Source organism: Variovorax sp. 10N412 (assembly GCF_056394985.1).
Map to the genome: position 1 here is coordinate 995848 of NZ_JBFTIO010000001.1, position 53936 is coordinate 1049783.

The window sequence follows — 53936 nt, forward strand, 5'->3', positions numbered from 1 at the left end:
CGGCGACCCCGACTACGACCGCGAGTTCACCGCCACGCTCTTCGGCATCGAGGCGCCCGCCCCGGCCTGACGATGCGCTGGTTCGCGTCATTGCACAGCTACTTCGCGCAGGCCTTCCGCTGGCAGCGCGGCCGCCAGGGCACGGGCTACGACAAGATGCTGCTGGCCACCGCGCGCTGGCCGCTGCCCTTCGACAGCTACCTGCTGCGCTACCCCGAAGGCTCGGAGATTCCGCCGCACACCGATCCGGTGCAGGCCGGGCGGCACTACCGGCTCAACATCGTGCTGAAGTCGCCGCGCGCGGGTGGCGAGTTCGTGTGCGCCGACCCGATCTTCGAGACGCGGCGCATCAAGCTCTTCAGGCCCGATGCCTGCGAGCACAGCGTGACGCGGGTGGTGGGCGGCAGCCGCTATGTGTTCTCGCTGGGCTGGGTGCGCCCGGCACGGTCCCGTTGATCCCGAGGATCCCTCGATGGCCTACCTGCTGCCCCTGCTTTTCTTGCTTCCCCTGGCTGCCGTCGTGCTCTTCGGCGGCTATCTGCTGCGTGCGATCCTGCCTCGACAACATGCGCTGCAATCACGGCTCACCGACGAAGCCATCGCTGACTACGTCGGCCTCGCCATGAAGAACGTGAAGGGCATCCTCGGCGTCCTCTTGGTCATCTACTTTCTGGTGGTCGGCTTTCTCTACGGCTGACCGCGCTGCAGGCAGTGTCGAACGCCCTCCGGCGCACGCATCGGCCTAAACTGCCCCTCCCCTCTTCTTCAGGAGAAAGCCATGACCACGATGGAAATCGCGAACCAGCTCGTCGCGCTGTGCCGGCAAGGAAAGTTCGAGGACGCCAGGGCGCTCTACGCCGACGACGCCGTGAGCGTCGAGGCGGGCGCGCCGCCCGGCGGCCAGCGCGAGGCCGTGGGCCTGGCGGCCATCGAGGCCAAGGGCAAGTGGTGGACCGACAACCACGAGGTGCACTCGGCCAAGATCACCGGCCCGTGGCCGCACGACGACCGCTTCATCGTCGGCTTCGAATTCGACGTGACCATGAAGCCCACGGGCCAACGCTTCACGATGGAAGAAGCGGGCCTGTACACGGTGAAGGACGGGGCCATCGTGCGCGAAGAGTTCTTCTATTCGATGGGCGGCTGAGACCGGCGCGCGCGGCGTCGGTTGCGGCAACCGCGGGTGCCGGCCCACCCGCCACGGCAAACTCCCGGGCACGAACCCCGGCAAAATGCCCCGCAGGTGCCCTCATGAACACAAGATTTGTCGAAGCCTTTCTCTGGGCCGCCAGGCTGGGCAGCTTCCGCGCGGCCAGCGACCGGCTGCACATCACGCAGGCGGCGGTGTCCAACCGCGTCGCCTCGCTCGAAGAAGACATCGGCGCGCGCCTGTTCGAACGCGACGCGCGCGAGCTGCGGCTCACGCCGGTGGGCGTGCGGCTCATGGACTACGGCGAACGCCTGCTCGAGCTGCGCCGCGAGATCGTCTCGCTCGGCCGACCGCGCGAAGACCTGCTGGGCCTGGTGCGCATCGGCGCCATCGAGACCGTCGTGCACACCTGGCTGCTCGGCTTTCTGACCAACCTGCGCTCCACCTACCCCGGCATCGAGGTGCAGCTGACCTCCGAGACCACGCTGGCCCTGCACCGCGGCCTGCGCGAAGGGGCGCTCGACATCGCGCTGCAGACCGACCACATCGCCGGCGCGGGCATCGTGAGCACGCCGTGCCTGCCGATGCCCATGGGCTGGGTCGGGCCGCAGGGCGCCGAGGCGACGCAGACGGTCGACCAGCTGCTGCGCCAGCCCGTGCTGACCATGAGCCCCGGCTCGCAGCCGCACGAGGCGCTGAAGAACCTGTACCGCGCGGTGGGCATTCCGCTGGGCAAGGTGCACTGCGTGAGCTCCATCTCCGCGCTCGCGCGGCTGGTGAAGGCGGGCTTCGGCAACGCGCTGGTGCCGCTGCCGCCGGTGTACGAGTACGTGGCCAGCGGCGACGTGCGCATCATCGAATGCGATGCGCTCATCTCGCCGCAGCGGCTGGTGGTGAGCCACCTGGAGGCGGCCGACTCCGACGCCATCCGCCTCGTGGCCGAGCTGGCCTGCCGGGCATCGGACCAATTCACGGCCTCCGCAGTCGCACCAACCTGGAGCGGCACCTCAGAGGGTTAACCCTCGAAATCGTGCATTTCTGCCCCACGAAGGGGCCAGTAATTCTTGTGCCTGTCGCCCACAAAAACTCGTTTGTGACAGCGGCACCCTGCGACGGAAGATCGCGCCTTCAATTTTCGAAGGCCCGCCCGCTTCTCCGCCGCCATGACCACAACCGTCTCCAACCTCGACGCTTCTTCCCTTCCTGACACGGACAACGACATCGACGCAGCGGCCGTGAACGGCCTGCTGTTCGTCGCCTCCGACGTCGACGCCGCCGACGACGCCGACTTCAACCGCTGGTACGACCGGGAACACGTGGAAGAGCGCGTGCGCATTCCGGGCTTCCTGTCGGGCGCGCGCTACTCGTCGCTGGAGGGCGGGCGCAAGTACCTGGGCCTGTACCGCACCGAGTCGCTGGCGGTGTTCCGCTCGGCCGGCTACCGCGCCGCGTTCGAGAAGCAGACGCCGTGGTCCATCGCCAACCTCGATCGCATGCGCCAGCCGATCCGCCGCGTGTGCGCCGTGCGCGCCGTCACCGGCTTCGGCAGCGGCAGCCATGCGGTCGTGCTGCCGCTGCCCGTGAGCGCCGATGCCGAGGCGCTCGCGGCCCATGCCGCACGCGTGGGCCGGGCGCTGGCCGAGCAGGCAGGCTTCGTGCAGTCGTACCTGCTCGTGCCCGACACCGTGCTGAGCACGCCGCTGCCGCGCGAAGCCACCAAAGGCCGCGTGCTGCAGCCGATGCTGGTGATCGAGGCGAGCAACGCCGCCGCCGCGCGCACCGCGCGTGCCACGGCCGCCACCGCGTTCGACACCGACGCCGCCACCGGCTGGCTGCTCGCACTCGGCTGGAAGCTGGGCGCGGCCGAGCTGCGCTGATTTTTTTCCGCTTTTCCGCCCTTCCGCTTGTCCCTCCGACTTCACCGAACAAAGGTATTCCAATGACCGAACATGTTCTTCCCGCTGCGCCCCCGGCAGCCAAGCCCGGCGCCCCCGGCTCCCCCAAGATGGGCCGCCTGGCCATGGCCAGCTCCATCGGCACCACGCTCGAGTGGTACGACTTCACGGTCTACAACATCATGGCCGCGCTGGTCTTCAACGCGGTGTTCTTCCCGTCGTTCGACCCGCTGACCGGCACCATCCTGGCCTTCTCGACCTATGCGGTCGGCTACATCTCGCGACCGCTGGGTGGCGTGGTGTTCGGCCACCTGGGCGACCGGCTGGGCCGGCGCTTCGTGCTGGTGGCCACGCTGGTGATCATGGGCATTTCCACCGGCCTGATGGGTCTGCTGCCCACCTATGCGACGTGGGGCATCTGGGCGCCCGTGGCGCTGGTGGCGCTGCGCTTCGTGCAGGGCGTGGCGCTCGGCGGCGAATGGGCCGGCGCGGTGCTGCTGTCGATGGAACACGGCAAGCCCGACGAGCGCGGGCGCAACGCCTCGTTCACGCAGGTCGGCCCGTCGTGCGGCACGCTGATCGGCACCGGCTTCATCGCCATCGTGTCGGCCTGGCTGAGCCCGGAAGAATTCCAGGCCTGGGGCTGGCGCCTGCCGCTGATCTCCAGCGTCGCGCTGGTGCTGTTCGGCCTGTGGCTGCGCCGCGGCGTGGACGAGACGCCCGTGTTCCTCGAGATGGAGCAGAAGAAGGCCACCGCCAAGACGCCCATCAAGGAAGTGTTCACGCAGCACTGGCGCAGCCTGCTGGTGGCCGGCGGCTCGCGCATCGGCTCCGACGTGCTGTACGCGCTGGTCGTGGTGTTCACGCTGACCTACGTGACGACGGTGCTGCACCTGTCGCGTCCGCTGGCGCTCACCGCCACGATGATCGGCGCGGCCTGCAACGCGATTGCGGTGCCGTGGTTCGGCGGGCTGTCCGACCGCATCGGCCGCCGTCCGGTCTACATCGCCGGCGCGCTGCTGGGCATGGTGTGGGCCTTCGTGTTCTTCGTGCTGATGGACAGCGCGCACCCGGTCGCCATCTGCGCGGCGGTGGTGGTCGGCCTGCTGATCCACGCCATGATGTACGGCCCGCAGGCCGCCTTCGTGACCGAGCAGTTCCCCGGCCGCGTGCGCTACGCGGGCGCTTCGCTGGCCTACACGCTGGCCGGCATCCTGGGCGGCGGCTTCGCGCCGCTGATCATCGCGAGCCTGTTCAAGTCGTGGGGCAGCACGCTGGCCGTGTCGCTGTACGTGGTGGCCGCGCTGGGCCTGACGCTGATCGCCCTGGTGGTGGCCCGCGAAACCGCCAAGCGCCCGCTGGAGACCTGAGATGAGCATGCAACGACTGAACTTTGCCTGCGAGCGCCTTGCCGCCGACGGCACGCGCTCCACTGCCCTGCACACCGTGGCGCCCCGCGCGCTGGTGGTGGCGGGCTGGACCGGCCGCGACGTGGCCGCCATCGAGCACCACATCGAGGAACTCGCGGCCATCGGCGTGCCGCGCCCGTCGAGCGTGCCGCTGTACTACCGCGTGGCCGCACAGTTGCTGACGCAGTCGCCCGAGATCGAGGCGCTGGGCGACCAGAGCTCCGGCGAGGCCGAGCCCGTCTTCTTCTTCTCGCAGGGCGAGTGGTGGCTGAGCGTGGGCTCCGACCACACCGACCGCAAGGTCGAGAGCTACTCGGTGGCCGTGTCGAAGCAGATGTGCGCCAAGCCCGTGGCCGACACGGCCTGGCGCTGGGCCGACGTGCAGGCGCACCAGGACACCATCGAGCTGCACTCGCGCATCCTGGAAGACGGCCGCTGGGTCGACTACCAGCGCGGCACGCTCGCATCGATCCGCCCGCTGGCCGCCCTGCGCGACGGCATGCCCGGCATGGGCGCGGAACCCGAGGGCCTGTTCATGACCTGCGGCACCCTGGGCGCACTGCCCAACGCCAGGGGCGAAGGCATTCGCCCCGCCACGCAGATGGAAATCGAGCTGCACGACCCGAAGCTTCGGCGGCGCATCGTGCATCGCTACGCGGTGCAGGCACTGCCGGTGGTGGCGTGATGAACAGCAACGACTTCACCATTGCCGCCCTGCGCGCACGCATCGCGCGCGGCGAGCTGTCGCATGAAGCGCTGATCGACCAGGTGCTCGACGCGGCAGCGCTGCCCGCCGCCGAGCATGTGTTCACGCGGCTCTACGCCGACGGTGCCCGCGCCGCGGCGCGCCATGCCGACGCGGCACGCAAGGCCGGCATCGAACTCGGCGCGCTGGCTGGACTGCCCGTGACGGTGAAAGACCTCTACGACGTGGCCGGCGAGACCACGCTCGCAGGCTCCGCCGTGTGCGTGGGCGAGCCGGCGGCCCTGCATGACGCCGTGGTCGTGGCCCGGCTGCGCACCCAGGGCGCGGCCATCGTCGGCAAGACCAACATGACCGAGTTCGCGTTTTCGGGCGTGGGCATCAACCCGCACTACGGCACGCCGTGCAACCCGGCGGATGCAGGCACGCCGCGCATTCCGGGCGGCTCGTCGTCGGGCGCGGCCGTGTCGGTGGCGCTGGGGCTGGCCGTCGCCGGGCTGGGCTCGGACACGGGCGGCTCCATCCGCATTCCGGCCGCGCTCTGCGGCCTGGTCGGCTTCAAGAGCACGCAGTCGCGCGTGCCGCGCACCGGCGCCTTCGAGCTGGCGCGCTCGCTCGACACCGTCTGCGCCATGGCGCGCTCGGTGGAAGACTGCCTGACAGCGGACGCGGCGATTGCCGATGCACCGCTCGCCGTGCGCCGCCGACCGCTGCAGGGCATGCGGCTGGCGGTGCCGCGCACGCTGATGTTCGACGACATCGAGCCCGCCGTGGCGCAGGCCTTCGACCGCGCGCTGCAGTCGCTTTCCGCAGCCGGCGCGCAGATCGTCGACATCACGCTGGCCGAGCTTGCGGAGATCGCGACCGTCAACGCGCCCGGCGGCTTCTCGCCCGTGGAAGCATCGGCCGTGCACCGCGAGCGTTTCGCAAGCAAGCGCGACGGCTTCGACGCCCGCGTGGCCGCGCGCATCGCGCTGGGCACCGAAGTGCGCGCCGCCGACTACATCGCCATGCAGGACCGCCGCCGCGACTGGACCGGCCGCGTCGCGCGCGCCATCGAAGGCTTCGACGCGCTCGTGTGCCCGACCGTGCCCATCGTGGCGCCGCCCATCGCTGCGCTGGCGCAGGACGCGGCCTTCTTCAAGGCCAACGGCCTGCTGCTGCGCAACACCTTCGCGATCAACCTGTTCGACGGCTGCGCGTTCAGCCTGCCGTGCCATGCGCCGGGCGAACTGCCGGTGGGGCTGATGCTGTCTTCGGTGCGCGGCGACGATGCGCGCCTGGCCGCCGTGGCGCTGGCCGCCGAGCGGGTGGTGCGGCCCGCCTGACGCAAGGAGGGGCCGGCGGCACCCGGTGACGGCGCCATGCCGTCATCGGCTATCTTCGGTTTCATGTCCCTCGCGCAACCCTCACTCACCGGCCCTCGCCTGCTGCTGCGCCCGCTGCTCGCGTCCGACGCGGCCGCACTCTTGAATGCTGCCGCCGACGGCGAGCTCTGGAACCTGCCGTTCACCGTCGTGCCCTCGGCCGCCACGGTCGATGCCTACATCGGCAATGCCCTCGCGGGCCGAGACGCGGGCACGGTGATGCCGTTTGCCACGGTGCTGCGCGAAACGGGCGAGGTCATCGGCTCCACGCGGTTCTGGAAGATCGACCGCCTCAACCGCAAGCTGGAAATCGGCAGCACCTGGATCGCCGCGTCGTGGCAGAAGACCTTCGTGAACACGGAGGCCAAGTTCCTGATGCTGCGCCATGCGTTCGAAGAACTGCGGTGCGTGCGGGTGCAGTTCACCACCGACGAGATCAACGCAAAGTCGCGCGCGGCGATCCTGCGGCTGGGCGCGAAGCAGGAAGGCATCGTGCGGCACGAGCGGATCATGCCGGACGGCCGCAAGCGCAACTCGGTGCGTTTCAGCATCATCGACGACGAGTGGCCGCAGGTGAAGCAACACCTGCAGGAGCGGCTTGGCTAGACTGGACGGTGCAGCGCCGCGCTGCTTCATGTCGAAACGGAGAGCGCCCATGTGCCGCAGCATCAAGACCCTCTACAACTTCGAGCCCCCTGCCACCGAGCAGGAAATTCGTGCGGCTGCCCTGCAGTTCGTGCGCAAGCTCAGCGGCTTCAGCGTGCCGTCCCGCGCCAACGAGGAAGCCTTCGAGCGCGCGGTCGACGAGGTGAGCTCCGTTGCCGCGCGGCTGCTCGAGTCGCTGGTGACCACGGCACAACCCCGGGATCGCGAGACCGAGGCCGAGCGCAGCAAAGCCCGCAATGCGGTGCGATTCGGAGCTGCTGCCGGCTGAAGCGCCGGGCGCCGTTCAGGGCACACCCGCTGCGCGTCCAGCGCACAGGCAAGCACCCGGCGGCGCATGCGAGCGCCTTGGCCACAAGTGCGCCTTCAACATAAGCTGCGTTGACGGCCGGAGCAATAGCTGGCACCGTCCACCGGCCAAGATACGGCATCTCTCACACCGAACACCAGGAGCACACCCCCATGCCCTTCGAACTCTGGCTCGCCTTCGCCGCAGCCTCCGCGCTGATGCTCGTCATTCCAGGGCCCACCATCCTCACGGTGATCAGCTACTCCATGTCGCATGGCCGCCGCGCCAACGTGCCCCTGGTGGCTGCCGTGGCGCTCGGCGATTCCACGGCGTTGGTGGTGTCGCTGCTGGGGCTGGGCGCGCTGCTGGCCACTTCGGCCTTCTGGTTCACGGTGGTCAAGTGGGTGGGCGGGCTGTACCTGATCTATCTCGGCATCAAGCTGCTGCGTGCGGGCGTGTCGCCCGCCGAGATCGCAAAGCCGGCCGCGCCCGTGTCGCGCCTGCGCCTGTTCGCCAACACCTACCTGGTGACGGCGCTCAACCCCAAGGGCATCGTGTTCTTCGTGGCATTCCTGCCGCAGTTCATCAGCCCGGCGGCCAATGTCACGCGCCAGCTGTGGGTGCTGGCCGTCACCTTCGTGGTGCTGGCTGCCACCAACGCCACGCTGTATGCGGTGTTCGCGGGCTCGGCGCGCAAGCTGCTTTCTTCGCCGCGCGCGCAGAAGCGATTCAACCTGGCGGGCGGTTCGCTGCTGAGTGCCGCGGGTGTCTGGGCACTGATGGCGCGCCGACCGGGCTGACACGCACCCGCGCCGCAAAGAAAAAAGGCCGCGAAGCTCTTTGCTTCGCGGCCTTCTTGCCTGTGGTCCGCCGCAATCAGTTGCGGTTCGGATTGTTCGGGTTGCGGTCGTAGCGGTTGGGCACGCCGTCTCCGTCACGGTCCCGGTCGGCTCGGTTGGGCACGCCGTCGCGGTCCCGGTCGCCGTAGCCACCGCGCGGCGGTGGCGGGCGGTCGTAAGGCACGGCCACGCAGCCTGCGAGGAAGGCCGATGCGGCCAGCAAGATTGCCAAAGTCTTTGTCATGTGAGTTCTCCTTGGAGTGTTTGTGGACCGGGCATCGCCTCCTGCGAGCCGGCATTGCATTGAAGGCCACGCCGGTACGCATCGGGTTTCCGGATGAAGGCCCTTGCGTGAAGTTCGTTACCGTGTGTGGAACCTGATGCGAACTTTGGCGTGAAGTTTTCGCCCCCCGAGGCAGCCTTCGGCCCGTCCCCGAGTAGGCGCGGTTCCCGTGGCCCATCGCAGAGAATGTCGACGGCCCCACCTCCGGACACCCACCTTTCCTCGATGCAGCCCGCGCCCTTCCTTCCTACCCGCAAGATCCTCGCCTCGGCACTGCTGGCCGCGGTTTGCATGCACCCGGCCTGGGCCATTGCGGCGTTCGTGAGCTTCGAGGACGTGAAGCGCGAGTTCCGCTCGTCCGACACCGCCGTGCTCGACCGCAACGGCGAACTGCTGCAACGCGTGCGCACCGACGCCACCGTGCGGCGCGGCCAGTGGACCGCATTGGCCGACGTGTCCCCGGCGCTGCGCACGGCCATGGTGCTCAGCGAAGACCGGCGCTTCTACGAACACAGCGGCATCGACTGGCGCGCCGTGTCGGCCGCCGCGTGGGGCAACCTGTGGAACACCCGCACGCGCGGCGCCTCGACCATCACCATGCAGCTGTCGGGCCTGCTCGACGACGACCTGCGCCGCAACTCGGGCGGGCGCAGCTTCACCCAGAAGATCGGCCAGACCGTGGCGGCCGCGCAGCTGGAGCGCAGCTGGCGCAAGGACCAGATCCTGGAGGCCTACCTCAACACTGTGCCGTTCCGCGGCGAGATCGTCGGCATCGACGCGCTCTCGCGCACGCTGTTCGGCAAGGCGCCCAGCGGCCTCGATGCGCGCGAGGCGGCCGTGGCGTCGGCGCTGGTGCGCGCGCCCAATGCCAAGCCCGCCGTGGTGGCGCAGCGCGCCTGCGAGGTGCTGCGCGTGATGGAGCCGCAGCACAAGGTCGACTGCGAGGCGCTGGACATGTTCACCAGCGCGGCGGTGCAGCGGCGCGCCTTCGATGCGAATGAAGGCATTGCGCCGCATGCCGCGCGCCGGGTGCTGCGGGAAATAAGGGATGCGGATGCGGGGGCAGCCCCCACCCCGGCCCCGCCGCAGCGGGCGAAGGAGAAAGACAACGACAAGGACGCCGGTGTCCGGACGAGCCTGCGCGCACCGCTGCAACGCTTTGCGCTCGACACGCTGCAGCGGCACCTGCGCGAGCTGCGCGAGCGGCATGTGGAAGACGGCGCGCTGGTCGTGCTCGACAACGCCACCGGCGAGGTGCTCGCATGGGTCGGCTCCTCGGGCCCGCTGAGCCAGGCGGCCGAGGTCGACGGCGTGACCGCGCTGCGCCAGCCGGGCTCCACGCTCAAGCCGCTGCTCTACGGGCAGGCCATTGCCGAGAAGCGCCTCACGGCAGCCTCGCTGATCGAGGACTCGTCGGCGCAGATCAGCACCGCCAGCGGCCTCTACATTCCGCAGAACTACGACCGCCGCTTCAAGGGCCCGGTGTCGGCGCGCACCGCGCTGGCCGCCTCGCTCAACGTGCCGGCGGTGCGCACGCTGGTGATGGTGTCGCCCGAGTCGTTCGCGCGCGAGCTGCGCGCCGTCGGGCTGCCGCTGCGCGAAAGCGGCGACTACTACGGCTACAGCCTCGCACTGGGCAGCGCCGAGGTGTCGCTGCTGTCGCTCACCAACGCGTACCGCATGCTGGCCAATGGCGGGCGCTACGGCACGACGACCATGACGGTGCGCACGAGCACACCCTCCGACAAGACCAAGGCCGCAGCGGCGCCGCTGCTCGATGCGCGCGCCGCCTTCATCGTCGGCGACATCCTCTCCGACCCGAACGCGCGCACCCGCACCTTCGGCCTCGACAGCATTCTGTCCACCCGCTTCTGGACGGCCGTGAAGACCGGCACCAGCAAGGACATGCGCGACAACTGGGCCGTGGGCTGGTCGCAGCGCTACACGGTGGGCGTGTGGGTGGGCAACGCCAGCGGCGAATCGATGTGGGACGTGAGCGGCACCAGCGGCGCCGCGCCGGTGTGGGCCGAGGTGATGCGCTTCCTGCACGCGCGCGAACCGAGCCGCGCGCCCGCGCCACCGCCCGGCCTGGTCGAGGCGCGCGTCGAGTTCGGCCCCGGCGCCGACGGTGCCCCGCTCGAAGCGGCGCGCGCCGAATGGTTCCTGCAGGGCACCGAGCAGCCGATGTTCGCGCTGGACACCGGCATGGCCGCGGACACCGGCTTTGCGCGCATCACCGCGCCGTCGGACGGCACCATCATCGCGGTCGACCCCGACATTCCGCCGCTGCGCCAGCGCGTGCGCTTCGAGTCCGAAGGGCGCGGCGTGCAGTGGCGCATCGACGGCAAGTTCTTTGCGCGCGGCAACAGCGCGCAGTGGCTGCCCTGGCCGGGCCGGCACGTGATCGAGCTGGTGGACGCCACCGGCAAGGTGGCCGACCAGCGCCGCATCGAGGTGCGCGGCGCGGGCGTGGTCACGAAGAGCGCGCGGCGCTGAAAAGAACCAGCCACAACACGGGAGAGATACGCGAATGAATGCTCGTCGATGGCCGGCAACGGCACTGGTGTGGCTGTCCCTGTGCCTGGCGCTGCTGGCGTGGGCCCTGCCCGCGCAGGCCAGGCAGGTGCCGGTGCCCGCCATGAAGTCGCGCGTGGTCGACCTCACGAACACGCTGAAGGCGGACGAAGCCGATGCGTTGCGCGGCGACATCGCCACCCTCGAATCCGACACCCGGGCGCAGCTGGCGGTGCTGATCGTGCCGAGCACGGGCGAAGACACCATTGAGCAGTACGCCACCCGCGTGTTCGCGCAATGGAAGCTCGGGCGCAAGGGCGAGGACGACGGCGTGCTGCTGCTGGTGGCGCTGAAGGACCGAAAGATGCGCATCGAGGTGGGCGCCGGGCTGGAAGGCACGGTCACCGACATCCAGGCCGCGCGCATCATCGACCGCGAGATGACACCGCGCTTTCGCAACGGCGACTTCGCCGGCGGCGTGCAGGCTGCGGTGCAGGCGCTGTCGCAGCTGATCAACCCGCAGACGCTCGCGCCGGCCGTCGACGCCAGCGGGCAGTTGCCCATCGAGGTCACATCAGACAGCGCACCCGAGCCGGCCTCGCGCGGCGCACACGTCACGGACGAAGGCTGGGCGCTGTTCGGCGTGCTGGCCTGGAGCCTGGTCGTGGGCGTCTGGTACGGGCGCGGCGTGGCCGGCAACGCACGCGGCCGCGCGGCGCTGCAGCAGGCGCCCCGCAAGCGCAAGGGCAAGCTTCAGGGCAAGGCCCGGCGCCCCGAGCTGCTGGCCGAAGCCGTCGCGTCGGTCGCGCCCGAGGCGCCCAGGCGCAAGCCCAGCTGGCGCGTGGCGCTGCTCCTGCTGGGGGCCGGCGCGGTGGGCGGCGCCGCGGCGCTGGCCAGCCCCATGATGGCGGCGTTCCTGGCCATGCCGGCCCTGGTGGCCTGCGGCATCGGCTACGCCTGCGGGCGTTCGCGCGCGGTGAGTTATGTGGTGGGCGGCATCGCGCTCGCGATCGCGGGGCTGGTCGTCCTGGCGTTCGCGCTCGGCGCGGAGCGGTTCTGGTGGGGCTTTCTGTGGGCCATGGGCATCGGCGGCATCGGCCTGTTCGCCACGGTCATCGTGGTGTGCATGCGCAACACCTGGCAGCGCAGCGTGCTCGGCTTCACGGTGCGCCTGCTGGTCGTGGGGGGCATCTGTGTCTTCATGGTGTCGACGACCCACCCTGGCCCGGTGCCCGACGAGACCTGGATTCCCGCGGCGCTCGCGACCTTCATCGCGCTGCTGTTCGCCTTTCTGCCTTACGGCGGGGGCAGCGGGGGCGGCGGCAGCGACGACGGCGACAGCGGCTGGAGCAGCAGTTCTTCGTCGTCGTCCTCTTCTTCGTCTTCTTCGTCTTCTTCTTCCAGCTCGTCCTCGTCGTCCGGCGGCGGCTCCAGCAGCGGCGGCGGCGCCTCGGGAAGCTGGTAGCTGCGGGGCGTCAGCGCGTCAGGACGCCCGGAACACACCCAGCACGTAGTCGACGAAGGTCTTGATCTTGGGCGAGTTGCGCCGCGCGGGCAGGTAGACCAGGTTGATCTCCTGCGGCTTGAGCTGGAGCGCGGGCAGCACCGGCACCAGCAGGCCGGCGCCGACCTGCGGCTGCGCCAGCGACACCGGCAGCAGCGCGATGCCGCGGGCCGACAAGGCCAGCTGCAGGGTCAGCTCCAGGTCGTCCGACTGGCACACGCTGTCCACGCGAACGCGGTGGGTCCGCTCGAGGGTCGCGAGATGCACCTCCCGCTTGCGCCCCTCGGCTTCGGCCGACAGGAAGGCGTGCGGGGCCAGGTCGGCCAGGTTTTCGAGCGGGGCGTGCGGCGCCAGGTAGCCCGGCGCGGCGCACAGCATGAGCGGCTCGTTCTTCAGGTGGCGCGCCACCAGCTCGTCGCAGCCTTCGCGCCCGCGCCGGATGGCCACGTCGGCTTCGTCGCGCACCAGGTCCGCGCGGTCGTTGCCGGTTTCGACCACCACGTCGAGCTGCGGGTGGGCGCGCATGAAATCGGGCAAGTGGCTCGTCAGCAGTTCGCGGCCGTAGTAGTGCGGCACGGCGATGCGCAACCGGCCGGTGACGGTGCCTCCGCCCGCGGAGAGGTTCAGCATCACGTCGTCGAGGATGGTCAGCACGTGCTGGGCGGCCACCAGGAACTGCCGCCCCTCTTCGGTCAGGGCGAAGCGGGCGGCGCCGCGGTGCAGCAACTGGTGCCCCACCGTGGCTTCCAGCCGCTGCAGCTGGCGCGACGCGGAGGCCTTGGGCACGTTCAGAACGTCGGCCGCCGGGGTCAGTCCGCCAAGCTGGACGGCCTTGGTGAAGAGCCGCACGTCCGACAAAGAAAAGTCCTTCATTTCAACTTCTGGGGAAACCGTTTTTTTCTGCTTTTGGGTAGTTCGAAAAGGCTGTGACGCGTCTGCGAGTGACCTTTAGTTTCATTTTCAGCCACTCAAGCAATAATTAGTAACAATTGCTGAACGTTTCCTCGAATCCGGAAAAAGTTCACTTTTTGATGACATATCTTTGAACCCAACTTGCGCAATCCTGCGAACAAGGGTCTGCACCTCTGTTGCGTCAATGCACGGGCCACCATCGCACCCCTGGCCCGGGCTTTCCATTGGCGGCAGAATTCGTCCAATCATTGAATGAATAGGCCCTCTCGATGCTCGCCCAAGCTCCCCGTACCTCCCTGGCAGATACCGCCGCCGACAGCATCAGGGCGGAAATCTCCGCCGGACGCTGGACGGTCGGCTCGCGCATTCCTATCGAGCCGCAGCTCGCGCAATTGCTGGGCGTGAGCCGCGGCACGGTGCGCGAAGCGGTCAAGACGCTGGTCTCGCGCGGGCTGCTCGAAGTGCGCCAGGGCTCGGGCACCTACGTGCGCTCGGGTTTCGACCCCTCCTCCAGTCTGCAGAAGATGCGCCTGGCCAGCCTGCGCGACCAGTTCGAGGTGCGCCGCGCGCTCGAGGTGGAAGCCGCGCGGCTCGCCGCCGTGCGCCACACCGCGCGCGACCTGCGCCGCCTGCATGCCCTGCTCGACAAGCGCGGCGTGCCCGAGCCGGGCGACGAGGGCGCATCGTTCATCGAGCGCGACCTGGCCTTTCACCTGGCCATCGTCGACGTCTCCGGCAACCTGGCGCTGGCCGAGACCTGCCGCTTCATCACGGGCTACATCAAGGAAACCATCGCCAGCACCATGGGCACGGTGCTGCCCGAGCCCGACGAGGCCGCGCACCGCGCCGTCGTCGAAGGCATTGCCAGCCGCGACCCCGACGCGGCGGCCGCGGCGGTGCGCGCGTTCATGGCGCCGATGATCAACGCACTGTCGCTGGGCACGCCATGAACTCGGCCACCATCTCTTCTTCGGCTTCTACCGCCACCGCCGCGCCGGCACATGGCCCCCAGGGCCTGGCGCGCCGCATCCTGCTCGGCGCCAGCGTGGTGCTGATCGCCTTCAACCTGCGCCCCGTGTTCGCCAGCCTGTCGGTGGTGCTGCCGGAGATCATCCAGGCCACCGGCCTCTCGGCCACCGCCGCGAGCCTGCTGACCACGCTGCCGATCCTCTGCCTGGGCGCGTTCGCGCCGCTGGCTCCGGGCCTGGGGCGTCGCTTCGGCACCGAGCGCACGCTGCTCGGGTGCATGGTGCTGATCCTGGTCGGCACGCTGCTGCGCGGCACCGGCAACATCCCGCTGCTGTTCCTGGCCTCGGCCATCGCGGGCAGCGGCATCGCCGTGTCGAACGTGCTGCTGTCGGGCCTGGTGAAGCGCGACTTCGCCAGGCAGGCCGCGCTGATGATGGGCCTGTACACCATGGCCGTGTGCGGCGGCGCCGCCAGCGCGGCCGGGCTCACGGTGCCCATCGAGCATGCGCTGGACGGCGGCTGGACCACCGCGCTGGCCATGTGGGCGCTGCCGGCCGCGCTGGTCACGCTGATCTGGGCGCCGCAGGCGCTGGCGCGCAAGCCGGTGGCCAGCGAATCAGGCTTCACCGTGCGCGGCCTGTGGCGCGACCGGCTGGCCTGGCAGGTCACCTTCTTCATGGGCCTGCAGTCCGCCCTCGCCTACATCGTGATGGGCTGGCTCGCGCCGATCCTGCGCGAGCGCGGGCTGGGCAGCGAGACCGCGGGCTACGTGGTGTCGCTGTCGGTCATGACGCAGGTCGTCACCTGCCTGGTGGTGCCGGCGCTGGCCGTGAAGCTGCGCAACCAGCGCGGCCTGTCGGTGGTGCTGGCGGCGCTCACGGTGACGGCCATGCTCGCGATGCTGTTCGCGCCGCTCGGCGGGGTGTGGGCCTGGGCCGTGCTGCTGGGCATCGCCCAGGGCGGCACCTTTGCGCTGGCGCTCACCATGATCGTGCTGCGCTCGCCCGACTCGCACGTGGCCGCGCACCTGTCGGGCATGGCGCAGGGCGTGGGCTACATGGTGGCGGCCTTCGGCCCGCTGCTGGCCGGGCTGCTGCACGGCTGGACGGGGAGCTTTCGCGCCTCGTCGTGGCTGTTCATCGGCCTGGGCATCGCGCTGGTCGTCGCGGGCCTGGGCGCAGGCCGCACGATGCACGTGGGCACGACGACCGTGCCCCGGCACTGAAGCGGCGCCCGCAGGGCTGCGGCCCGGCCCTTTCCCCCTTTACTGCAGGTAGGTTTCGGCCAGCAGCGCCCAGTAGGCCGCGCCGATCGGCAGGTTGCCGTCGTTGAAGTCGTAGCCCGGGTTGTGCACCATGCAGCCGCCGTGCTCGCCCGGCGCGCCGTTGCCGATGAACAGGTAGCAGCCGGGCTTTTTCTCCAGCATGAACGCGAAGTCCTCGCTGCCCGTGACGGCCGGGCCCTGCGGCTCCACGTGCGCCTCGCCCACCAGCGCGTAGCCGACGCGGCGCGCGAACTCGGTTTCCTCCGGCGTGTTCACCAGCACCGCGTAGCCCTTGCGGTAGTCGATGTGCGCCTTCACGCCGAAGCTCTCGGCCTGCGCGTTGACGATGGCTTTCAGGCGCTTCTCGAGCAGCACGCGCACCTCGCGGTTCAGCGAGCGCACGCTGATCTCCAGCGTGCAGGTCTCCGGAATCACGTTGTTGGCCTTGCCGGCGTGGATGGCGCCCACGGTGACGATCGACAGCTCCTGCGGATCGGCGTTGCGCGAGACGATGGTCTGCAGCGCCATCACGATGCTCGACGCCGCCACGATCGGGTCGGCCGTGCGGTGCGGCATGGCGCCGTGGCCGCCCACGCCGGTGAGCGTGACGGTGGCGTAGTCCGACGAGGCCATGGCCGCGCCCTCGCGGAACACCAGGTCGCCCTGCCTGCGGCCCGGCGAGTTGTGCATGGCGTACACCGCGTCGCACGGGTACTTCTCGAACAGGCCGTCGTCCATCATCTTCACGGCGCCGCCCATGCCCTCTTCGGCCGGCTGGAAGATCAGGTTGAGCGTGCCCGAGAACTCGCCGTGCTGCGCCAGGTACTTGGCCGCGCCAAGCAGCATGGCCGTGTGGCCGTCGTGCCCGCAGGCATGCATGATGCCGGGCCGTCCGCTGCGATAGGCCAGGCCCGTCTTCTCCTCGATGGGCAGCGCGTCCATGTCGGCGCGAATGCCCACGGCGCGCGTGCCGTTGCCGCGCTTCAGGCGGCCCACGAGCCCGGTCGCGCCCAGGCCGCGCTCGACCTCGTAGCCCCAGGCCGTGAGGCGCTCGGCGACCAGGTCGCTGGTGCCGAACTCCTCGAAGCCGAGCTCGGGGTTCTGGTGGATCTGCTGGCGCACCGTCACGAATTCGGCGGCGTGCTTTCTCATGTACTCGAGGTAGTGCTGTGCGTTCTGGGGCATCGTGTGCTCTGGTTCGGTGGAAGGGAAGACGGGGTGGGTGCTCAGGGCTGCAGCGCCATCGTGGCCGGCAGCCGCGTCCATGGCAGGTCGGCCGGGTCGGCGGCCATCGGGCCCGGCGCCTTGGCCACGAGGATGGTGCTGGCGATGGGCGCGAAGTCGGCGCGAAAGTGCACCGAGCTCTTGTTGACCAGCACCTTCATCGCCTCGGGCTCGATGCCCACATAGCGGAAGAACTCGCGGTCGAGCATCTGGCTCTTGCCGCTGGCCACGGCGATGCGCACGCCGTCGATCTCCAGGCAGGCGCTGGGGCCGAGCGACACCGTGCCGCCGCGCGACATCGGCCCCTTGCCCTGCACCTGGCCGTCGCTGAGCGCGGTCACGGTGAACAGGCCTTCGACCGGCACATCGCTGAACTGGCCACCCCAGGTGGGCACCGAGGTGCCCAGCGCGATGCGGATCTGCGCGCCCACGCCGGCCTCGTGCGCCGCGGCCGCGGCGGCCGGGTCGAACATCAGGCCGAGTGCCACCTTGCCCGGGAAGCGCTTGCCCGCGCCTTCGGCCAGCAGCGCATGCAGCATGCCGGTGGTGTTGCTATCGGCGCCCGCGCCGGGGTTGTCCTGCGTGTCGGCGATGACCACTGGCTGGCTCGCGCCCTCGGCCAGTTCGAGCGCGCGCGCCACGGCCACGCGAGGCCCCAGCACGTCGAGCCGCCATTGCGAGCGCGGCTGGTCGATGCGCTCGTACAGCGCGGCCACGGCCGCGCCGGCGTCGTCGCCGTAGCCCCACACCACAGGCCCGCATTCGGCGATGTCCGCGGCCGGGAAGCCGGTGGCAAAGCTCAGCACCGCGTCGTGCTTCACGTCGAGTTCCTTCAGCAGCGCGTACACGGATGCAGCCGGCTCGATCATGGTCGACTGCACGTTCAGCGGCAGCAGGAAGCTGAAGCGCCGCGCATGCAGCGGCTCGCGCGAACCGCGCGCCATGCGGCGCTCCAGCAGCGTCGCGGCCAGGCGGCCGGTGTCGGCCATGTCGATGTGCGGGTAGGTGCGGTAGGTGGCCAGCGCATCGGCCTCGGCCAGCATCTGCGCGGTGATGTTGCCGTGCAGGTCCAGGCTCGCGACGATGGGCACGTCGGGGCCCACCAGCGTGCGGATGCGCGCAATCAGTTCGCCTTCGGGGTCTTCGAGGTGCTCGGTCACGGCCGCGCCGTGCAGGTCGAGGTACACCGCGTCGATGCCGCCGTCGGCCAGCGCCGAGGCCAGGTCTTCGGTAATGGCTGCCGAGATGCGCTCGAAGGCGTCCTCGGTCACGTGCGCCGAAGGCGTGGCGCCGGCCCATGCCGAGGGCACCAGCAGCCAGCCCTTCTCGCGCGCCGCGTCGATGAAGCCGCCCACCGGAATGTTGCGCCCCGCATAGGCCTCGACGATGACCGCGCCGCGCCGGTACGGCGGAAAGCTGGAGCCCGCGTTGAACGCGGCCCAGTCGGCCTTGCTGGGGGCGAAGGTGTTGGTCTCGTGCTGGAAACCGGCGATGAAGACTTTCATGGATTCCTTGTCGTGGGATGAAGCGATGAATGAATGAATGACCGGCGCGCGGCCTCAGCTGCGCGCGAAGGCAAAGTCGCGCCCGGGCGCTGCGGCCAGCAGTTTGCGCGTGTAGTCGTGTTGCGGCGCGAAGAACACGTCTTTCACCATGCCGCGCTCCACGATTTCTCCCTGGCTCATGACGAGCACGCTGTCGCAGATCTGGCTGGCCACGCGCAGGTCGTGGGTGATGAACAGAATGCCGATCTTCAGCCGCTGCTGGATCTCGTCGAGCAGCCGCAGGATCTGCGCCTGCACCGACACGTCGAGCGCGGACACCGCCTCGTCGGCGATCAGCACCTTGGGCTCGCAGGCCAGCGCGCGCGCAATGGAGATGCGCTGGCGCTGGCCGCCCGAGAACTCACTCGGGTAGCGGCGCAGCGCGTCGGGCGACAGGCGCACCAGGTGCATCAGCTCCTCGGCGCGCGCCCACGCCTGGTCGTGCGGCGTGCCGAAGTTGACCGGCCCTTCGACAATGGAAGCGCCCACGGTCTGGCGCGGATTGAGCGAGCGGTAGGGGTCCTGGAAGATCACCTGCACCGTGCGCCGGAACGGCGACAGCGCACGCCCCGTGGCATGCGCCACCGAGCGGCCGTCGGCAAAGATGTCGCCGGAGGTCGGGTCGATCAGCCGCGCGATGCAGCGCGCCACCGTCGACTTGCCCGAGCCCGACTCGCCGACGATGCCCACGGTTTCGCCGGGGCGCACTTCGAGCGTCACGTCGCGCGCGGCGTTCACCGCGCGGCGCTTGCCCGGCCAGCTGCCGGTGACGTAGGTCTTGCAGATCTTCACCGCGTTGAGCAGCGGGTAGGCATCGGCCACGGGCGGGCGCCGGGGCGCCGAGAGTTCGGGCACCGCATCGAGCAGCATCTTCGTGTACGGCTCGCGCGGCGCGGTGAGCACCGCCATCTTGTCGCCCTTCTCGATCATGGCGCCCAGCTGCAGCACCACCACCTCGTCGGCGATTTCGGCGACCACGCCGAAGTCGTGCGTGATGAACAGCACGGCCGTGCCGCTCTCGGTCTGCAGCTCCAGGATGAGCCGCAGGATCTCGGCCTGCGTGGTCACGTCGAGCGCGGTGGTCGGCTCGTCGCAGATCAGCAGCGCGGGCTTCAGGATGAGCGCCATCGCGATCACGATGCGCTGGCGCTGCCCGCCCGAGAGCTGGTGCGGGTACGAGGCATAGATGCGCTCGGGCTCGGGCAGCCGCACGCGCGCCATGATGGCCAGGATCTTCTGGCGCCGCTCGGCCGCGCCCATGTGCACGTGCTGCGCGAGCATTTCGTCGACCTGCGCGCCGCAGGTCATCACCGGGTTGAGCGCGGTCATCGGCTCCTGGAACACCATGGCCATCGCAGGGCCGCGCAGGGCACGAAGCCGCCCTTGCGGCGCCGCGAGCAGGTTCTCGCCCTGCAACTCGATCACCCCGCGCACGGGCACGAGCCCCGGCGGCAGCAGGCCCATCACCGCGTTGGCGATGACCGACTTGCCCGAGCCCGATTCGCCGAGCAGGCAGACGATCTTGCCGGGCGGCACGTCGAAGGAGATGTGCGCGACCGCATGCGCGCGGTCGCCGCCGGGCGGCAACGCGATGGCGAGGTCGCGCACGGAAAGTACCGGCACCTGTGTCATTTGAATTTTCCCGTGCGAGAAACACTGTGGAACCGGCTTTGCCGGGCCACCGGTGTTGCCCCTTGCAAGGGGGTTGGCGAAGCGACACGAAGTGCGCGAAGACTGGGGGTGTTCTTCATACTAGCTTCCCCGCTTGTTGAACTTCGGGTCGAGCGTGTCGCGCAGCCCGTCACCCAGGATGTTCACCGCCAGCACCGTGAGCGCCAGGAAGATGCCCGGGAACAGCACGTTGTGCGGGAACTGGTTGAACTGCGCACGGCCCTCGGCCATGATGTTTCCCCAGGTCGCCATGTCCGCCGGCAGGCCCACGCCCAGGAACGACAGGATGGCCTCCACCAATATTGCGGAGGCGCACACATAGGTCGCCTGGATGATCAGCGGCGCAATCGCGTTCGGCAGGATGTGGCGCGTGAGGATCTTCCAGGTCGGCGTGTCGAGCGCGATGGCCGCCTCCACGTAAGGCTCCTCGCGCACCGTGAGCACCACCGAGCGCACCAGCCGCGCCACGCGCGGAATCTCGGGCACCGCGATGGCCACCACCACCGTGAGCAGCGTGCCGCCGAACAGCGCCACCAGGCTGATCGCGAACAGGATGCCGGGGATGGCCATGACGCCGTCCATCAGCCGCATGAGCACGCTGTCGATGCGCCGGAAGTAGCCGCCCAGCAGCCCGACGACCATGCCGAACACCATGGCCAGCGCGGCCACCGCGATGCCCACGGTGAGCGACACGCGCGCACCGTACAGCGTGCGGCTCCAGATGTCGCGCCCCAGGCTGTCGGTGCCCATCACGAACAGGTGCTCGAAGGTGTCGCCGGCCAGGCTGTTGAACTCGCCGCGCGTGCCCGGCAACAGGTTCGAGCTGGCGGGGTCGATGGCGGTCGGGTCGATGGTGCCCAGCCACGGCGCGGCCAGCGACATCAGCACAAGCAGCACCAGCACGCTGCCGCCCGCGCGCACCGACCAGTTGGCCAGGATGCGCTTGAGCAGCGAGCGGCGCCTGGGTGGCGGCAGCGCCTCCACGGCGGCATCGGGTGCAACGGGAGCAACGGGAGCAAGGGAAAGGGATGAATCGGTCATGGTGTTTCTTCGTTGCGGTTCCGTGGCTTCAGTAACGGATACGTGGGTCGAACACCAGGTAGCTCACATCGATCAGCAGATTGATGAGCACGTAGATGACGGAGAAGAACAGCGTGATGCCCTGGATGAGCGGAAAGTCGCGCGACAGCACCGCGTCGACCGTGAGCTGCCCGAGCCCCGGAATGGCGAACACCGTCTCGGTGACCACCACGCCGCCGATCAGCAGCGCAATGCCGATGCCGATCACCGTGACGATGGGAATTGCCGCGTTGGCCAGCGCGTGCCGCATCAGCAGGCGTTTTTCGGAAATGCCCTTGGCGCGCGCGGTGCGGATGTAGTCCTCGGTCATGGCCTCGGCCACGGCCGCGCGCGTGACGCGCGCAATCAGCGCCACATAGATGACCGACAGCGTGATCGACGGCAGTATCAGATGCTTGATCCACAAGAGCGGCCCATGGCTCAGCCGCGCATACCCCTGCACCGGCAGCCACTGCAGGTGCAGCGCGAAGATCCAGATGAGCACGTAGCCGATCACGAACGCCGGAATGGAAAAGCCCATCACCGAAAAGCCCATGAGCATGCGGTCGAGCCAGCCGCCGTGCCGCCACGCGGCAATCACGCCCAGCGGCACCGCGATGAGGATGGTGACCACCAGCGTCACGGCCGCCAGCGACACGGTGGCCTCGATGCGCTGGCCGATCAGCTCGGTCACCGTCTTCTTCATGAAGTACGACTCGCCCAGGTTGCCCTGCAGCAGTTGCGCGCTCCAGTGAAAGAACTGCACCGGCAGCGACTGGTTGAGCCCCAGCTGCTCGCGCACCTTGGCGATGTTCTCGCTGGTGCCGCTGTCGCCCACGATGGCGGCCGCGGGGTCGCCGGGCGCGAGCCGCAGCATCAGGAACACGATCAGCGCGACGATGACGAGCACCGGCACGGTCGACAGAATGCGGCGTGCAAGAAAGAGCAGCATGGGGCGGGTTCCGTGGCGTTGGCTCAGTTCTTCTTCAGGTTCCAGAACACGCCGACCGGCGAGCGCACGACGCCGCTCACCACGCCCTTGCGGTAGGCCGTGAGCGGCTTGTACTCACCGATGGGCGCGTAGATGCCGGTGTCGTACACGCGCTGCTGGATGGCCGTGGCCAGCTCCTTGCGCCTGGGTTCGTCGGCCGTGGCCAGGAACTCGGACTTGAGCTGCTCCAGCTTGTCGTCGGTGGCCCAGCCGAACCAGCCCTTCTCGCCGTTGCCGGTGAGCGGTGCGAAGAACATCGGGTTCATGTTGTCGGCAATGCCCCAGCCGGTGATGAACAGGTTCCAGCCGCCCTTGTCGACCGGGTCTTTCTTGGCGCGGCGCGTGACCAGCGTGGGCCAGTCCATCGACTGCATGTCGACGTTGAAGCCGGCCTGCTTGAGCAGCTGCGCCATCACCGGCGGAAACTTGTTCAGCACCGCAAAGTCGGCCGGGTACATGAGCACGACGGGCTTGCCGTCGTAGCCGGCTTCCTTGAGCAGCGCCTTCGCCTTTTCGAACTGCGGCTTGCCGGTGAAGTAGCCGGTCTTGTCGGAGGCATAGGCCGAGCCGCACGGGTAGATGGAGGCGCAGCTGTTGTAGAGCTCCTTGTGCACCAGTTGCGCGCGCATCAGCGCTTCCTGGTTGATGGCCATGAACGCGGCCTGCGCGATCTTGGGGTTGTCGAAGGGCGGAATGAAGTGGTTCAGGTGCAGCGCGAACGAGCCCTTGGCCACCGGGCTGTCGAGCGTGATGGCCGGGTTGTTCTTCAGCGCGGTGTACTGCTCGGAGGGCACCCACTCGATCATGTCGACCTCGCCGTTGGCCAGTGCGTTGGCCTGCGTCTGCGCGTCCTTCAGGATGATCCATTCCATGCGGTCGACGTACACGTTCTTGCCGCCCGCAGTGCCCGAGGGCGCCTCGGTGCGCGGCACGTACCTGGTGTTCTTCAGGTAGACGATCTTCTCGCCGGGGCGGTACTCGTCCTTCTTGAAGATGTAGGGGCCGGAGCCGGTGGCGTCGTCGATCTGCTTGTCGGCGGGCGTGGCCGCCACGCGCGCGGGCATGATGAACGGCGGGTTCGACGACGGCTTGCTCAGCGCGTCGAGCACCATGCCGAAGGTGTCCTTGAACACCAGCCTGAAGGTGTTGGCGTCCACGGCCTCGGCCTTGTCGAGCGCGGTGAACATCTTCTGGCCCAGCCCGTCGCGCTGGCCCCAGCGCTTGAGCGACGCAATGACGTCTTCCGAGGTGACGGGCTTGCCGTCATGGAAGGCCAGGCTCTTGCGCAGCGTGAAGGTCCAGGTCTTGCCGTCGGGACTGGTCGTGTACTTGTCGACCATCTGCGGATGCACCTTGCCTTGTTCGTCCACGCCGAAGAGCGTGTCGTACACCATGTAGCCGTGGTTGCGCGTGATGAAGGCGGTGGTCCAGATCGGGTCGAGGATCTTCAGGTCGGACTGCGGCACCAGGCGCAGCACCTTGCCAGCGTCCTGTGCGAAGGCGGTGGCCGCCGCTGCGGCCAGCAGCGCGCCCACGAACATGGCTTTCAGTTGTCGTTTCATCAGCATGGGTCAGTTCTCCGGTTGAAAAAGAGGGACGCGAGCACGTGCAACGCCAGGAAAGACATTCGTCGTGCGGCGTTGCGGGAAACAGGTCATGAAAGAAAGCGGCTCCGGAAGCGAACAAGGGCACCCCCGCGCTCTGTGCGCGGCGTGCCCCTGCTGTCCTTTTGCCTGAGAGATTCACCCTGCGCGCACATCGCACAGGGCTTGCCCCTTCGGCGGCTGCCCTCGGCCCCTGCAAGGGGTCGGTCAGCGCTCTCCAGCGTTAGAAAAAATCCAGTCTTGGGACCTGAGCGTTCTGGGCCATCGCCTTCGGTAATGCACTAACTCGAAGCATCGAGCCGGCATTTCTCCTGGATGAACTTCTCAAAGCAGATTGCGTGCCAAAACGCAGCAATGCGCGAGAAGTCTTCGGTGCCTACTGCGGTCCGCCGCAGAAGTCCGCACGCTCGGTGGTCTTGGCGGTGAAGCGGATGCGCGTGGTGGTGGCGGCGCGCTGCGGCTCGTTCTGCGGCCACTCGCTCTGCAGCCACGTGTACTGCCAGTCGTAGGGCGCGCCGGGTCTGGCGGCCTCGCCGTACACGATGCGCAGGCTGCCTTTGCTTTCGTCATGGCAGTGCTTCGAGGTCTTGTAGTCCTTCTCGCTGAAGCAGGCGCGGATCATCTTGAAGCACGAGAAGGGAATGCCTTCGTGCAAGGCCTTGCCGCCTTCGAGCGGCACGAAGTCGGCAGTGTCGAACGAGGCGCCGCCGCCCGAGTACATCTCCGACACGGTCTGCAGCACGGCCACGGCCCACTTGCTTTCGGCCAGCGGGTAGAGCGCGGGCGCGAGCGACAGGCGCATGTCGCGCTTGTCGCCGGTGTCGCTCGCGGTGCCGGTGTCTTCTTTCTTGAGGGACTGCGCATAGCCCGAGAAATCGTGCAGCCGGTCGAGCTGCCAGCCCTTCGCGTCGGTGGTGCGCTTCACGCGCGCCATGGCCAGCGGCTCGGCCGAGAGCACCACGTAGTCGGCAGGCGTGGCGCCGCGCGGGCGGTACAGGCCGAGCTGCTGCACGTCGCAGGGCTGCGGCAGCAAGGCGCACAGGCGGGTGCGCCATTGCAGGTCGAGCGCCTCGGGTTTCTTCACCGCGTCGAACACCTGGGCCGGCGGCGCGGCGAACACGGGCACAGTGAACAGCGACGCGAGGAGACCGGCGGTGAGCAGCAGCTTTTTCATGGAGCCGAATGGTAGCCATGCCTCGGCGTTCGCGTGCGGCTGCTTGATTGATAGAGTCGGCCTCGACCATGAACCCTTCGTCCCCTTCACCCTCCTCCTTGCCCTCCTTGCCCTCCTTGCCCCCCATCCTCGGGATCGACGCGCTCGGCTTCGCCTACCCCGGCCAGCCGCCGATCGCCTCGAACTGGACCGCCGCCATCGGCCCCGGCGTCACGCTGCTGCACGGCGACACCGGCAGCGGCAAGTCGGCCCTGCTCCAGGTGATGGCGGGCGCGCTGCCCGCCACCGGCCGCCTCACCGTGGCGAGCGCCAGCCTGGACACCGCGCCCGAGGCCTACCGGCGCCAGGTGTTCTTCGTGGACCCCTCCACCGACCGCTTCGACCAGGCCACCGTGCACGAATGCACCGCCGCGCTGCGCCAGGGCGACGCGGGCTTCGACGATGCGCGATGGCAGGCGCTGGTGGAAGGTTTTTCCCTGACCCCGCACCTGGCGAAGTCGATGTTCATGCTGTCCACCGGCTCCAAGCGCAAGGTGTGGCTGGCCGCCGCGCTGGCCTCGAGCCGCCCGCTGGTGCTGCTCGACGAGCCGACGGCCGCGCTCGATGCGGGGTCGGTGCGCTGCCTGTGGCGTTCGCTGGGCGAACTGGTGCAGACGGCGCCGCACAGGGCCTTCCTGGTCGCCAGCGCCGAGCGCATCGACACCGTGCCGCTGGTGGCCACCATCACCCTGCCGCTGCCCTGAAACCCCATTGACAGAGCCCCCCATGGGGGTGTTAGGCCCCTTGGCGGACCGAACCGGCCGCCGACGGGTGACAATCGGCGATTCCGGCGGTGCGATTCCGCCAGAAGTTCCAGCCAACCCGACAACTCAAGTTTTACGGAAGCCAGCGCATGAGCTCGAAGCAACCCACCATCGTCTACACCCTCACCGACGAGGCGCCCCTGCTGGCGACCTACGCGTTTCTGCCCATCATCCGCGCCTTCACCCAACCGGCCGGCATCAACGTCACCACGAGCGATATCTCCGTGGCCGCCCGCATCCTGGGCGAGTTCCCCGAATTCCTGAGCGACGCGCAGAAGGTGCCTGACAACCTCTCCGAACTCGGCAAGCTCACGCTCCAGGCCAACGCCAACATCATCAAGCTGCCCAACATCAGCGCTTCGGTGTCCCAGCTCAAGGCGGCGATCAAGGAACTGCAGGACAAGGGCTACAAGATCCCCGACTACCCCGAGAACCCGACCTCGGACGAGGACAAGGACATCCGCGCGCGCTACAACAAGTGCACCGGCAGCGCGGTGAACCCGGTGCTGCGCGAGGGCAACTCCGACCGCCGCGCACCCAAGGCGGTGAAGGAATACGCCCGCAAGAACCCGCACAGCATGGCCGAGTGGAGCCAGGCCTCGCGCTCGCACGTCTCGCACATGCACGGCGGCGACTTCTATCACGGCGAAAAGTCCATGACCCTGGACCGCGCGCGCAACGTCAAGATGGAGCTGATCACCAAGAGCGGCAAGACCGTCGTGCTCAAGTCCAAGGTGGCACTGCTGGACCGCGAAGTCATCGACTCCATGTTCATGAGCAAGAAGGCGCTGCTGGCCTTCTATGAAAAGGAGATCGAGGACGCGCACAAGACCGGCGTCATGTTCTCGCTGCACGTGAAGGCCACCATGATGAAGGTCTCGCACCCCATCGTGTTCGGCCACTGCGTGAAGATCTTCTACAAGGAAGCCTTCGAGAAGCACGGCAAGCTGTTCGACGAGCTGGGCATCAACGTCAACAACGGCATGGTCGATCTGTACACCAAGATCGCCACGCTGCCCCAGAGCACCCAGGACGAGATCAAGCGCGACCTGCACGCCTGCCATGAAGGCCGCCCCGAACTGGCCATGGTCGACTCGGCCAAGGGCATCACCAACTTCCATTCGCCCAACGACGTCATCGTGGACGCCTCCATGCCCGCCATGATCCGCAACGGCGGCAAGATGTGGGGCGCCGACGGCCGCCTGAAGGACGTCAAGGCCGTGATGCCCGAATCGACCTTCGCCCGCATCTACCAGGAGATCATCAACTTCTGCAAGTGGCACGGCGCCTTCGACCCCAAGACCATGGGCACGGTGCCCAACGTGGGCCTCATGGCGCAGAAGGCCGAGGAGTACGGCTCGCACGACAAGACCTTCGAGATTCCGGAAGACGGCGTCGCCAACATCACCGACCTGGACACCGGCGAAGTGCTGTTGAGCGAAGACGTGGAGCAGGGCGACATCTGGCGCATGTGCCAGGTGAAGGACGCCGCGATCCGCGACTGGGTGAAGCTGGCCGTCACGCGCGCGCGCAACTCCGGCATGCCGGTGGTGTTCTGGCTCGACGCCTACCGCCCGCACGAGGCGCAGCTGATCACCAAGGTCAAGATGTACCTGCACGAGCACAACACCTCGGGCCTGGACATCCAGATCATGAGCCAGGTGCGGGCCATGCGCTACACGCTGGAGCGCGTCGTGCGCGGCCTGGACACCATCAGCGCCACCGGCAACATCCTGCGCGACTACCTGACCGACCTGTTCCCCATCATGGAACTGGGCACCTCGGCCAAGATGCTGTCCATCGTGCCCCTGATGGCCGGCGGCGGCCTGTACGAGACCGGCGCGGGCGGCTCGGCCCCCAAGCACGTGCAGCAGCTGGTGGAAGAAAATCACCTGCGCTGGGACTCGCTCGGTGAATTCCTCGCGCTGGCCGTGAGCCTGGAAGACCTGGGCCTGAAGACGGGCAACGCGCAGGCCAAGATCCTGGCCAAGACGCTGGACACCGCCACCGGCAAGCTGCTGGACAACAACAAGAACCCGTCCCCCAAGACCGGTCAGCTGGACAACCGCGGCAGCCAGTTCTACCTGGCGATGTACTGGGCACAGGAGCTGGCCGCGCAGACCGACGACAAGGAACTGCAAGCCAAGTTCAAGAAGCTGGCCGAGACGCTCACCGCCAACGAGAAGAAGATCGTCGACGAACTCGCCGCCGTGCAGGGCAAACCTGTCGACATCGGCGGCTACTACCTGGCCGACCCCGAGAAGTTCACCGCCGTAATGCGTCCGAGCGCAACGCTCAACGCGACGCTGGCGGCGGCCCAGGCCTGAGGCCGGCGAAGGCATGGGGGCAAGCCCCACGCCTTTCCTGCGCCCCTTCCAACAGGGGATGCACAGCGCACGGGCGTGGGACTAGACTGTTTCCCCCTCCCACGCTGTGCAAGGCAGGCCCCCCATGAAACACTGGTTGCTCCCCACCGCGCTGGCCCTTGCCGGCGCGGCCCATGCGGCGCACGGCGCCGAAAGCTGCGACGCCCTGCGCACACAGATCGAGTCGAAGATCGCCGCCGCGGGCGTGGCGCGCTTCACCGTCACCGTGGTCGATGCCAACGCATCGGCCAGCGGGCAGGTGGTGGGCAGCTGCGAGCTGGGCAGCAGGAAGATCGTCTACGAGAAAGACGCCGGGCCCGACCGCGGCACGACGCCCGCGGCACCCGCAGCCTCTTCGGGCGCGCCCATCCTCACCGAATGCAGGGACGGCACCGTGTCCGCCGGCGGCGACTGCAGGAAATAGCGGTTGGCTAGGCGCCGGCTTGGGGATTGAGCAGGCCGTTTTGCATGGCGTCGCGCACCGCCTGCGCGCGCGACTTCACGTCCAGCTTGCGGTAGATGTTCTTGACCTGTGCATCCACGGTGTGCGTGGAGCGGTAGCTCGCCTCGGCAATCTGCCGATTGCTCAACCCCTGCGAAATCATTCGCAGCACGCTGAGTTCGCGCGGGGACAACATGCTGGCCTGACGGTCCGGCCCCGGTGGCTGCGCGGCGCGCGGGCGCCTTGCCTTCACGGGCAGCGCAACCGGCTGTGCAACGAGCGGCTGCGCACGCGCCTTCGGCTGCAGCGGCATCGAGGCCGCCTTCGGCTGCCCGGGTGCCGCAACGGACGGCTTCCCTGCCACGATGCGCTGCGCGATCCGCGACGCGGTGGCCGTGTCGCCCTCGGCGATCAGCCGCATCAGGAAAGCCAGCTCCACCTCGTTCACCTCGGAGAACAGCAGGCCCACGGCGGTGGCGGCCACGGCCGAATCGACCCGCTGCACATCGTCGTCGAGCGTGCGCAGCAAGGGCTCGTGGCTGTTGCGCCTGGACATGCCGGCGCCGCCGCCGCTGTCCCGCTGCACTGCAACCCGCTTGATTTTTCCGACGGACATGGACACCTTCATTCGCTCGGCAAGAGAGGGGGGAGCGCGCGGCCCAGCGGGCCGGGCTGCGCGGGCGAGGCCTTGCAACCACGTCCACGCCGAGATTGCAGGTTTGCGGCCTGCGGGCTTGACCGTGCGTCTCAGTTTTTGGAGAATCCGCCGGCTTTTCAGCATTTGTTGGCACCTTTTCCTTATTTCCGGGTTTTTTCAACGGGCTACCCCTCGTTTTCCAAGCACCTGTGATGGGCCTGCGTCACCCCGCACCCGGCGTCCGTTCCTCCCTGCAGAACGGCCTGCCCCACAGTCATTTCAATGTGCTGGAAGAGCCGCCAGCGCGCCAGTTCCAGGCATGGCGGGAGCGCGTGGGGCATGTCATCGACGTGCAGCCCGCGGCGGGCGGCATCGGCCGGCCGTTTCACGCGGCCATCGACCGCTACGACATCGGCGACATCGCCTTCACCGACTGCCGTTCCGACGCCATGCAGCTCGAACGCTCGCTGGCACGGATCTCCACCGACAACGTGCGCAACTACGCCCTGCATGTGTTCCTGGAGGGCGACGTCGAAGGCGTGAGCGTGCGCTCGTCGGCGCAGCCCAGGACCGCCCCGCAGTCGGCCAAGGTGCTGGCGCTGGACATGGGCCAGCCGGTGCGCATGCAGCGCAACACCTGCCGCGTGCTGACCTTCTTCGTGCCCGGCACGCTGGTGGAAGAGGTCTTTCCCGACCCCGAGGCCCTTCACTGCCGGGCGATGCCCATCGACACACCCCTTGCGCGGCTGGCTCTGGCGCAGGTCGAGGCGCTGGGCCGCGACATCGCCCACATGAGCGCGCCCGTGGCACAAAGCGCCGTGCGTGCGAGCGCACAACTGCTGCTGGCCGGCTTCGGCAAGGAGGCACGCCTGAGCGGTGGTGCGCGCGCGGCCGCACGCGCGGCCATGTTCGGCCAGGTGCGCCGCTATGTCCAGGCCAACCTGCACCGCAGCGAACTCTCCCCGGAGCAGGTGCTGGCCACGCTGCACCTGCCGCGCCCCACGCTGTACCGCATGTTCCAGCACGAAGGCGGCCTGGGCGCGTACATCCGCCACCTGCGGCTGCGCCATGCGGCCGACGACCTGGTGCGCTACCCGCACCTGATGGTGACCGACGTGGCCTACGCCGTCGGGTTCAAGAGCCCGTCGGACTTCACGCGCGCGTTTCGCAGGGCGTACGGCATGTCGCCGCAGGAGTTCAGGGCCTCCTCGGGCAAGGCGGCGTAGGCAGCTGCGGCGCGCTCAGCGCGGCTCGCCGACCACCCGCGCAATCCAGGCCAGCAGCACCGCCTCGACCTCTTCGCGGTTGGTCTCGTTCAGCGTCTCGTGGCGCGCGCCGCCGAACACGTGGCACGACACGTCGCGCAGCCCGGCCGCGCGGTAGCGCTGCACCAGCGGATAGAACCATTCGGCCTTGTTGCTGACCGGGTCCTCGTCGCCCACGAACAGGTACAGCGGCAGCTCGGGGCGGATGTGCCGGCGCATCGCCTCGGGTGCCAGGTCGGCCAGGTTCGCGAACATCGAGCCCATGCCCTCGGCCGACACGGTGAAACCGCACAGCGGATCGGCGATGTACGCGTCGACCTGCGCGGGGTCGCGGCTGAGCCAGTCGAAGGGCGTGCGCACATCGGGCAATGCGGCGTTCATGTCTTCCAGCTTGAAACCTGACTGCAGCGCGGCGCCCAGCAGGTCGAGCGCCGTGGTGCCGGAGAGCACCGCGCCCGACAGCAGTTCGCTGTGCTCGACCAGGTAGTACTGCGTGGCGAACGATCCCATGCTGTGGCCGAGCAGGACCAGCGGCAGGCCCGGATGCACGCCGCGCACATGGCGGCTGAGCAGCGCCATGTCGTCGACCAGCCCGGCGAACCCGCGCGGACCGAACTCGCCCAGTTCGCCGCGCGCCGAGGCGCCCTGGCCGTGGCCGCGGTGCTCGTTCGAATAGACGACATAGCCGGCCTCCACCAGCGCATGCGCCAGGTGCCGATAGCGCAGCGAATGCTCGCCCATGCCGTGCGCCAGCTGGATGACGGCGCGCTGCGTTGCGCCCTGCCAGCGATGGACCTCCACCGTGACGCCGTCGTTGGCGGTCAGGTCGAAGTGCGTCTCGGTGATTGGCATGCGTGCTCCAGTGGTCCGATTGAAAAAGGGGGGACTGCCATCCTAGGCGGTGGCGGCTGGGCCGGGCATCAGGGGTTTCCAGCTTTAGACGCGCGAGCGGCCGCGAGCACTTCGGCCATCTTGCGCAAGGCCGCCTCCGGCGTCGGCTCGATGTGGATAGAGCAGGCCAGCATGAGGTTCAGTTGCTGGCCGAAGTCTTCGACGGCAATGCCGGTGGCACTTTCGCGCAGCACGCCGCTGGCGTCTTTCTCGCACGGCAACGCGGCCTGCGCGCGCTCTGCATAGCTGCCTTCGGGCACGCCGTAGGCCACGACGGGAATCCCCAGCGCCACCGCCGCACCCACCTCGAACACCGTGCCCGAATCGGGCTCCAGGCCGCGGAAGCATGCGAGGTTGGCGACGACGCCGTCGGCCCCGCGAAGGCGCTGCATGTTGGCGACGTAGATCTGCTTTTCCGGTGCTTCGGTGGTCAGGCCTTCGTTGCCGTCGGCCGGCAGCAGCGCGGCGAGGCCAAGCGCGTCGCAAGCGGCGGCGAGCCGCACGAAGTGGTCCCTGGCATCGGGGCGGAAGACATCGGGGCCCGCCAGGTAGATCCACGGGCGCTGGGGTGTTGCGAGGGTTTCGGCCATCGACAGAGCATCTTCGATTTTCGGAACCGGCTCAACCTGAAGCTGCCGCTGGCGAATCGGGCAAGAAATGCAAACGAACGGGTGACCACCCGCCCGATCGGTGCGACCGGGCCGCTTCGTGTTTTGCAGGATCAGGCAAAAACCGAGTTCGATTCGGATACCGCCTCCGGCCCCTGCCGCGAGACACTTCTTTCCATGCCCGGTTCACCCTCTTCTGCGTGGACCCTACTGCAACCGACCCGCACGAGGAGTTTTCAAATGAGCGCAATCCAGGAAAAAGTCGTACTCATCACCGGCGCGAGCAGCGGCATCGGCGAAGCGACCGCGCGGCTGCTGGCCCGGCGCGGCGCCAAGGTGGTGCTCGGTGCGCGGCGCACCGAGCGCCTGGCGGCACTCGTGGCCGAAATCGAGGCCACGGGCGGCACCGCGAGCTTTCAGCGGCTCGATGTGACGCACCGGCCCGACATGGAGGCCTTTGCCGAGTTCGCCCTCGACACGCACGAACAGATCGACGTGCTGGTGAACGCCGCGGGCGTGATGCCGATGTCGCCGCTGTGGAACCGCAAGATCGAGGAGTGGGAACTCATAATCGACGTGAACCTGCGCGGCGTGCTGCTGGGCATCGCGGCCGTGCTGCCGGCGATGCAGGAGCAAGGCTGGGGCCACATCGTGAACGTGGCGCCGGTGGCGATGCAGGGCGTGTCGCCCAGCTCGGCCGTGTACCACGGCATGCAGTACGCGGTGAACGCCATCTCCGAAGGGCTGCGCCAGGAGCATGCGGGCCGCCTGCACGTGACGGTGGTCAGCCCCGACGTGAACGGCCCGAGCGATCCGCTGGCCGAGCGCATCGCGGCCAGCTATTGCCGCGAGCGCATGCGCACCAACCGGCGCATCGCGGTGCCGCTGGAGGCGGTGGCCCGGTCGATTGCCGGGGCCATCGAGGGCTACGGCATCACGGCCGGCACGATGCGCCCGCCGGCCAGGCAACGGCCGCATCCGGCCGAGTACGTTCAGTAGGTTTTGTAGGGCAGGAACTTGCCCGACAGCACCACGTTGACGCGGTCGCCCTTGGGGTCGGCCTGGCGCTGGATGTCCATGCTGAAGTCGATGGCGCTCATGATGCCGTCGCCGAACTCTTCGTGGATCAGTTCCTTGATGGTGGTGCCGTACACGCTCACCACCTCGTACCAGCGGTAGATGAGCGGGTCGGTCGGCACCGGCGTGGGCAGCGAGCCCTTGTAGGGCACCACCTGCAGCCACTTCTGCTCTTCGACCGTGAGGCCGAATATCTTGCCGATGACCTTGGCCTGCTTGTCGTCGAGCGTCATCTGGCCGAGGCAGGCGGCAGTGGTCCACTCCTTCGAAAGGCCGACCTTCTTGGCCACGTCGGCCCACTGGATGCCCTTGCTCACCTTGACGGTGATGATCTTCTCGGTGACGTCGTTGCGATTCATGCGGGTTTGCTCCTGATGGAATGGAAAGAGAACGGGAAAGTCACGACGCCTTCGCGCGCGTGACGAGGAAATCGACGATGTGGTTGCGCAGCGCGTAGTAGCCGTCCAGGTGGTGCAGCGACGCGCGCGTACGTTCGCGCGGCAGCGGGTTGACCACGGTCTCGACGATGTTGCCGGCGCGGTAGCCGCCGCCGGGCTGCTCGGCGCCGTTGGTCATCAGCAGGATGCGGTCGGCCAGCAGGATGGCCTCGTCCACGTCGTGCGTGATCATGAACACGGTCTGCTGCGTCTGGCGCACGATGGCCATGAGCTCGTCCTGGATGGTGCCGCGCGTGAGCGCATCGAGCGCGCCGAAGGGCTCGTCGAGCAGCAGCATCTTGGGCTGGATGGCAAAGGCGCGCGCAATGCCCACGCGCTGCTTCATGCCACCCGACAGCTGCGAGGGCTTCTTGTCGATGGCCCCCTGCAGGCCCACCATGGCCACGAAGCGTTCCACCTGCGCATCGACCTGCGCGGCCGACCACCCGGGCCAGCGCGAGACCACCGCAAAGGCGATGTTCCTGCGCACGGTGAGCCAGGGCATGAGCGCATGGCTTTGAAATACCACGCCGCGTTCCAGGCTGGGGCCGGCCACCTCGCGCCCGTCCATGAAGACATGGCCCGCGCTGGCCTGGTCCAGGCCCGCCAGCACGTTCAGGATGGTGGTCTTGCCGCAGCCCGAGTGGCCGATGATGCAGACGAACTCGCCGCGGTCGATGGTGAACGACACGTCGGCGAACACCGGCCGCGCGGGCACAAAGGCCTTGGCCAGGCCCTCGATGCGCAGGAAGCCGCGCAGGCCCGCAACGTCCAGCGGCGCGGGAGGCACGAGTGAGGTCATGGCAACGCCCGGGTTGGGAAGATGGACGCGGTCACTCCACATAGGTCACCTTGCGCTGCAGGCCGGCGAAGGCCTGGTCGAGCAGCATGCCCACGACGCCGATCAGCAGGATCGCGAAGATCACGTTGGTGAGCGAGAGGTTGTTCCACTCGTTCCACACGAAGTAGCCGATGCCCGTGCCGCCCACCAGCATCTCGGCCGCCACGATGACCAGCCACGCAATGCTCATGCTGATGCGCATGCCGGTGAGGATGGTGGGCGCCGCCGCCGGCAGGATCACGCGCAGCGCGCGCCGCAGCGGCCTGACTTCGAGCGTGCTGGCCACGTTGAGCCATTCACGCTTGACCGAGGCCACGCCGAAGGCGGTGTTCAAGAGCATCGGCCACACCGAGCAGATGAAGATCACGAAGATGCCGCTGGCCGACGAATCCTTGATGGTGTAGAGCGCCAGCGGCATCCACGCCAGCGGCGAGATGGGCTTGAGCACCTGGATGAACGGATCGAAGGCCTTGTGCAGCAGCGGCGACATGCCGATGACGAAGCCCAGCGGCACCGCCACCAGGCAGGCCAGCGCAAAGCCCAGCCCCACGCGCGCCAGCGAGTAGGCCAGCTGGATGGCAATGCCCTTGTCGTTGGGCCCGTTGTCGTAGAACGGGTTCGACAGGTGCGCCCATGCGGTGGCGCCCATCTCGGCGGGTGTGGGAAAGCCCGAACTCTTCACCTGGCCTTGCGTCGGATCCTTGCCCAGCATCTTCTGGTATTCGATCTGCTCGGCGGTCATGCCGGCCGCCGCAGAGGCATCGGCGCCGGGCATGGTCGCCAGCTGCCACACGCCAAGCAGCAGCAGGAACATCAGCAGCGACACCAGCGCCGCCTTGAAGGTGATGGCTTTCTTCGGCATGGCTCAGGCCATCTTCGCGATGGCGAAGCTCTTGACGTAGTCGTCGGGCTTGGACGGGTCGAACACCTTGCCCATGATGGTGAACTTGGGATACGCGCCGTCGGGCACGGCCTGGCCCAGCTCCTTCATGCGCTTCCTGGCGTCGGTGAGCAGGAACACTTTTTCGGCGATCTGCTTGTAGTTGATGTCGCCCTTCACGTAGCCCCAGCGCTTCATCTGCGTGAGCATCCACACGGCCATCGACTGCCAGGGAATGGGGTCGAAGTCGGCGCGGTCGGGCACGGTGCGGATGTTGCCCAGGCCGTCGGCGAACTTGCCGGTGAGCACCTGGTTGAGCACCACCTCCGGCTGGTTCAGGTACTGCGCCGGCGCGATCACCTTGGCGATGAGCTCGCGGTTCTTCGGGTCGCGCGCCATGGCCGAGGCGGTGAGCACCGAGCGCACCAGCGCGGCGAAGGTGTTGGGGTTCTTCTCGATGAACTCGGTGGAGGTGCCGAAGGCGCAGCACGGGTGGCCGTCCCACAGGTCCTTGGTCAGCAGGTGGATGAAGCCGATTTCCTCGAACACGGCGCGCTGGTTGAAGGGGTCGGGGCCCAGGTAGCCGTCGATGTTGCCGGCGCGCAGGTTGGCCACCATCTCGGGCGGCGGCACCACGCGGATCTGGATGTCGGTGTCGGGGTTCAGGCCCGCCTCGGCCACGTAGTAACGCAGCAGGAAGTTGTGCATGCTGTACTCGAAGGGCACGGCGAACTTCAGGCCCTTCCACATCTTCGGGTCGCGCTTGTCCTTGTGCTTGTTGGCCAGGGTGATGGCCTGGCCGTTGGTGTTCTGGATGGTCGCGACGTTCATGGGCACGGCGTTGGAGCCCGCGCCCATCGAGATGGCCAGCGGCATGGGCGAAAGGAAGTGCGTGGCGTCGTACTCCTTGTTGAGCATCTTGTCGCGAATGAGCGCCCAGCCCGCCGTCTTGACCACCTCCACGTCGAGGCCCTGCTTGGCATAGAAGCCCAGCGGGTGCGCCATGATGAGCGGCGTGGCGCAGGTGATGGGAATGAAGCCGATCTTCAGCTTCGTCTTCTCCAGCGGCGCCTTCTCCTGCGCCATGGCCTGCAGCGCGCCCAGCGGCATGACCGAGGCGATGGCGGCGCGCGCGGTGTTGGCGCCCACGGCGCGCAGGAAGCCGCGGCGCACGCTGTCGACGGGGAACAGCGCCTTCATGAGGCTGGCCTCGAGCTTGTCTTGCGGCAGCACGCCAGAGCTGCCCGCGCCATGCACGCGCCCGCAGGCGCAGCGCATTTTCAGAGGCCGGTCGGCATCGTAAGGATCGCAGGCGGTCGGTTCGTGCGGGCTGGACATGGTGGTGCACCTCGTTGGAAAGATGCAGCCACCGTTGCAAGCGCCGGGCCGGAATTGCCGCGCACCGGCCGTTCGGCGCGTTGCGGCGTCAGATCGTGCCGCCGATGTCGAGGCCTTGTAGGGCTGGCACTACAAGCCGGGGCATGCAGGCCGGGTTTTCAGCCGCCTGCGCCCTGCTTGCCGTGGCGTTCGGCATACAGGGCCAGTTCGACGTCGTTCTTGGTGCCGGTCTTTTCGAGGATGCGTGCACGGTAGGTGCTGACGGTGTTGGGCGCCAGGCCCAGTCGCGCACCGATTTCGCTCACGCTGTGCCCAGCGCTGAGCAGGCGGTACACCTGGTGCTCGCGGTGCGAGAGCACTTCGGCGCCCTGCCCCGCGCCCCGGCCGACGGCGGTGGCCAGCGCCTCGGCCGTGGCCGCCGACACATACAGCCCGCCGGCCGCGACCTTGCGCACCGCCCCGACCATGTCGTCGGCATCGGCGCTCTTGTTCAGGTAGCCCGAGGCGCCGAGCTTGATGCAGCGCACCGCGTACTGTTTCTCGGGGTAGGTGCTGAGCATGAGCACTGGCAGCATGGGCCACTGCTTGCGCAGCGCCTGCAGCACGTCGAGCCCGTCGCGCTCGGGCAGCGCGATGTCGAGCAGCACCACGTCGAGGCCCTCGGGACCGCCGAGCGCCTGCACGGCTTCCAGCACTTCGGGGCCGGTCTGTGCTTCGGCGCGCACGGCCATGGCGGGCAAGCCGTTGGAGAGGTCGCCAAGCATCTGCTTGAGGCCCTCGCGCACGATGCGGTGGTCGTCGCCTATGAGTACGCGGATGTCGCTCATTTCAATGCGCCGCTTCCAGCGGCAGGTGCAGGCAGAAGGTGCTCCCCTCGCCGACATGGCTTTCGATGTCGATGCGCCCGCCGAAGTGGCGCGCCCGCTCCCGCATGCCGAGCACGCCGTAGGAGGTGGCGGCCTCGAAGGCCTGCGCCGGCGCCCCGACGCCGTCGTCGCGCACGCTGAGGCTCAGCTGCCCTTCTTCGACGCCGATGCGGATGCCGAGGCTGCGCGCCCTGGCATGGCGACCGACATTGCTCAGCATCTCCTGGAAGATCCGGAACACCGCGATGGCCGCGGCCTCGGGCAGTTCCACGCCCGCCGGTACGTCGAAGCGCCAGTCGAGCGCGAGCTCGGCCGTCTGCACGAACTCGTGCGCCTGCCACTCGAGCGCGGCCCACAGGCCCTGGTGGTCGAGGATGCTGGGGCGCAGGTCGGTGATGATGCGGCCCACGTTGTCGACCGCGCGCTCGATCAGCTGGCTCATGTTGCTGCACTTGCAGCGCATCTGTTCGCGCATGGCCTGCGCCGCGTCGGGCGCGCGCTCCTGTTGCTCGCCCAGGCGCTTGCCGATCCAGTTGACGTCCATCTTCAGCGCCACCAGCAGGCTGCCGAGCTCGTCGTGCACCTCGCGCGCGATGCGGGTGCGCTCGTCTTCGCGCACCTTGTCGAGCCACGCGGACAGTTCGCGCAGTTGCACCAGCGCGTCGCTGAGCTCGCGGGTGCGCTCCTGCACGCGCAGGCCGAGTTCGTCCTTGGCCTGCTGCAGCGCCTCGGCCTGGCGGCGGCGCTCGGTGATGTCGACGAAGGTGATGACGGCGCCGCGCACCTGCGCGCCGTCCATGATCGGGTGGCTTGAATACTCGACCGCGAAGGCGCTGCCGTCGCGGCGCCAGAACACCTCGGTGTCGATGCGGCACGGCAGGCCGCGGCGAAAGGCGTTGAAGATGGGGCAGTCGGTGTCGGCATAGTGCGAGCCGTCGGGGTGCGAGTGGTGCGTGAGCTCGTGCATGTTGGAGCCGAGCACGTCGCGCGCCTCGTGGCCCAGCATCTGCGCGCCGGCCCGGTTGATGAACATGCAATGGCCGTCGAGGTCGATGCCGAAGATGCCCTCGCCCGTCGACTCCAGCAGCAGGCCGAGCTGGTGCTGCCAGAGCGGATGGCTGGCGGTGGGGTCGAGTACGGGCGTCTCCATGCACCAAAAGCAAGCAACAGCCGTGCCCGATGTCTTGCTCCCTCCCCCTCTGGGGGAGGGCCGGGGTGGGGGCACGCGGCCTTCGAGAAAGCATTGCGCCTGTGCGAAGGCCTGCCCCCATCCAGACCTTCCCCCAGCGGGGGAAGGAGCAAGACCGCTCAGCGCTCCCAGCGGAACTTGCGGTCTGCCTCGGCGATGGGCTGGTCGTTGATGCTCGCGTAGCGCCGCTGCATCAGCCCGTTCTCCGCAAACTCCCAGTTCTCGTTGCCATGGCTGCGAAACCACTGCCCTGCGGCGTCGTGCCATTCGTACTCGAAGCGCACGGCGATGCGGTTGTCCATGAAGGCCCACAGCTGCTTCTTCAGCCGGTAGTCGTGCTCGCGCTCCCACTTGCGCGTGAGGAACTCCACCACCTGCTCGCGCCCGTTGACGAAGTCGGCGCGGTTGCGCCATTCGGTGTCGGGCGTGTAGGCCAGGCTCACGCGCACCGGGTCGCGCGTGTTCCAGGCATCTTCGGCGGCCTGGACTTTCCTGGTGGCGGATTCGAGGGTGAAGGGCGGCAGCGGCGGGCGGGATTCCATGAGCGTCTTTCGATGAAGAAGTGAAGAGGGAATGCGCCGCAATGTGCCACATGTAGACAGACCTGTCTACATGCCTACAATCGCGGCATGGACATCTCCACCGTCGCCTCGCTCCCCGCGCGCGAGCGCATCCTGCTGACCGCGCACGACCTCTTCTATGCTTACGGCATCCGCGCCACCGGCATCGACCGCGTGATTGCCGCAGCGGGCGTCACCAAGGTCACCTTCTACCGGCACTTCTCCTCGAAGGACGACCTGGTCCGCGAGTTTCTCGATCACCGGCACACGCGGTGGATGGCCTGGTTCGTCGATGCGCTGGGCCGGCTCGGCGCGCACGAGCGCGCGGACGATGCCGGTGCGCTGCTGCTGCTGGCCGACGTGATGGCCGAATGGTTCGCCGACCCGGCTTTTCGCGGCTGCGCCTTCATCAACGCAACGGCCGAAGTGGGCGGCAGCGTGGAAGGCGCCCTGCAGCGCGCGCGCGAACACAAGCGCGAGATGGTCGAAGTCATCGCGGGCCTGCTGCCCGCACGGCTGCCGGCGCGCATGGCGCTGGCACAGGCGGCAGGGCTCGGTGTCGACGGCGCCATCGTCAAGGCCCAGATGGGCGACGCGGCCATGGCGCGCGAGGCCGTGGACGACCTGCGGCGGCTGCTCGAAGCGCTGGCAGCCGTTGCTGCTGCTTCACGACCATCGCCGTGAGCGGCCCCGCACGGCACGGGCAACCGACAGCGTTTCGCTAACATCCCCTCTCACTCCCCCAACCCGCAACCGATGGCTTTCTCGCGTCTCCCCTCGACCCAGGGCCTGCAGGCCTTCGAGGCCGTCGCACGGTTGCGCAGCGTGAACCTGGCCGCCGAGGAACTCAGCGTGACGCCCAGCGCGGTGAGCCACCGCATCCGCCAGCTCGAGCTGCTGCTGGGCCTGAAGTTCTTCGCGGGCAGCGACTTCGGCCTGAGCGCCGACGGCATGACCTACCTGGCGCGCGTGCGCGAGGCCATTGCGGCGCTGCAGCAGGTGCCCGGGCGCGAACCCGCCTCGCAGGTGCGGCGGCTGCGCGTGGCCGTCACGCCCACCTTCTCGCGCCAGATGCTGCTGCCGCGGCTCGCGCGGTTTCGCGATGCATACCCGAACATCGAACTGATGCTGCAGGTGACCGCGCCGGTGCGCAACACCACGGTGGAAGAGGCCGACATCGAGCTGCGCTTCGGCACCGGGCCGTTCCACGACCGGGAGTCTTTCCAGTTGCTGGCCGACGAGGTGTCCCCGGTGTGCAGCCCCGCCTACCTGAAGCGCCACGGACCCTTCGACGGCTTCGCGACCGACGCCGAGGTGTCGCGCGCGCAGCTGCTGCGCACGCCGCTGGAGTCGTGGCGCACCTGGTTCAAGGCCTGCGGCGTGGGCCTGCCCGAGCCGGCCACGGGCCACCAGTTCAACGACCTGGGGCTGGCGCTGGACGCGGCGGCCGAAGACTTCGGCGTGGTGCTGATGCACCTGCGCCTGGGCAGCGCCTGGCTGGACAGCGGGCGGCTGGTGCGGCTGTCGGCGCGCAGCGTGCCGTCGCCGAACGCCTACTTCCTGTGCTGGCGCCCGGGCGCGATGGAGCGCTGGGAGTGCGCGACCTTCGTGGACTGGCTGCGGCAAGCGCTGCGGGACTGACCCCGCCTCGCTGGGCTTGCGCTCGGCCCACTTCCGTGGTGCCAATCGCAACGACAGACATTCGGACTACTTCGGGGAGGCGATCTTCTTGCCGCCCTGTGCCGAGATGCGAGGCGTCGCCGACTGCGTCGAGCTTGCAACTTCGGGCGGCAACTCATACCAGGCCCACTTGCCTCTGTTATTGACGTCGACTGCCTGCCACTTTGCATGCGTGCCCGTTGTTTCCTTCAGGCCCTCGATCGCCTGAAGGGCACAGACACGAAACTTGGCAAGGCTCTCGACCATCTTGGGCGTCTTGTACTCCCGCGTGACGAAAAGGGCATCGGTCGCGACAGTGGGAACGCCCGCCGCACCCATCTTCGGATAACTCAGACGCGCAGCGCGGTACACGCCTTTCAATTTGGCGGCCACGCTTTCCGGAATGGAAAGCAGCTTGAAGTCGTTCCCCAAGTTGGCCACTTCACCGTATGGAGCTCCACCGACCATGAGCGCCGCTTGGACACGTCCGTTCGAGAGAGCCGCCAGCAGGTCGGCATTGGAACTGAATTGTTCGACTTGAAACGGAATCTCGGTCTGCAGACGAATCACCTGCGCGGTGGTGAATGCCCCGCCAGCCGCCCCCACTTTGTGACCGCCGAGACCCGCGATGTCGCTGAAGACCACGGCTTTTCCGCCCACGCCCAGCATGCCGCCGGCCTTGAGACCGGAGTCGGCGCGCGCCAGAACATGAACTTCCTCGGGGTGGAGCGTCAGCAGTGTCTTGACATTGCCAAGCTCCTCCGTGCGAGCCCGAAAGTAAAGCACGTCTGTTTGCGTGAACGCGCCGTTCACCTGATTTCCTGTCAGCAACGTGATGTTGTCGTTCGACCCTGAACTGTTGACCTCGACCAACGGCACATCGGACGCACAGGCGTTATTCAATTCCTTGAACATGGTCGAGTAGGTACCTTTGGGGCCGCCCGTGGCGACCTTCAGGCTCTGGGCTTGCGTCATGGTGCTGGCCATGATGGCGACTGCCGCAAGGGCGAGGATTCGGGAGCGCAACTGCATTTCCTTGGTGTCCGGAGTGTTTAGTCGATCTTGAGGTTCTTCATCACCTTGTCGTCGCCCGAAGAGGCCGGCGGAGGTGAAGCGGTGTTGCCGGGATCTGTGAAGGCACTTCCTGCTTCGGTCAGATAAACCAGCACAGCAAGCACTGTTGCCAGCAGCAGCGACGCGATGATGCGAAAGGTCATTGCAATGCACTCTTGCCTGCGCCAGCCGTGCGCGGCGCAAGTGCCACCATCAATTCCTGGGTGTTGACCGTGGGGGCATCCAGCATCACAGGCGTCTTGAAATCGATCTGTTGCAGATCGATATCGTCCATTGGTATCTCTTCAACCATGATGGCCGTCCTTAGAGAAGCCATGCTCAGGTTCACTGTTTCGTCGACAGCGTTGAACGCGATGTCCTCGAGGATCTTGTCGAGCACTGTCCCTTGCGTTTCGCCAGCCGCCTTGGTGACTTCCTGAGCGAGAAGCGCGACGCGATACCGCGACTGTGCAAGCTCGACCTTCTTGCGTCGGGCCTTGACGTCTTCTGCTGCGCGTTTGTATTTCAGACGCCTGAAGGCGAGCAGTCGCTCCATCTGACGAAGTGTGGGCACGCCGGTGGCAGCAGCTTCGGGCTGCTCCTGTGCTTCCGCCATGAGCTGGGCGCGGAAGGTCTCGACCGCAGCATCGAACTGGCTGATCTTCTCGGCCTCCGACTTCAGGTCTCGCTCCTTTTCGGCCTGCTGGTTCTGCAATGTTTCGATGGGGTTTTTGCCGGCTTCGTGCTTGAGCGCCCTGAACTTCCAGTTTGCAAACTTCATGCTCAACACAGGCGCCAGATTCACGATCGCAAGGCCCACCATCAGCGCCAAAGCCAAGCCCACCAGCCCCTTGACAGCAAGAAATATCACGGGAGATATCACTGCGGCCGCCGCGAGGACCATTCCCCATTTCATGCTGGCGGCGATTCGCCGTTTGCCGGTATCGGGGTCCGTGGTCATTGGGCCATCGCCTGCGACACTGGATGTCGGCCATCGGAAGCCGACGCTTGTACGCCGAGCCGAATGCGGCAAGCGCTCGGGCGATCGCCCAGGCGCGGCCAGCGAAATTTGCGACAAGCGCACGCCGTTTCCAAGAAACGCATTGTTGATCTCTCCCTGATTTTTGTGCGTCGAAATTCTAGGCATGGCCTCTGTCAGGATCACCGACGAATACAAGTCGGATGCGGGCAAAGTGCGCGGGACTGCCAGTTCTTTCGCGTACGGCGTGCGGCTTTGCTTCTGAAGTTGACCTTGCCGGACATCACATCGCCGTTGAATTCTTTTCAGTTCGCCTCTCCGAAACTTTCAGATCTCCTCAATGGGGTCTGTCGATAATGCTCAGTTCGCTTACATAAACTAACCAACCACGCAGGAGACAGCCCGTGTCCGACCTTTCCAAGATCACCAGCATCGAAGACCTGCGGGTGATCGCCAAGCGCCGCGTGCCCAAGATGTTCTACGACTACGCCGACTCCGGCGCATGGACCGAAGGCACCTACCGCGCCAACGAGAGCGACTTTCAGAAGATCAAGCTGCGCCAGCGCGTGGCCGTGAACATGGAAGGCCGCTCGCTGCGCACCACCATGGTCGGCCAGGAAGCCGCCATGCCCGTGGCCATTGCGCCCACCGGCCTCACCGGCATGCAGCATGCCGACGGCGAGATCCTCGGCGCGCGCGCGGCCAAGGCCTTCGGCATTCCGTTCACGCTGTCGACCATGAGCATCTGCTCCCTCGAAGACATTGCCGAGCACACCGGGCGCCACCCGTTCTGGTTCCAGCTCTACGTCATGAAGGACCGCGACTTCATCGAGCGCCTGATCGAGCGCGCCCGCGCCGCCAACGTGACGGCGCTGCAGCTCACGCTGGACCTGCAGATCCTGGGCCAGCGCCACAAGGACATCAAGAACGGCCTCACCGCGCCGCCCAAGCCGACGATCAAGAACCTCATCAACCTCGCGACCAAGCCGCGCTGGTGCATGGGCATGCTGGGCACCAAGCGCCGCACCTTCGGCAACATCGCGGGCCACGCCAAGGGCGTGAAAGACCTGTCGTCGCTGTCGTCGTGGACCGCCGAGCAGTTCGACCCCGCGCTGAGCTGGGCCGACGTCGAGTGGATCAAGAAGCTCTGGGGCGGCAAGCTCATCCTGAAAGGCGTGATGGACGTGGAAGACGCGCGGCTTGCGGCCTCCAGCGGCGCCGATGCGCTCATCGTGTCGAACCACGGCGGCCGGCAGCTCGACGGCGCGCCCTCCTCCATCGCGGCACTGCCCGCCGTCGTCGACGCGGTGGGCACCGAGATCGAGGTGTGGATGGACGGCGGCATCCGCAGCGGGCAGGACGTGCTCAAGGCACGCGCCCTGGGCGCGCGCGGCACCCTGATCGGCCGCAGCTTTTTGTACGGGCTGGGCGCGCACGGGCAGGAAGGCGTGACGCGCGCGCTGGAGATCATCCGCAAGGAGCTGGACATCACCATGGCCTTCTGCGGGCGCACGAACATCGACGAGGTCGATTCGAGCATCCTGCTGCCGGGCACGTTCTGACGGCACCCGCTCTGGCAGGCCCGCGAAGGCCACTTCGGGGGTAGGCCGATGCGGCGGCGGCTGACACGCGGCACCCCGCTGCCGGCGCAGAATGTTTTGGCAACAACAACATTGCCTGCACGGCACAAGAAGGCACCATGAGCGCAGTCACGCCTGTTTCTGGAGGCCCGGCGGCCTCGTCGCCCGAAACCTCTCCCCCTCACTACTCGGCCGAAGAAAAACGCCACCGCGTCTTCGCGATCATGGCGGCCTCCTCCGGCAACCTGGTCGAGTGGTTCGACTTCTACGTGTACGCGTTCTCCGCGCTGTACTTCGCGCCGGCCTTCTTCCCCAAGTCGGACCCCACCGCGCAGCTGCTGAACACCGCCGGCGTGTTCGCCGCGGGCTTCCTCATGCGGCCCATCGGCGGCTGGCTCTTCGGCCGAATGGCCGACCGGCTCGGGCGCAAGACCTCGATGCTGATCTCCGTCACGATGATGTGCGGCGGCTCCCTCGTCATCGCCTTCCTGCCCACCTACGCGCAGATCGGCGCGTGGGCGCCCTTCCTGCTGCTGATGTGCCGCCTGTTCCAGGGCCTGTCGGTGGGCGGCGAATACGGCACCACCGCGACCTACATGAGCGAGGTGGCGCTCAAGGGCCAGCGCGGCTTCTTCTCGTCGTTCCAGTACGTCACGCTGATCGGCGGGCAGCTGCTCGCGGTGCTGGTCATCGTGGTGCTCGAGCAGCTGCTGACCGAGGCCGAACTCAAGGCCTGGGGCTGGCGCATTCCGTTCGTCATCGGCGCCATCGCCGCCGTGGTGGCGCTGCTGCTGCGCCGCACGCTGCATGAAACCCAGAGCGCCGAAGCCAAGGCCAACAAGGAGGCCGGCAGCATGGCGGGCCTGTTCAAGCACCACACGCCCGCATTTCTCACCGTGCTGGGCTACACGGCCGGCGGCTCGCTGATCTTCTACACCTTCACCACCTACATGCAGAAGTACCTGGTGAACACGGTGCACCTGCCGATCAAGACCGCCAGCTACGTGATGACCGGCGCGCTCTTCTTCTACATGTGCATGCAGCCCTTGTTCGGCGCGCTGTCGGACCGCATCGGGCGGCGCAACAACATGCTGCTGTTCGGCGGCCTGGGCGCGCTGGCGACGGTGCCCATCCTGACGGCGCTGCAGTACACGACCAGCCCGGTGGTGGCGTTCGTGCTGATCATCGTGGCGCTGGCCATCGTGAGCTTCTATACGTCGATCAGCGGCATCGTGAAGGCCGAGATGTTCCCGCCCGAGGTGCGCGCGCTGGGCGTGGGGCTGGCCTACGCGGTGGCCAACGCGATCTTCGGCGGCTCGGCGGAGTACGTGGCGCTGGGGCTCAAGTCGCTGGGCCACGAATCGGCGTTCTTCTGGTATGTGAGCGGGATGATGGTGCTTGCGTTCGTCGTCAGCCTGCGTTTGCCGAAGCAGGCCAGCTACCTGCATCACGATCATTGAGCGGCTTAAGTCCCTTTGTTCGGGCAATTCAAGCGCCCGGCCCCGGGACATACTTCCAGCCTCCGAGGGGAAGAGGCATGAAGTCAAAGTTGGAAACCGTGGCGGTGTATGGCACCGCCGTGCTCATTTGCGGCGCGTTGATCGGCGTCTTCGCGGCCTATCCGCCGGTCACGCCCGGGGATTGGGCCGAATGGGCGCAGGCCTTCGGGTCGATTGCCGCCGTCGGGCTGGGCCTGTGGGTCGTGCAGCGGCAGCGCGGGCTGGAAGCGCAGCGGCATGCGGACATGGCATCGGCGGCACGGCTTTCGCTGCACCAGGGGGCCTTGCAACTGGTCGACGCAGTCCACAAGGTCGCCGAGAAGGTCAAGTCGCACCCCGACGAAACCGCGCTCGACCTGCTGCACCTGTCGCTCGAACTCGAGGGCGTGACGGCGGCGCTGGCGGCGGTGGACCACCTGCGCTTCGACATGCCGCGTGCCATCGATGCATTGCTGGTGGCGCAGGCATCTTCAAGAAAACTGCTGGCGCACCTGCAGCGCGCCTATGACCTGTCGCTCGACGGGCGCGGGCACAAGTGGGCGCCGGTGAAGGAGTTTGCAGAGCAGGCGAGCGATGCCGTCAAGCCGCCGATGGAGGCGCTGCGTGCGGAACTCGAGCAGGCGCGGCAGGCTTCAATGCCTGCCTGAACCTCTGATTCGGTGCCGTTATTCGGCGCCGAGCCGCTCGGCCACTTCGTGCTTTCCAAGCCCACGCACGGCAGCCAGGCTCTCCAGTTGCGCAGCCCGGGGGCGTGCCTTGCCCTGTTCCCAGTGGTAGATCGTCTGGCCCGACACGCCCACCAGCTTTCCATAAGACGCAGCGGAAATACCCAGCTTGGTGCGATGCGAGGCCAACCGGCCCGCGCTGAAGCGCCGCTTGGTGCCGCCTTCGTCCGCCTCGTCGCTTTCGCTGGCGCGCGCGCTGCGCGTCGCGCCCTTGGCAACGCTGCGCAGTTCCTTTTCCAACGCACTCACCTGGCGGCGCAACGCGGCAATGGCCGAGCGGTGCTGTACAGATGCCTTCTTGAGGGTCTCGATTTCCACGCGCACTTCCTTGCGGGCGACGCGTGAAATTTCGGATTTAAGGATCGATGCAATGTTTGGCATGCTGGCATTGTGCCCAGCAAATGTGAACTCGCGAAAAGAATGCTGAATTTCCGAGCAATTCAAACTTGGAACTTTTGATCGCGCCGCAAGGATCCCGCACCGCGCGCAACGGCGTGCCGATAGCGGGTAGCGATCAGTCCGCGTACACGCCGGCCGCCTTGATGACCGGCGTCCACTTCGCGATTTCATCGATCACGAACTTCTTGTGGCCTGCCGGTTCGATGCGCCCGTCGGTGGCCACCACCGCGCCCAGCAGTTCTTCGCGGCGGATGAAGTCCGGGTCCTTCAGCGCCACCTTCAGTGCGTCGTTCAGCTTCTTCAGCACCGGCGCCGGCGTGCCCTTGGGCGCATACAGGCCGTGCCAGATCGTGACCTGGAAGTTCTTCAGACCGGCTTCGTCCAGCGTGGGCAGGTCTTTCAGCAGCGGCAGCGTGAGGCGGTGCGGGGTGGTCACCGCATAGGCCTTGACCTTGCCGCCCTGGATCTGCGGCGTGGTGTTGGTGGTCTGGTCGCACAGCAGGTCGATCTGCCCGCCGATCAGGTCGGTGATGGCGGGTGCGGTGCCCTTGTAGGGCACGGGTGTCATCTCGGTCCTGGTGGCGCTCTGGTACAGCAGGCCGCACAGGTGCGACGCCGAGCCCACGCCCGCGTTGCCGATGTTGATCTTGCCCTTGTTCGCGGCAATCCAGCTCGCCAGTTCCTTGTGGTTGGTGGCCGGGATGCTGGGCTTGGCGATGAGCGTCATGGGCACGTCGTTGACGATGCCCAGGTACTCGAAATCGGTCTCGACCTTGAACGGCACGTTGCGCACCAAGCTCGGCACGGTCGCCATGGCGATGTGGTTCAGCAGCAGCGTGTAGCCGTCGGGCGTGGCACGCGCCACCTTGGCCGCGCCGATGGAGCTGCCCGCGCCGGGCACGTTGTCGATGATGACGGTGCCGCCACCCAGCGGCTTGCGCAACGCCTCGGCCAGGTCGCGCGCGACGCGGTCGGTCGGGCCACCGGCCGCGAAGGGCACGATGATGGTGATCGACTTGCTGCCGGGAAAGTCCTGCGCGTGGGCAGCGACGGCGGCAGCGGCGAGCGCCGCGAGAGCGAACAGTTTTTTCATGGAGTCTCCATAACGTGGAAAAGAAAATCAGGGCGCGCGCGCGGGCACGCGGCTTTCGAGCGTGGGCGGTTGCCACGCGGGCTGGATGTGGCAGCCGTTCTTGCCGTCGGTGTCGTAGCGCGCCGCGAGCGCCTTGCAGCGTTGCGCCAGGCCTTCGGGCGTGGGCTTCTCGCCCTTGTCGATCCAGTCGAGCAGCGCGGCGAAGAGCGCGGGGTATTCCGAGTCGCTCAGGTAGCTGTGCTCGCGCTCGCTGCTGAAGCTCTGCACCAGCAGGCTGCCGGTGCCGGCCGCGTCGCGGATGCGGCGGTACGCGTTCTCCAGTTCGACGAAGGCGGTCGGGTCGTCGATGGCATGCAGGCCCACGGTGGGCAGCGCGGTGCGGCCGGTCGGCTGGCTGTCCGCCGCCAAGGCACCCATGGCCTGCGGGTCGGCCGCGTAGCGCGCCACGCCGGCATTCAGCGCCGCATCGTCGGCCGAGCCGGTGTACACCACGCCGATGTTGCCGAAGGGGTTGCGCCCGTCCAGGCGCTTTTGCACCAGGTCCTGGAACAGCCAGGTCGCCCACGTGAGGTGGCCGAGCAGCGAGCGCTCCTGGATCTTCACGACCGACAGGATGGTCTTCAGGTGCGCCGCCTGCTCGGGCGTGCGCTGCGCGGCGGGCAGGCCGACGCCGGTGCATTCCTTCACGCGCTCGGCGAGGTCGGCGCGCGTGAGCTTCGAATCCGCCGGCAGGCCCATCCACAGCGGGTACTGCGGCTCGTCGGGGCGCGGATGGTTGCGGCAGACGTACTGGTAGACCACGCGCAGGTCGAGGCGGAAGTCGTAGTTGCTGTTGCCGCCGCCGATCACGCCGCTCGTGAGCAGCAAGCCGTCGTAGGGGCTCTTCGCATCGCCGGCGGGCGCATACAGTTCGGCCGCCTTCGCGGCCACGCCGCCGCCGTAGCTCTGGCCGTGCAGCAGCGTGCGGCGCGGCTGGCCGAAGTAGCGCACGAAGACCCGGCGCAGGCGCTCGGTGTCTTCGGCCGCCATGGTCACGCCGTAGCCGCCGCGCCGGTAGGTGGAGCCGGCCCAGGCGTAGCCGGCCTTCACGGTGACGGCCCAGCGCTTGAGGTCTTCCTCGCTGCGCGCCAGCTTGGGCGGCCCGGTCTCGGGGCCGCCGTGGGCGTGCATGACGAGCACGCCCTTGCCGTCCCTGGCCCAGTCCTTCGGAATGGCGATCCAGTACAGGGCGCCCGTGCCGTCGTCTCCGGTGTAGCAGCGCGCGGCGTCGGGCACGGGCGAGGGGCAGGCCGCGGCCTTGGGCGCGGACGGTGCTGCCGCATGTGCGGACAGCATCGGCGCCAGGCCGAGCAGGGCGAATGCCGCGATGACTGTCAGGTGATGGCCGTTTGCCTTGTTCAATGCCGTACTCCGAGTTCCAGCGCCGCATTCGTGCCCGGGTTGGAAACGAATGCGAGAACGCCGCTGTTGAAAATGAAATTGCCCGGCCGGCCTGCATCGGCCTGCACGACGCCGGGCACGGGCGTGTCGTAGCTCAGCACCGCGGCCGCACCGGCGAGATTGAACCCGCTGCCGGCCACCGTGGCATCGTGGTTCTCGCCCTTGACACTGACCAGCGCATAGCTGCCGTCGGCCGCGCCGGTCACCAGGCTCTGCTGCAGGCCGAACACGCGCAGCCCCGCATTGGCGGCCGACTCGCGCACCAGGTGCAGCGGCACGGCAACGCCATTGACCAGCCCGATCACCATCGAGCCGGTGAGCGTGCCGCCGGTGGTGACGGCGCTGCCCGTGGGCGAGGTGGAGAACAGGTCGAAGGCGCCATGCGCGGCGTTGTAGTTGATGTAGCCCTTCTCGGTCTGCGTGCAGGCGGCGTCGTAGGTGACGAAGCGGCCGGTGACCGCGTCGCGGCAGTACTGGAAAGTGCCCGCATTGCGCAGCCGCACCGAAGATGCATGCGCCGCCGTGCCGCCCGTGCCCTGCTGCACGCCCACCGCATTGAAGACGGCCGCCACCGGGTTGAACACCGCGGGCGCCGCCGTGTTCTCGAAGGTGTTCTGGAACGCCACCAGCGGTGCGAAGCCGCCGCCGCTCGGGGCGTTCACGCCGCCCGACAGCACGCCGCCGGCGCCGAAACTGAACACCGCCCCGCTCTCGCCGCTGGCGTAGCTGCAGCTGCCCTCCGACACCAGCGAGCCGGTGCGCTGCGTGCCGGCGGCGCGCTGCAGGCTTGCATCGATGGTCACGGTATAGGCCATGGTGGCCGGATCGATCTGCACGCGCAGCTCTTCGCCGAAGCTGTTGCCGCCCTTGTAGCTGGTCACGGAGGCGGGCAGGTTCGGGCAGGCCAGCGGGTCGCCGACTTCGGTCACGCAGCTGTAGTTGACGGCCGCGTCCAGGCTGCCGCTGCCGCGGTACTTGGGCCATGCCGGAAACTGGCACAGCGGGCGCGTGCGGCCGTAGGTGCCGGCCACCGCATCCACCGCCACGCCGGTGGCGGGCGCGAGCCCCCCTTCCACCCAACCCTCGAGCGCGGCCAGCGAGTCCCAGTTGGGAATGAAGCTGCCGGTGCCGTGGCCCATGCCGGGCACGGTGTAGAAGCGCACGTTCTGGTCGACCGCCGCCTGGCCCACCGTGGCGAGGAGCTGTTTGTAGTAGTCGATGGTCGAGTTCGGGCTGATCACCTCGTCGGCCAGGCCGTGCAGCATGATGAGCCGGCCGCCATGCGCGAAGAACGGCGCCAGGTCGGGGTTGGTCGCGTCGGTGAGGTTCGACACCTCGGTCACGCGCGCCGCGTAGGCACCCGGGTCCAGCGGGTCGAAGCCGAGCGTGTCGAAGCCGGCGATGCGCGTCACGAAGTACTTCACCCACTGGTCGCCGGTGAGGTACACGTTGGCGTCGGCCGAGGTGGCCGGATTGCCCGGCACCTTGCGCGTGCCGAGGTCGCGCGAGGTGTACGGGCCCGCCACCAGCGCGCCTTCGAGCAGGTTGTAGCCGCCCGCGCGCCTCACGCCGTTGGCCAGCGCATAGGTCGTGAAGTCCAGCGGCGACTCGATGGTGCGCACGGTGGCGATCTGCGCGTCCGACAGGCAGCTGTCGCCCGTGTCGGTGCCGCCGCTGCAGCGCAGCGAGGCCAGGACCTGCGCGTTCAGCAGGCGGCAGCTTTCCACGTTGCTCACGATGTTGTCGGCCGCGCCGTCGAGCCTGTCGCAGGCCTGCATGGCGGCCTTCTGCACCAGCAGCGTCTTGGCCACGTTCATCCAGCCCGCGCCGCCGTTGGCGTACAGCGCGCGCCCCACGGCCACGTTCGACAGCCGCGTGCCGGTGTAGTTGAGCGCGGGTTCGTTGGCGATCACGCCGTCGTAGTCCAGCGGCCAGCGCTGGATGTAGCTCAGCGCGTCGCGCCCGCCGGTCGAGGTGCCGAGGAAGTAGGCATGCTTCGGCGCCACGCCGTAGCGCGCGAGCACCAGCGCCTGCGCCACGTCGCGCGTCTTCTTGAGCGAATTGCCGCCGTAGTTGGCCAGTTGCTCGTCGTTGGCGGCGAAGCGCCCGTCGGTGATGCTGCCCGACTGGTGGCCCGAATCGTCGCCGTAGGTGGCGTAGCCCAGCGCCAGCGGCGCGGGCTTGCCGGCGGGGCCGAAGCGGATGACCTCGGTGCCGTCGATGAGCACGCCGTCGAAGCCGCCGCCCCCGAAATGGATGGTCTTGCGGTTCCACTGCTCGGGCAGGTTGACCGCGAAGTTGATGACCGACGCGCTCGCGTCCACGGGCTGGATGGTGCCGCGCACGCGGCAGTGGTCGCCGAGTGTGTTGCCCGCGTCGCCGGCGGCCACGGGCGTGGCGCTGGTGACGGTGGCGCCTTGCGTGGGCAGGCCGATGAGCGCCGCGGGCAGGCTCTTGCCCGACAGGTCGGCGCAAGCGACGACCGGCTGCACGGGCGGAGCCGGCAGGTTGTCCGGTGGATCGTTGGCCGGCGGGGCGCTGCCGGCGGAAGGCGCCGTCGGCAGGAAGAAGCCTGCTCCGCCTCCCCCTCCGCTTCCGCCGCCACAGGCAGCAAGGACCAGCGACAGGCCGGTCGCGCAAAGGACAACACGAAACTTCGGTGCGGGGCGCGGTGTGCGCATGGGTTTGTCTCCGTCGTGCGGCCTCGGTGGGCCGCTTTTTGAATGGGCGGCCGGACGATAGATTCACGGGTGACTTAGGGTCAAATAAAATAAAGTGGCACTCGCTATATAAAAAACATATGAGAGACACATGGACATCCGGGCGCTGAGGTACTTCGCCGCCGTGGCCGAGACCGGCCACATGACGCGCGCGGCCGAGCAGCTGGGCATCCAGCAGCCGCCGCTGAGCCTGCAGATCAAGTCGCTCGAGCGCGAGCTGGGCGTGCTGCTGTTTCGCCGCCATCCGCGCGGCGTGGCGCTCACCGACGCGGGCCGGCTGTTCCAGGCCGAGGCGTTGCGCATGCTGCAGGACATGGAGGCCATGAAGCAGCGCATGGCGCACGTGGCCACCGGCCAGGCCGGCACGCTGGCGGTCGGCTTCACCAGCTCGGCCGCGGCGCACCGCTTCATGCCCGAGGCGCTGCGCGCGTTCCGCCGCGCGTACCCGAAGGTGGCGCTGCAGCTGCGCGAAGACAACGCGGCCGAACTCACCGAGGCGCTGGCGGCAGGCCGCCTGCACTGCGGCCTGCTGCGCGTGCCGGTGGCGCGGCCCGAGGGGCTGGTGTTCGAGACGCTGCTGCGCGAACCGGTGTGGGTGGCCATGCCCAGCGACCACCGCCTGGCCGTGGGTCGGGGCAAGGGCTCGCGCGCGCTGCCGCTGGACAGGCTGTGCGAGGAAGGCATCATCCTCGTGCGGCGCCCGGGCGCGCCCGGCCTCTATGCGGACCTGCTCGCGCTGTGCCACGCCAAGGGCCTGCGCCCGCGCGTGGTGGCCGAAGTCGATCGCATGATGACCAACCTGAACCTCGTGGCCGCCGGTGTCGGCCTGTCGGTGGTGCCGGCCTCGATGACCGGCGTGCACGCGCACGCGATCGCCTATGCGCGGCTGGCCGACGGCGGGCAGCTCGACGCGCCGCTCACGCTGGTGTCGCGCGCCGAGGAAGACAACCTGCCCGCGCGGCACTTCGCCGCCTTGCTGCGCCGGCTGGCCTCCGAGAGCCCGGAGCCATGAGCCCGCTTCGGCGCCGCGCGTTCATTCGACAGGCAGGCACCGCGCTGGCCGCCGTGTGCGCCACGCCGCGCCTGCTGCACGCCGCGGGCCCGAACCGCCCGTTGCGCCTGATCGTGGTCTACCCGCCCGGCGGCGTGAGCGACGGCATGGCGCGCGTGCTGGCGGAGCCGCTCGCACAGGCGCTCGGCGTGCCGGTGCTCGTCGAGAACCGCCCGGGCGCGGGCGGCAGCCTGGGCATGGACGCGCTCTCGCGCGCCGCGCCCGACGGCAGCACGCTGGCCTTTTCCGCCATCAGCCCGCTCACGCTGCACCCGCTGCTCGCGCGCGTGCCCTACGACCCGCTGCGCGGCTTCGTGCCCGTGGCCAGCGTGATGCGCACGCCGGTGCTGGTGGTCGGCACGCCGGCCTTCACGGGGCGCGGTTTCGGCGAACTGATCGCGCAGGCGCGCCAGCAGCCGGGCGCCGTGCGCTGGGCCACGTCGGGCGTGGCCACCATCGGCCACATGGTGCTGGCGCAGGTGCGCATGCAAAGCCGCACCGACATCACGC

54 protein-coding genes and 1 riboswitch (2 of these 55 only partly in view) are annotated in these 53936 nt (G+C 68.2%); of the genes, 28 read left to right on the top strand and 26 right to left on the bottom strand.

The genetic code is table 11. The features are described 5' to 3' along the window. The 12 genes from AC1DJH_RS04910 to AC1DJH_RS04965 form a co-directional block, all read left to right on the top strand. Positions 1 to 70: the 3' portion of a hypothetical protein gene (locus AC1DJH_RS04910; protein ID WP_478184893.1), read on the top strand. Its footprint begins 500 nt before the window's first position; only the last 70 of its 570 coding nucleotides appear in the window; its start codon lies beyond the left edge, outside the window; the stop codon is at positions 68 to 70. 2 nt (positions 71 to 72) lie between these two features. Continuing rightward, on the top strand, positions 73 to 456 hold the full coding sequence (locus AC1DJH_RS04915) for a 2OG-Fe(II) oxygenase family protein (RefSeq protein WP_435483008.1): 384 nt from the start codon (positions 73 to 75) through the stop codon (positions 454 to 456). Positions 457 to 472: 16 nt separating this feature from the next. Next, the gene (locus tag AC1DJH_RS04920; protein ID WP_435483007.1) at positions 473 to 697 is read left to right on the top strand and encodes a hypothetical protein; all 225 of its coding nucleotides are present in this window, start codon (positions 473 to 475) and stop codon (positions 695 to 697) included. An 81-nt stretch (positions 698 to 778) separates the two neighbouring features. Beyond that, positions 779 to 1147: a SnoaL-like domain-containing protein gene (locus AC1DJH_RS04925; RefSeq protein ID WP_435435205.1), complete on the top strand. Its 369-nt coding sequence runs from the start codon at positions 779 to 781 to the stop codon at positions 1145 to 1147. Positions 1148 to 1251: 104 nt separating this feature from the next. Then, a complete protein-coding gene (locus AC1DJH_RS04930) occupies positions 1252 to 2169 on the top strand; it encodes a LysR family transcriptional regulator (RefSeq protein ID WP_478184894.1) in 918 nt (305 codons plus the stop codon). A gap of 144 nt (positions 2170 to 2313) precedes the next feature. Next, on the top strand, positions 2314 to 3027 hold the full coding sequence (locus AC1DJH_RS04935) for a hypothetical protein (RefSeq protein ID WP_478184895.1): 714 nt from the start codon (positions 2314 to 2316) through the stop codon (positions 3025 to 3027). A gap of 62 nt (positions 3028 to 3089) precedes the next feature. Further along, entirely contained in the window at positions 3090 to 4415 is a 1326-nt protein-coding gene (locus tag AC1DJH_RS04940) for an MFS transporter (RefSeq protein ID WP_472116437.1), read from the top strand. 7 nt (positions 4416 to 4422) lie between these two features. Then, positions 4423 to 5139, top strand: coding sequence for a DUF2848 domain-containing protein (locus AC1DJH_RS04945; protein ID WP_478184996.1), 717 nt, complete (start codon positions 4423 to 4425; stop codon positions 5137 to 5139). After that, the gene (locus tag AC1DJH_RS04950; RefSeq protein WP_478184896.1) at positions 5139 to 6485 is read left to right on the top strand and encodes an amidase; all 1347 of its coding nucleotides are present in this window, start codon (positions 5139 to 5141) and stop codon (positions 6483 to 6485) included. Before AC1DJH_RS04945 ends, AC1DJH_RS04950 begins: the two co-directional genes overlap by 1 nt. 63 nt (positions 6486 to 6548) lie before the next feature. After that, positions 6549 to 7130: a GNAT family N-acetyltransferase gene (locus tag AC1DJH_RS04955; RefSeq protein ID WP_478184897.1), complete on the top strand. Its 582-nt coding sequence runs from the start codon at positions 6549 to 6551 to the stop codon at positions 7128 to 7130. A 49-nt stretch (positions 7131 to 7179) separates the two neighbouring features. Beyond that, on the top strand, positions 7180 to 7458 hold the full coding sequence (locus AC1DJH_RS04960) for a DUF2277 domain-containing protein (RefSeq protein ID WP_478184898.1): 279 nt from the start codon (positions 7180 to 7182) through the stop codon (positions 7456 to 7458). A gap of 191 nt (positions 7459 to 7649) precedes the next feature. After that, on the top strand, positions 7650 to 8276 hold the full coding sequence (locus AC1DJH_RS04965; protein WP_478184899.1) for a LysE family translocator: 627 nt from the start codon (positions 7650 to 7652) through the stop codon (positions 8274 to 8276). Between the two features lie 76 nt (positions 8277 to 8352). On the opposite strand, the gene AC1DJH_RS04970 is transcribed toward AC1DJH_RS04965, so the two are convergent. Next, positions 8353 to 8559 carry a hypothetical protein gene (locus AC1DJH_RS04970; protein ID WP_435435199.1) on the bottom strand — a complete coding sequence of 69 codons (207 nt, stop codon included), beginning with the start codon at positions 8557 to 8559 and terminating at the stop codon, positions 8353 to 8355. A gap of 264 nt (positions 8560 to 8823) precedes the next feature. Here AC1DJH_RS04970 and pbpC point away from each other — a divergent pair, with 264 nt between their 5' ends. Then, entirely contained in the window at positions 8824 to 11094 is a 2271-nt protein-coding gene (gene pbpC / locus AC1DJH_RS04975; RefSeq protein WP_478184900.1) for a penicillin-binding protein 1C, read from the top strand. 34 nt (positions 11095 to 11128) lie between these two features. Further along, positions 11129 to 12577 (top strand): TPM domain-containing protein, encoded by a 1449-nt coding sequence (locus AC1DJH_RS04980; RefSeq protein ID WP_478184901.1) that lies wholly within the window; start codon positions 11129 to 11131, stop codon positions 12575 to 12577. Positions 12578 to 12595: 18 nt separating this feature from the next. On the opposite strand, the gene AC1DJH_RS04985 is transcribed toward AC1DJH_RS04980, so the two are convergent. Continuing rightward, positions 12596 to 13489: a LysR family transcriptional regulator gene (locus tag AC1DJH_RS04985; RefSeq protein WP_478184902.1), complete on the bottom strand. Its 894-nt coding sequence runs from the start codon at positions 13487 to 13489 to the stop codon at positions 12596 to 12598. Positions 13490 to 13797: 308 nt separating this feature from the next. On the opposite strand from AC1DJH_RS04985, the gene AC1DJH_RS04990 reads away from it, so the two are divergent. Both AC1DJH_RS04990 and AC1DJH_RS04995 read left to right on the top strand, forming a co-directional pair. After that, a complete protein-coding gene (locus AC1DJH_RS04990; protein ID WP_435482997.1) occupies positions 13798 to 14478 on the top strand; it encodes a FadR/GntR family transcriptional regulator in 681 nt (226 codons plus the stop codon). Then, entirely contained in the window at positions 14475 to 15722 is a 1248-nt protein-coding gene (locus AC1DJH_RS04995) for a CynX/NimT family MFS transporter (RefSeq protein ID WP_478184903.1), read from the top strand. Before AC1DJH_RS04990 ends, AC1DJH_RS04995 begins: the two co-directional genes overlap by 4 nt. A 39-nt stretch (positions 15723 to 15761) precedes the next feature. Here AC1DJH_RS04995 and AC1DJH_RS05000 read toward each other — a convergent pair whose 3' ends face one another. From AC1DJH_RS05000 to AC1DJH_RS05030, 7 genes are all read right to left on the bottom strand, one after another. Continuing rightward, positions 15762 to 16946 carry a M20 aminoacylase family protein gene (locus tag AC1DJH_RS05000; protein ID WP_478184904.1) on the bottom strand — a complete coding sequence of 395 codons (1185 nt, stop codon included), beginning with the start codon at positions 16944 to 16946 and terminating at the stop codon, positions 15762 to 15764. Positions 16947 to 16987: 41 nt separating this feature from the next. Then, positions 16988 to 18490, bottom strand: a complete 1503-nt coding sequence (locus AC1DJH_RS05005) for a M81 family metallopeptidase (RefSeq protein ID WP_478184905.1) — start codon at positions 18488 to 18490, stop codon at positions 16988 to 16990. Between the two features lie 54 nt (positions 18491 to 18544). After that, the gene (locus AC1DJH_RS05010; protein WP_478184906.1) at positions 18545 to 20161 is read right to left on the bottom strand and encodes a dipeptide ABC transporter ATP-binding protein; all 1617 of its coding nucleotides are present in this window, start codon (positions 20159 to 20161) and stop codon (positions 18545 to 18547) included. A 120-nt stretch (positions 20162 to 20281) separates the two neighbouring features. After that, positions 20282 to 21241: an ABC transporter permease gene (locus AC1DJH_RS05015; protein ID WP_478184907.1), complete on the bottom strand. Its 960-nt coding sequence runs from the start codon at positions 21239 to 21241 to the stop codon at positions 20282 to 20284. A 28-nt stretch (positions 21242 to 21269) separates the two neighbouring features. Next, positions 21270 to 22211 carry an ABC transporter permease gene (locus AC1DJH_RS05020; protein WP_478184908.1) on the bottom strand — a complete coding sequence of 314 codons (942 nt, stop codon included), beginning with the start codon at positions 22209 to 22211 and terminating at the stop codon, positions 21270 to 21272. 23 nt (positions 22212 to 22234) lie between these two features. After that, positions 22235 to 23812 (bottom strand): ABC transporter substrate-binding protein, encoded by a 1578-nt coding sequence (locus AC1DJH_RS05025; RefSeq protein ID WP_478184997.1) that lies wholly within the window; start codon positions 23810 to 23812, stop codon positions 22235 to 22237. Between the two features lie 149 nt (positions 23813 to 23961). After that, a riboswitch (glycine riboswitch) is annotated at positions 23962 to 24085 on the bottom strand. Positions 24086 to 24230: 145 nt separating this feature from the next. Next, positions 24231 to 25028, bottom strand: coding sequence for a hypothetical protein (locus AC1DJH_RS05030; protein WP_478184909.1), 798 nt, complete (start codon positions 25026 to 25028; stop codon positions 24231 to 24233). Between the two features lie 107 nt (positions 25029 to 25135). Here AC1DJH_RS05030 and AC1DJH_RS05035 point away from each other — a divergent pair, with 107 nt between their 5' ends. From AC1DJH_RS05035 to AC1DJH_RS05045, 3 genes are all read left to right on the top strand, one after another. Then, a complete protein-coding gene (locus tag AC1DJH_RS05035; protein ID WP_478184910.1) occupies positions 25136 to 25771 on the top strand; it encodes an ABC transporter ATP-binding protein in 636 nt (211 codons plus the stop codon). 149 nt (positions 25772 to 25920) lie between these two features. Further along, on the top strand, positions 25921 to 28158 hold the full coding sequence (locus AC1DJH_RS05040) for an NADP-dependent isocitrate dehydrogenase (protein ID WP_478184911.1): 2238 nt from the start codon (positions 25921 to 25923) through the stop codon (positions 28156 to 28158). Between the two features lie 124 nt (positions 28159 to 28282). Next, a complete protein-coding gene (locus tag AC1DJH_RS05045) occupies positions 28283 to 28621 on the top strand; it encodes a DUF1161 domain-containing protein (protein WP_478184912.1) in 339 nt (112 codons plus the stop codon). Positions 28622 to 28628: 7 nt separating this feature from the next. On the opposite strand, the gene AC1DJH_RS05050 is transcribed toward AC1DJH_RS05045, so the two are convergent. After that, positions 28629 to 29255: a helix-turn-helix transcriptional regulator gene (locus AC1DJH_RS05050; protein ID WP_478184913.1), complete on the bottom strand. Its 627-nt coding sequence runs from the start codon at positions 29253 to 29255 to the stop codon at positions 28629 to 28631. 233 nt (positions 29256 to 29488) lie between these two features. Between AC1DJH_RS05050 and AC1DJH_RS05055 the strand changes: the two genes are divergently transcribed. Further along, the gene (locus AC1DJH_RS05055) at positions 29489 to 30502 is read left to right on the top strand and encodes an AraC family transcriptional regulator (RefSeq protein ID WP_478184914.1); all 1014 of its coding nucleotides are present in this window, start codon (positions 29489 to 29491) and stop codon (positions 30500 to 30502) included. A 15-nt stretch (positions 30503 to 30517) separates the two neighbouring features. Here the strand turns inward: AC1DJH_RS05055 and AC1DJH_RS05060 are convergent, their stop codons facing one another. Together AC1DJH_RS05060 and AC1DJH_RS05065 are read right to left on the bottom strand one after the other, a co-directional pair. Next, the gene (locus AC1DJH_RS05060) at positions 30518 to 31393 is read right to left on the bottom strand and encodes an alpha/beta fold hydrolase (protein WP_478184915.1); all 876 of its coding nucleotides are present in this window, start codon (positions 31391 to 31393) and stop codon (positions 30518 to 30520) included. 68 nt (positions 31394 to 31461) lie between these two features. Beyond that, the gene (locus AC1DJH_RS05065) at positions 31462 to 32022 is read right to left on the bottom strand and encodes a nucleoside 2-deoxyribosyltransferase (protein WP_478184916.1); all 561 of its coding nucleotides are present in this window, start codon (positions 32020 to 32022) and stop codon (positions 31462 to 31464) included. Between the two features lie 258 nt (positions 32023 to 32280). On the opposite strand from AC1DJH_RS05065, the gene AC1DJH_RS05070 reads away from it, so the two are divergent. Continuing rightward, positions 32281 to 33039, top strand: a complete 759-nt coding sequence (locus AC1DJH_RS05070; protein WP_478184917.1) for an SDR family oxidoreductase — start codon at positions 32281 to 32283, stop codon at positions 33037 to 33039. Here AC1DJH_RS05070 and cynS read toward each other — a convergent pair. The 7 genes from cynS to AC1DJH_RS05105 form a co-directional block, all read right to left on the bottom strand. Then, positions 33033 to 33476: a cyanase gene (gene cynS / locus AC1DJH_RS05075; RefSeq protein ID WP_047784436.1), complete on the bottom strand. Its 444-nt coding sequence runs from the start codon at positions 33474 to 33476 to the stop codon at positions 33033 to 33035. The genes AC1DJH_RS05070 and cynS overlap by 7 nt on opposite strands. A gap of 40 nt (positions 33477 to 33516) precedes the next feature. Beyond that, positions 33517 to 34356 carry an ABC transporter ATP-binding protein gene (locus AC1DJH_RS05080; RefSeq protein WP_435435178.1) on the bottom strand — a complete coding sequence of 280 codons (840 nt, stop codon included), beginning with the start codon at positions 34354 to 34356 and terminating at the stop codon, positions 33517 to 33519. A gap of 31 nt (positions 34357 to 34387) precedes the next feature. Further along, on the bottom strand, positions 34388 to 35257 hold the full coding sequence (ntrB, locus tag AC1DJH_RS05085; protein ID WP_478184918.1) for a nitrate ABC transporter permease: 870 nt from the start codon (positions 35255 to 35257) through the stop codon (positions 34388 to 34390). 3 nt (positions 35258 to 35260) lie between these two features. Continuing rightward, positions 35261 to 36613, bottom strand: coding sequence for a CmpA/NrtA family ABC transporter substrate-binding protein (locus tag AC1DJH_RS05090; RefSeq protein WP_478184919.1), 1353 nt, complete (start codon positions 36611 to 36613; stop codon positions 35261 to 35263). Positions 36614 to 36771: 158 nt separating this feature from the next. Further along, positions 36772 to 37440: a response regulator transcription factor gene (locus AC1DJH_RS05095; RefSeq protein WP_478184920.1), complete on the bottom strand. Its 669-nt coding sequence runs from the start codon at positions 37438 to 37440 to the stop codon at positions 36772 to 36774. Position 37441: 1 nt separating this feature from the next. Beyond that, complete coding sequence (locus AC1DJH_RS05100; RefSeq protein ID WP_478184921.1) at positions 37442 to 38629, bottom strand: sensor histidine kinase; 1188 nt, start codon at positions 38627 to 38629, stop codon at positions 37442 to 37444. A gap of 158 nt (positions 38630 to 38787) precedes the next feature. Further along, positions 38788 to 39210 carry a nuclear transport factor 2 family protein gene (locus AC1DJH_RS05105; RefSeq protein WP_472116348.1) on the bottom strand — a complete coding sequence of 141 codons (423 nt, stop codon included), beginning with the start codon at positions 39208 to 39210 and terminating at the stop codon, positions 38788 to 38790. Positions 39211 to 39297: 87 nt separating this feature from the next. Here AC1DJH_RS05105 and AC1DJH_RS05110 point away from each other — a divergent pair, with 87 nt between their 5' ends. After that, entirely contained in the window at positions 39298 to 39912 is a 615-nt protein-coding gene (locus tag AC1DJH_RS05110) for a TetR/AcrR family transcriptional regulator (RefSeq protein WP_478184922.1), read from the top strand. A gap of 72 nt (positions 39913 to 39984) precedes the next feature. Further along, positions 39985 to 40869: a LysR substrate-binding domain-containing protein gene (locus AC1DJH_RS05115; protein ID WP_478184923.1), complete on the top strand. Its 885-nt coding sequence runs from the start codon at positions 39985 to 39987 to the stop codon at positions 40867 to 40869. Positions 40870 to 40935: 66 nt separating this feature from the next. On the opposite strand, the gene AC1DJH_RS05120 is transcribed toward AC1DJH_RS05115, so the two are convergent. Genes AC1DJH_RS05120 through AC1DJH_RS05130 form a run of 3 tightly spaced genes read right to left on the bottom strand, consistent with a single transcriptional unit; the run spans position 40936 to position 42901 of the window. Next, a complete protein-coding gene (locus AC1DJH_RS05120) occupies positions 40936 to 41919 on the bottom strand; it encodes a TAXI family TRAP transporter solute-binding subunit (protein WP_478184924.1) in 984 nt (327 codons plus the stop codon). A gap of 20 nt (positions 41920 to 41939) precedes the next feature. Then, on the bottom strand, positions 41940 to 42104 hold the full coding sequence (locus AC1DJH_RS05125) for a hypothetical protein (protein ID WP_472116337.1): 165 nt from the start codon (positions 42102 to 42104) through the stop codon (positions 41940 to 41942). Next, positions 42101 to 42901: a hypothetical protein gene (locus tag AC1DJH_RS05130; protein WP_478184925.1), complete on the bottom strand. Its 801-nt coding sequence runs from the start codon at positions 42899 to 42901 to the stop codon at positions 42101 to 42103. The genes AC1DJH_RS05125 and AC1DJH_RS05130 overlap by 4 nt, the downstream gene beginning before the upstream one ends. 422 nt (positions 42902 to 43323) lie before the next feature. Here AC1DJH_RS05130 and AC1DJH_RS05135 point away from each other — a divergent pair, with 422 nt between their 5' ends. The 3 genes from AC1DJH_RS05135 (at position 43324) to AC1DJH_RS05145 (ending at position 46645) form a co-directional block, all read left to right on the top strand. After that, positions 43324 to 44481: an alpha-hydroxy acid oxidase gene (locus AC1DJH_RS05135; RefSeq protein WP_478184926.1), complete on the top strand. Its 1158-nt coding sequence runs from the start codon at positions 43324 to 43326 to the stop codon at positions 44479 to 44481. Positions 44482 to 44618: 137 nt separating this feature from the next. Next, positions 44619 to 45959 (top strand): MFS family transporter, encoded by a 1341-nt coding sequence (locus AC1DJH_RS05140; RefSeq protein ID WP_478184927.1) that lies wholly within the window; start codon positions 44619 to 44621, stop codon positions 45957 to 45959. Positions 45960 to 46036: 77 nt separating this feature from the next. Further along, positions 46037 to 46645, top strand: a complete 609-nt coding sequence (locus AC1DJH_RS05145; protein WP_478184928.1) for a hypothetical protein — start codon at positions 46037 to 46039, stop codon at positions 46643 to 46645. 18 nt (positions 46646 to 46663) lie between these two features. On the opposite strand, the gene AC1DJH_RS05150 is transcribed toward AC1DJH_RS05145, so the two are convergent. The 4 genes from AC1DJH_RS05150 to AC1DJH_RS05165 form a co-directional block, all read right to left on the bottom strand. After that, on the bottom strand, positions 46664 to 47104 hold the full coding sequence (locus AC1DJH_RS05150) for a helix-turn-helix domain-containing protein (protein WP_478184998.1): 441 nt from the start codon (positions 47102 to 47104) through the stop codon (positions 46664 to 46666). Positions 47105 to 47237: 133 nt separating this feature from the next. Further along, positions 47238 to 48215 (bottom strand): tripartite tricarboxylate transporter substrate-binding protein, encoded by a 978-nt coding sequence (locus AC1DJH_RS05155; RefSeq protein WP_478184929.1) that lies wholly within the window; start codon positions 48213 to 48215, stop codon positions 47238 to 47240. Positions 48216 to 48242: 27 nt separating this feature from the next. Beyond that, complete coding sequence (locus tag AC1DJH_RS05160) at positions 48243 to 49550, bottom strand: alpha/beta hydrolase family protein (protein WP_478184999.1); 1308 nt, start codon at positions 49548 to 49550, stop codon at positions 48243 to 48245. A gap of 62 nt (positions 49551 to 49612) precedes the next feature. Then, the gene (locus AC1DJH_RS05165; protein WP_478184930.1) at positions 49613 to 52336 is read right to left on the bottom strand and encodes a tannase/feruloyl esterase family alpha/beta hydrolase; all 2724 of its coding nucleotides are present in this window, start codon (positions 52334 to 52336) and stop codon (positions 49613 to 49615) included. A 130-nt stretch (positions 52337 to 52466) separates the two neighbouring features. Between AC1DJH_RS05165 and AC1DJH_RS05170 the strand changes: the two genes are divergently transcribed. Continuing rightward, positions 52467 to 53387: a LysR family transcriptional regulator gene (locus AC1DJH_RS05170; RefSeq protein WP_472116320.1), complete on the top strand. Its 921-nt coding sequence runs from the start codon at positions 52467 to 52469 to the stop codon at positions 53385 to 53387. After that, positions 53384 to 53936 carry the 5' portion of a Bug family tripartite tricarboxylate transporter substrate binding protein gene (locus tag AC1DJH_RS05175; RefSeq protein WP_478184931.1) on the top strand. It continues 434 nt past the right edge of the window, so 553 of the gene's 987 nt are visible here — the first part of the coding sequence; it begins with the start codon at positions 53384 to 53386; its stop codon lies beyond the right edge, outside the window. The genes AC1DJH_RS05170 and AC1DJH_RS05175 overlap by 4 nt, the downstream gene beginning before the upstream one ends.

What these genes read in the sequence shown, in the direction of transcription:
- AC1DJH_RS04915 (WP_435483008.1), top strand. Translation starts at nt 73, where the DNA reads ATGCGCTGGTTCGCGTCATTGCACAGCTACTTCGCGCAGGCCTTCCGC.
- AC1DJH_RS04920 (WP_435483007.1), top strand. Translation starts at nt 473, where the DNA reads ATGGCCTACCTGCTGCCCCTGCTTTTCTTGCTTCCCCTGGCTGCCGTC.
- AC1DJH_RS04925 (WP_435435205.1), top strand. Translation starts at nt 779, where the DNA reads ATGACCACGATGGAAATCGCGAACCAGCTCGTCGCGCTGTGCCGGCAA.
- AC1DJH_RS04930 (WP_478184894.1), top strand. Translation starts at nt 1,252, where the DNA reads ATGAACACAAGATTTGTCGAAGCCTTTCTCTGGGCCGCCAGGCTGGGC.
- AC1DJH_RS04935 (WP_478184895.1), top strand. Translation starts at nt 2,314, where the DNA reads ATGACCACAACCGTCTCCAACCTCGACGCTTCTTCCCTTCCTGACACG.
- AC1DJH_RS04940 (WP_472116437.1), top strand. Translation starts at nt 3,090, where the DNA reads ATGACCGAACATGTTCTTCCCGCTGCGCCCCCGGCAGCCAAGCCCGGC.
- AC1DJH_RS04945 (WP_478184996.1), top strand. Translation starts at nt 4,423, where the DNA reads ATGCAACGACTGAACTTTGCCTGCGAGCGCCTTGCCGCCGACGGCACG.
- AC1DJH_RS04950 (WP_478184896.1), top strand. Translation starts at nt 5,139, where the DNA reads ATGAACAGCAACGACTTCACCATTGCCGCCCTGCGCGCACGCATCGCG.
- AC1DJH_RS04955 (WP_478184897.1), top strand. Translation starts at nt 6,549, where the DNA reads ATGTCCCTCGCGCAACCCTCACTCACCGGCCCTCGCCTGCTGCTGCGC.
- AC1DJH_RS04960 (WP_478184898.1), top strand. Translation starts at nt 7,180, where the DNA reads ATGTGCCGCAGCATCAAGACCCTCTACAACTTCGAGCCCCCTGCCACC.
- AC1DJH_RS04965 (WP_478184899.1), top strand. Translation starts at nt 7,650, where the DNA reads ATGCCCTTCGAACTCTGGCTCGCCTTCGCCGCAGCCTCCGCGCTGATG.
- AC1DJH_RS04970 (WP_435435199.1), bottom strand. Translation starts at nt 8,559, where the DNA reads ATGACAAAGACTTTGGCAATCTTGCTGGCCGCATCGGCCTTCCTCGCA.
- pbpC (WP_478184900.1), top strand. Translation starts at nt 8,824, where the DNA reads ATGCAGCCCGCGCCCTTCCTTCCTACCCGCAAGATCCTCGCCTCGGCA.
- AC1DJH_RS04980 (WP_478184901.1), top strand. Translation starts at nt 11,129, where the DNA reads ATGAATGCTCGTCGATGGCCGGCAACGGCACTGGTGTGGCTGTCCCTG.
- AC1DJH_RS04985 (WP_478184902.1), bottom strand. Translation starts at nt 13,489, where the DNA reads ATGAAGGACTTTTCTTTGTCGGACGTGCGGCTCTTCACCAAGGCCGTC.
- AC1DJH_RS04990 (WP_435482997.1), top strand. Translation starts at nt 13,798, where the DNA reads ATGCTCGCCCAAGCTCCCCGTACCTCCCTGGCAGATACCGCCGCCGAC.
- AC1DJH_RS04995 (WP_478184903.1), top strand. Translation starts at nt 14,475, where the DNA reads ATGAACTCGGCCACCATCTCTTCTTCGGCTTCTACCGCCACCGCCGCG.
- AC1DJH_RS05000 (WP_478184904.1), bottom strand. Translation starts at nt 16,946, where the DNA reads ATGCCCCAGAACGCACAGCACTACCTCGAGTACATGAGAAAGCACGCC.
- AC1DJH_RS05005 (WP_478184905.1), bottom strand. Translation starts at nt 18,490, where the DNA reads ATGAAAGTCTTCATCGCCGGTTTCCAGCACGAGACCAACACCTTCGCC.
- AC1DJH_RS05010 (WP_478184906.1), bottom strand. Translation starts at nt 20,161, where the DNA reads ATGACACAGGTGCCGGTACTTTCCGTGCGCGACCTCGCCATCGCGTTG.
- AC1DJH_RS05015 (WP_478184907.1), bottom strand. Translation starts at nt 21,241, where the DNA reads ATGACCGATTCATCCCTTTCCCTTGCTCCCGTTGCTCCCGTTGCACCC.
- AC1DJH_RS05020 (WP_478184908.1), bottom strand. Translation starts at nt 22,211, where the DNA reads ATGCTGCTCTTTCTTGCACGCCGCATTCTGTCGACCGTGCCGGTGCTC.
- AC1DJH_RS05025 (WP_478184997.1), bottom strand. Translation starts at nt 23,812, where the DNA reads ATGAAACGACAACTGAAAGCCATGTTCGTGGGCGCGCTGCTGGCCGCA.
- AC1DJH_RS05030 (WP_478184909.1), bottom strand. Translation starts at nt 25,028, where the DNA reads ATGAAAAAGCTGCTGCTCACCGCCGGTCTCCTCGCGTCGCTGTTCACT.
- AC1DJH_RS05040 (WP_478184911.1), top strand. Translation starts at nt 25,921, where the DNA reads ATGAGCTCGAAGCAACCCACCATCGTCTACACCCTCACCGACGAGGCG.
- AC1DJH_RS05045 (WP_478184912.1), top strand. Translation starts at nt 28,283, where the DNA reads ATGAAACACTGGTTGCTCCCCACCGCGCTGGCCCTTGCCGGCGCGGCC.
- AC1DJH_RS05050 (WP_478184913.1), bottom strand. Translation starts at nt 29,255, where the DNA reads ATGTCCGTCGGAAAAATCAAGCGGGTTGCAGTGCAGCGGGACAGCGGC.
- AC1DJH_RS05055 (WP_478184914.1), top strand. Translation starts at nt 29,489, where the DNA reads ATGGGCCTGCGTCACCCCGCACCCGGCGTCCGTTCCTCCCTGCAGAAC.
- AC1DJH_RS05060 (WP_478184915.1), bottom strand. Translation starts at nt 31,393, where the DNA reads ATGCCAATCACCGAGACGCACTTCGACCTGACCGCCAACGACGGCGTC.
- AC1DJH_RS05065 (WP_478184916.1), bottom strand. Translation starts at nt 32,022, where the DNA reads ATGGCCGAAACCCTCGCAACACCCCAGCGCCCGTGGATCTACCTGGCG.
- AC1DJH_RS05070 (WP_478184917.1), top strand. Translation starts at nt 32,281, where the DNA reads ATGAGCGCAATCCAGGAAAAAGTCGTACTCATCACCGGCGCGAGCAGC.
- cynS (WP_047784436.1), bottom strand. Translation starts at nt 33,476, where the DNA reads ATGAATCGCAACGACGTCACCGAGAAGATCATCACCGTCAAGGTGAGC.
- AC1DJH_RS05080 (WP_435435178.1), bottom strand. Translation starts at nt 34,356, where the DNA reads ATGACCTCACTCGTGCCTCCCGCGCCGCTGGACGTTGCGGGCCTGCGC.
- ntrB (WP_478184918.1), bottom strand. Translation starts at nt 35,257, where the DNA reads ATGCCGAAGAAAGCCATCACCTTCAAGGCGGCGCTGGTGTCGCTGCTG.
- AC1DJH_RS05090 (WP_478184919.1), bottom strand. Translation starts at nt 36,613, where the DNA reads ATGTCCAGCCCGCACGAACCGACCGCCTGCGATCCTTACGATGCCGAC.
- AC1DJH_RS05095 (WP_478184920.1), bottom strand. Translation starts at nt 37,440, where the DNA reads ATGAGCGACATCCGCGTACTCATAGGCGACGACCACCGCATCGTGCGC.
- AC1DJH_RS05100 (WP_478184921.1), bottom strand. Translation starts at nt 38,629, where the DNA reads ATGGAGACGCCCGTACTCGACCCCACCGCCAGCCATCCGCTCTGGCAG.
- AC1DJH_RS05105 (WP_472116348.1), bottom strand. Translation starts at nt 39,210, where the DNA reads ATGGAATCCCGCCCGCCGCTGCCGCCCTTCACCCTCGAATCCGCCACC.
- AC1DJH_RS05110 (WP_478184922.1), top strand. Translation starts at nt 39,298, where the DNA reads ATGGACATCTCCACCGTCGCCTCGCTCCCCGCGCGCGAGCGCATCCTG.
- AC1DJH_RS05115 (WP_478184923.1), top strand. Translation starts at nt 39,985, where the DNA reads ATGGCTTTCTCGCGTCTCCCCTCGACCCAGGGCCTGCAGGCCTTCGAG.
- AC1DJH_RS05120 (WP_478184924.1), bottom strand. Translation starts at nt 41,919, where the DNA reads ATGCAGTTGCGCTCCCGAATCCTCGCCCTTGCGGCAGTCGCCATCATG.
- AC1DJH_RS05125 (WP_472116337.1), bottom strand. Translation starts at nt 42,104, where the DNA reads ATGACCTTTCGCATCATCGCGTCGCTGCTGCTGGCAACAGTGCTTGCT.
- AC1DJH_RS05130 (WP_478184925.1), bottom strand. Translation starts at nt 42,901, where the DNA reads ATGACCACGGACCCCGATACCGGCAAACGGCGAATCGCCGCCAGCATG.
- AC1DJH_RS05140 (WP_478184927.1), top strand. Translation starts at nt 44,619, where the DNA reads ATGAGCGCAGTCACGCCTGTTTCTGGAGGCCCGGCGGCCTCGTCGCCC.
- AC1DJH_RS05145 (WP_478184928.1), top strand. Translation starts at nt 46,037, where the DNA reads ATGAAGTCAAAGTTGGAAACCGTGGCGGTGTATGGCACCGCCGTGCTC.
- AC1DJH_RS05150 (WP_478184998.1), bottom strand. Translation starts at nt 47,104, where the DNA reads ATGCCAAACATTGCATCGATCCTTAAATCCGAAATTTCACGCGTCGCC.
- AC1DJH_RS05155 (WP_478184929.1), bottom strand. Translation starts at nt 48,215, where the DNA reads ATGAAAAAACTGTTCGCTCTCGCGGCGCTCGCCGCTGCCGCCGTCGCT.
- AC1DJH_RS05160 (WP_478184999.1), bottom strand. Translation starts at nt 49,550, where the DNA reads ATGCTGTCCGCACATGCGGCAGCACCGTCCGCGCCCAAGGCCGCGGCC.
- AC1DJH_RS05165 (WP_478184930.1), bottom strand. Translation starts at nt 52,336, where the DNA reads ATGCGCACACCGCGCCCCGCACCGAAGTTTCGTGTTGTCCTTTGCGCG.
- AC1DJH_RS05170 (WP_472116320.1), top strand. Translation starts at nt 52,467, where the DNA reads ATGGACATCCGGGCGCTGAGGTACTTCGCCGCCGTGGCCGAGACCGGC.